58 protein-coding genes and 1 riboswitch (1 of these 59 running past the window's edge) are annotated in these 57,671 nt (G+C 53.0%); of the genes, 18 read left to right on the forward strand and 40 right to left on the reverse strand.

Going from position 1 to position 57,671, the window contains the following annotated elements:
* Positions 1-18: 18 nt before the first annotated feature.
* Entirely contained in the window at positions 19-348 is a 330-nt protein-coding gene (locus RB297_RS29255) for a hypothetical protein (protein ID WP_375122013.1), read from the reverse strand.
* A gap of 243 nt (positions 349-591) precedes the next feature.
* Here RB297_RS29255 and RB297_RS29260 point away from each other — a divergent pair, with 243 nt between their 5' ends.
* Positions 592-1,572 carry an aldo/keto reductase gene (locus RB297_RS29260; RefSeq protein ID WP_096776432.1) on the forward strand — a complete coding sequence of 327 codons (981 nt, stop codon included), beginning with the start codon at positions 592-594 and terminating at the stop codon, positions 1,570-1,572.
* A 258-nt stretch (positions 1,573-1,830) separates the two neighbouring features.
* Here the strand turns inward: RB297_RS29260 and RB297_RS29265 are convergent, their stop codons facing one another.
* The 4 genes from RB297_RS29265 to ilvB all read right to left on the reverse strand — a co-directional run bounded on the left by RB297_RS29265 (position 1,831) and on the right by ilvB (position 6,921).
* Complete coding sequence (locus RB297_RS29265; protein WP_375122014.1) at positions 1,831-3,369, reverse strand: 2-isopropylmalate synthase; 1,539 nt, start codon at positions 3,367-3,369, stop codon at positions 1,831-1,833.
* A 164-nt stretch (positions 3,370-3,533) separates the two neighbouring features.
* Positions 3,534-4,526, reverse strand: a complete 993-nt coding sequence (gene ilvC, locus RB297_RS29270) for a ketol-acid reductoisomerase (protein ID WP_009589347.1) — start codon at positions 4,524-4,526, stop codon at positions 3,534-3,536.
* 165 nt (positions 4,527-4,691) lie between these two features.
* Complete coding sequence (gene ilvN, locus RB297_RS29275; RefSeq protein ID WP_009589349.1) at positions 4,692-5,177, reverse strand: acetolactate synthase small subunit; 486 nt, start codon at positions 5,175-5,177, stop codon at positions 4,692-4,694.
* A gap of 1 nt (position 5,178) precedes the next feature.
* Positions 5,179-6,921, reverse strand: a complete 1,743-nt coding sequence (gene ilvB, locus RB297_RS29280; RefSeq protein WP_096776434.1) for a biosynthetic-type acetolactate synthase large subunit — start codon at positions 6,919-6,921, stop codon at positions 5,179-5,181.
* A gap of 609 nt (positions 6,922-7,530) precedes the next feature.
* On the opposite strand from ilvB, the gene RB297_RS29285 reads away from it, so the two are divergent.
* Positions 7,531-7,980 carry a GNAT family N-acetyltransferase gene (locus RB297_RS29285; RefSeq protein ID WP_015737151.1) on the forward strand — a complete coding sequence of 150 codons (450 nt, stop codon included), beginning with the start codon at positions 7,531-7,533 and terminating at the stop codon, positions 7,978-7,980.
* On the opposite strand, the gene RB297_RS29290 is transcribed toward RB297_RS29285, so the two are convergent.
* The 6 genes from RB297_RS29290 to RB297_RS29315 all read right to left on the reverse strand — a co-directional run bounded on the left by RB297_RS29290 (position 7,981) and on the right by RB297_RS29315 (position 11,591).
* Positions 7,981-8,325, reverse strand: a complete 345-nt coding sequence (locus tag RB297_RS29290; protein WP_096776435.1) for a hypothetical protein — start codon at positions 8,323-8,325, stop codon at positions 7,981-7,983.
* Between the two features lie 204 nt (positions 8,326-8,529).
* A complete protein-coding gene (gene rplT / locus RB297_RS29295) occupies positions 8,530-8,889 on the reverse strand; it encodes a 50S ribosomal protein L20 (protein ID WP_006212255.1) in 360 nt (119 codons plus the stop codon).
* Between the two features lie 30 nt (positions 8,890-8,919).
* Positions 8,920-9,120: a 50S ribosomal protein L35 gene (gene rpmI / locus RB297_RS29300; RefSeq protein WP_007127239.1), complete on the reverse strand. Its 201-nt coding sequence runs from the start codon at positions 9,118-9,120 to the stop codon at positions 8,920-8,922.
* 26 nt (positions 9,121-9,146) lie between these two features.
* Entirely contained in the window at positions 9,147-9,641 is a 495-nt protein-coding gene (infC, locus tag RB297_RS29305; RefSeq protein ID WP_009589332.1) for a translation initiation factor IF-3, read from the reverse strand.
* A gap of 278 nt (positions 9,642-9,919) precedes the next feature.
* Complete coding sequence (locus RB297_RS29310) at positions 9,920-11,158, reverse strand: glycosyltransferase family 2 protein (RefSeq protein WP_009589322.1); 1,239 nt, start codon at positions 11,156-11,158, stop codon at positions 9,920-9,922.
* A gap of 268 nt (positions 11,159-11,426) precedes the next feature.
* Positions 11,427-11,591, reverse strand: coding sequence for a hypothetical protein (locus RB297_RS29315; RefSeq protein WP_015737153.1), 165 nt, complete (start codon positions 11,589-11,591; stop codon positions 11,427-11,429).
* 230 nt (positions 11,592-11,821) lie between these two features.
* On the opposite strand from RB297_RS29315, the gene RB297_RS29320 reads away from it, so the two are divergent.
* Positions 11,822-12,949, forward strand: coding sequence for a UDP-N-acetylglucosamine--LPS N-acetylglucosamine transferase (locus tag RB297_RS29320; RefSeq protein ID WP_015737154.1), 1,128 nt, complete (start codon positions 11,822-11,824; stop codon positions 12,947-12,949).
* 119 nt (positions 12,950-13,068) lie between these two features.
* Here the strand turns inward: RB297_RS29320 and trmB are convergent, their stop codons facing one another.
* Together trmB and RB297_RS29330 are read right to left on the reverse strand one after the other, a co-directional pair.
* Positions 13,069-13,782 (reverse strand): tRNA (guanosine(46)-N7)-methyltransferase TrmB, encoded by a 714-nt coding sequence (gene trmB / locus RB297_RS29325; RefSeq protein WP_192570744.1) that lies wholly within the window; start codon positions 13,780-13,782, stop codon positions 13,069-13,071.
* Between the two features lie 191 nt (positions 13,783-13,973).
* Positions 13,974-14,156 (reverse strand): hypothetical protein, encoded by a 183-nt coding sequence (locus RB297_RS29330; RefSeq protein WP_015737155.1) that lies wholly within the window; start codon positions 14,154-14,156, stop codon positions 13,974-13,976.
* 310 nt (positions 14,157-14,466) lie between these two features.
* On the opposite strand from RB297_RS29330, the gene mnmL reads away from it, so the two are divergent.
* From mnmL to RB297_RS29350, 4 genes are all read left to right on the forward strand, one after another.
* Positions 14,467-15,420: a tRNA modification radical SAM protein MnmL/YtqA gene (mnmL, locus tag RB297_RS29335; RefSeq protein ID WP_009589327.1), complete on the forward strand. Its 954-nt coding sequence runs from the start codon at positions 14,467-14,469 to the stop codon at positions 15,418-15,420.
* On the forward strand, positions 15,420-16,010 hold the full coding sequence (mnmM, locus tag RB297_RS29340; RefSeq protein ID WP_145040510.1) for a tRNA 5-(aminomethyl)-2-thiouridylate-methyltransferase MnmM: 591 nt from the start codon (positions 15,420-15,422) through the stop codon (positions 16,008-16,010). The genes mnmL and mnmM overlap by 1 nt, the downstream gene beginning before the upstream one ends.
* 74 nt (positions 16,011-16,084) lie before the next feature.
* Positions 16,085-17,053, forward strand: a complete 969-nt coding sequence (locus RB297_RS29345) for a type I phosphomannose isomerase catalytic subunit (RefSeq protein ID WP_375122015.1) — start codon at positions 16,085-16,087, stop codon at positions 17,051-17,053.
* A gap of 55 nt (positions 17,054-17,108) precedes the next feature.
* Positions 17,109-18,074 (forward strand): alpha/beta hydrolase, encoded by a 966-nt coding sequence (locus tag RB297_RS29350; protein ID WP_096776439.1) that lies wholly within the window; start codon positions 17,109-17,111, stop codon positions 18,072-18,074.
* 141 nt (positions 18,075-18,215) lie between these two features.
* On the opposite strand, the gene RB297_RS29355 is transcribed toward RB297_RS29350, so the two are convergent.
* The 3 genes from RB297_RS29355 to recQ form a co-directional block, all read right to left on the reverse strand.
* Positions 18,216-18,392: a hypothetical protein gene (locus tag RB297_RS29355; protein WP_015737159.1), complete on the reverse strand. Its 177-nt coding sequence runs from the start codon at positions 18,390-18,392 to the stop codon at positions 18,216-18,218.
* A gap of 215 nt (positions 18,393-18,607) precedes the next feature.
* Complete coding sequence (locus tag RB297_RS29360) at positions 18,608-20,380, reverse strand: B12-binding domain-containing radical SAM protein (RefSeq protein ID WP_192570740.1); 1,773 nt, start codon at positions 20,378-20,380, stop codon at positions 18,608-18,610.
* A gap of 104 nt (positions 20,381-20,484) precedes the next feature.
* A complete protein-coding gene (gene recQ / locus RB297_RS29365; protein WP_375122016.1) occupies positions 20,485-22,368 on the reverse strand; it encodes a DNA helicase RecQ in 1,884 nt (627 codons plus the stop codon).
* A 188-nt stretch (positions 22,369-22,556) separates the two neighbouring features.
* Here recQ and RB297_RS29370 point away from each other — a divergent pair, with 188 nt between their 5' ends.
* The 5 genes from RB297_RS29370 to RB297_RS29390 all read left to right on the forward strand — a co-directional run bounded on the left by RB297_RS29370 (position 22,557) and on the right by RB297_RS29390 (position 28,318).
* Positions 22,557-23,342 carry an AraC family transcriptional regulator gene (locus RB297_RS29370; RefSeq protein WP_015737161.1) on the forward strand — a complete coding sequence of 262 codons (786 nt, stop codon included), beginning with the start codon at positions 22,557-22,559 and terminating at the stop codon, positions 23,340-23,342.
* An 88-nt stretch (positions 23,343-23,430) separates the two neighbouring features.
* Positions 23,431-23,889, forward strand: coding sequence for an SRPBCC family protein (locus RB297_RS29375; protein WP_375122017.1), 459 nt, complete (start codon positions 23,431-23,433; stop codon positions 23,887-23,889).
* A gap of 30 nt (positions 23,890-23,919) precedes the next feature.
* Positions 23,920-24,282, forward strand: coding sequence for a VOC family protein (locus tag RB297_RS29380; protein WP_090909045.1), 363 nt, complete (start codon positions 23,920-23,922; stop codon positions 24,280-24,282).
* 316 nt (positions 24,283-24,598) lie between these two features.
* The gene (gene speD / locus RB297_RS29385) at positions 24,599-25,414 is read left to right on the forward strand and encodes an adenosylmethionine decarboxylase (RefSeq protein ID WP_009589344.1); all 816 of its coding nucleotides are present in this window, start codon (positions 24,599-24,601) and stop codon (positions 25,412-25,414) included.
* Positions 25,415-25,741: 327 nt separating this feature from the next.
* Entirely contained in the window at positions 25,742-28,318 is a 2,577-nt protein-coding gene (locus tag RB297_RS29390; protein WP_375122018.1) for a rhamnogalacturonan lyase, read from the forward strand.
* Positions 28,319-28,407: 89 nt separating this feature from the next.
* On the opposite strand, the gene RB297_RS29395 is transcribed toward RB297_RS29390, so the two are convergent.
* On the reverse strand, positions 28,408-29,214 hold the full coding sequence (locus RB297_RS29395; protein WP_096776444.1) for an MBL fold metallo-hydrolase: 807 nt from the start codon (positions 29,212-29,214) through the stop codon (positions 28,408-28,410).
* A gap of 23 nt (positions 29,215-29,237) precedes the next feature.
* Complete coding sequence (locus tag RB297_RS29400; protein ID WP_096776701.1) at positions 29,238-29,843, reverse strand: ArsR/SmtB family transcription factor; 606 nt, start codon at positions 29,841-29,843, stop codon at positions 29,238-29,240.
* 206 nt (positions 29,844-30,049) lie between these two features.
* Between RB297_RS29400 and RB297_RS29405 the strand changes: the two genes are divergently transcribed.
* Positions 30,050-30,565 (forward strand): hypothetical protein, encoded by a 516-nt coding sequence (locus tag RB297_RS29405; protein ID WP_375122019.1) that lies wholly within the window; start codon positions 30,050-30,052, stop codon positions 30,563-30,565.
* A 99-nt stretch (positions 30,566-30,664) separates the two neighbouring features.
* Here the strand turns inward: RB297_RS29405 and RB297_RS29410 are convergent, their stop codons facing one another.
* The 7 genes from RB297_RS29410 to RB297_RS29440 all read right to left on the reverse strand — a co-directional run bounded on the left by RB297_RS29410 (position 30,665) and on the right by RB297_RS29440 (position 38,833).
* A complete protein-coding gene (locus RB297_RS29410; RefSeq protein WP_213579639.1) occupies positions 30,665-31,519 on the reverse strand; it encodes a VOC family protein in 855 nt (284 codons plus the stop codon).
* 229 nt (positions 31,520-31,748) lie between these two features.
* Positions 31,749-32,192, reverse strand: a complete 444-nt coding sequence (locus tag RB297_RS29415) for an Rrf2 family transcriptional regulator (RefSeq protein ID WP_375122020.1) — start codon at positions 32,190-32,192, stop codon at positions 31,749-31,751.
* A gap of 222 nt (positions 32,193-32,414) precedes the next feature.
* A complete protein-coding gene (locus RB297_RS29420) occupies positions 32,415-32,579 on the reverse strand; it encodes a hypothetical protein (RefSeq protein WP_009589346.1) in 165 nt (54 codons plus the stop codon).
* 111 nt (positions 32,580-32,690) lie between these two features.
* Positions 32,691-33,614, reverse strand: a complete 924-nt coding sequence (locus RB297_RS29425; protein WP_213579640.1) for an AEC family transporter — start codon at positions 33,612-33,614, stop codon at positions 32,691-32,693.
* A gap of 110 nt (positions 33,615-33,724) precedes the next feature.
* A complete protein-coding gene (locus RB297_RS29430; protein WP_375122021.1) occupies positions 33,725-36,874 on the reverse strand; it encodes an ATP-binding protein in 3,150 nt (1,049 codons plus the stop codon).
* 135 nt (positions 36,875-37,009) lie between these two features.
* Positions 37,010-37,501 carry a hypothetical protein gene (locus tag RB297_RS29435; protein ID WP_015737173.1) on the reverse strand — a complete coding sequence of 164 codons (492 nt, stop codon included), beginning with the start codon at positions 37,499-37,501 and terminating at the stop codon, positions 37,010-37,012.
* Between the two features lie 174 nt (positions 37,502-37,675).
* On the reverse strand, positions 37,676-38,833 hold the full coding sequence (locus tag RB297_RS29440) for a response regulator (RefSeq protein WP_036662794.1): 1,158 nt from the start codon (positions 38,831-38,833) through the stop codon (positions 37,676-37,678).
* Between the two features lie 186 nt (positions 38,834-39,019).
* Here RB297_RS29440 and RB297_RS29445 point away from each other — a divergent pair, with 186 nt between their 5' ends.
* On the forward strand, positions 39,020-39,364 hold the full coding sequence (locus RB297_RS29445) for a hypothetical protein (protein WP_213579642.1): 345 nt from the start codon (positions 39,020-39,022) through the stop codon (positions 39,362-39,364).
* A gap of 60 nt (positions 39,365-39,424) precedes the next feature.
* Here the strand turns inward: RB297_RS29445 and RB297_RS29450 are convergent, their stop codons facing one another.
* Both RB297_RS29450 and RB297_RS29455 read right to left on the reverse strand, forming a co-directional pair.
* Complete coding sequence (locus RB297_RS29450) at positions 39,425-39,901, reverse strand: GNAT family N-acetyltransferase (protein ID WP_096776451.1); 477 nt, start codon at positions 39,899-39,901, stop codon at positions 39,425-39,427.
* Positions 39,902-40,051: 150 nt separating this feature from the next.
* The gene (locus RB297_RS29455) at positions 40,052-40,552 is read right to left on the reverse strand and encodes a GNAT family N-acetyltransferase (protein ID WP_009589361.1); all 501 of its coding nucleotides are present in this window, start codon (positions 40,550-40,552) and stop codon (positions 40,052-40,054) included.
* A 184-nt stretch (positions 40,553-40,736) separates the two neighbouring features.
* Between RB297_RS29455 and RB297_RS29460 the strand changes: the two genes are divergently transcribed.
* A complete protein-coding gene (locus RB297_RS29460) occupies positions 40,737-41,825 on the forward strand; it encodes a M24 family metallopeptidase (RefSeq protein ID WP_096776452.1) in 1,089 nt (362 codons plus the stop codon).
* Between the two features lie 132 nt (positions 41,826-41,957).
* On the opposite strand, the gene RB297_RS29465 is transcribed toward RB297_RS29460, so the two are convergent.
* From RB297_RS29465 to cobD, 11 genes are all read right to left on the reverse strand, one after another.
* Positions 41,958-43,352 (reverse strand): L-cystine transporter, encoded by a 1,395-nt coding sequence (locus tag RB297_RS29465; RefSeq protein WP_096776453.1) that lies wholly within the window; start codon positions 43,350-43,352, stop codon positions 41,958-41,960.
* Between the two features lie 212 nt (positions 43,353-43,564).
* The gene (cobS, locus tag RB297_RS29470; protein ID WP_015737179.1) at positions 43,565-44,386 is read right to left on the reverse strand and encodes an adenosylcobinamide-GDP ribazoletransferase; all 822 of its coding nucleotides are present in this window, start codon (positions 44,384-44,386) and stop codon (positions 43,565-43,567) included.
* Positions 44,383-44,961, reverse strand: coding sequence for a bifunctional adenosylcobinamide kinase/adenosylcobinamide-phosphate guanylyltransferase (gene cobU / locus RB297_RS29475; protein ID WP_277746811.1), 579 nt, complete (start codon positions 44,959-44,961; stop codon positions 44,383-44,385). Before cobU ends, cobS begins: the two co-directional genes overlap by 4 nt.
* Entirely contained in the window at positions 44,958-46,028 is a 1,071-nt protein-coding gene (gene cobT / locus RB297_RS29480; RefSeq protein WP_375122022.1) for a nicotinate-nucleotide--dimethylbenzimidazole phosphoribosyltransferase, read from the reverse strand. Before cobT ends, cobU begins: the two co-directional genes overlap by 4 nt.
* A gap of 65 nt (positions 46,029-46,093) precedes the next feature.
* Positions 46,094-46,879, reverse strand: a complete 786-nt coding sequence (locus tag RB297_RS29485; RefSeq protein ID WP_375122023.1) for an ABC transporter ATP-binding protein — start codon at positions 46,877-46,879, stop codon at positions 46,094-46,096.
* Positions 46,876-47,922: a FecCD family ABC transporter permease gene (locus RB297_RS29490; protein ID WP_096776458.1), complete on the reverse strand. Its 1,047-nt coding sequence runs from the start codon at positions 47,920-47,922 to the stop codon at positions 46,876-46,878. Before RB297_RS29490 ends, RB297_RS29485 begins: the two co-directional genes overlap by 4 nt.
* The gene (locus RB297_RS29495; protein WP_375122024.1) at positions 47,919-48,923 is read right to left on the reverse strand and encodes an ABC transporter substrate-binding protein; all 1,005 of its coding nucleotides are present in this window, start codon (positions 48,921-48,923) and stop codon (positions 47,919-47,921) included. Before RB297_RS29495 ends, RB297_RS29490 begins: the two co-directional genes overlap by 4 nt.
* Before the next feature lie 256 nt (positions 48,924-49,179).
* Positions 49,180-49,381, reverse strand: a riboswitch (cobalamin riboswitch).
* Between the two features lie 152 nt (positions 49,382-49,533).
* The gene (locus tag RB297_RS29500) at positions 49,534-50,268 is read right to left on the reverse strand and encodes a histidine phosphatase family protein (RefSeq protein ID WP_375122025.1); all 735 of its coding nucleotides are present in this window, start codon (positions 50,266-50,268) and stop codon (positions 49,534-49,536) included.
* Positions 50,259-51,236, reverse strand: a complete 978-nt coding sequence (gene cbiB, locus RB297_RS29505; RefSeq protein ID WP_375122026.1) for an adenosylcobinamide-phosphate synthase CbiB — start codon at positions 51,234-51,236, stop codon at positions 50,259-50,261. Before cbiB ends, RB297_RS29500 begins: the two co-directional genes overlap by 10 nt.
* Positions 51,233-51,967, reverse strand: coding sequence for an adenosylcobinamide amidohydrolase (locus RB297_RS29510; protein ID WP_375122027.1), 735 nt, complete (start codon positions 51,965-51,967; stop codon positions 51,233-51,235). Before RB297_RS29510 ends, cbiB begins: the two co-directional genes overlap by 4 nt.
* 82 nt (positions 51,968-52,049) lie before the next feature.
* Entirely contained in the window at positions 52,050-53,174 is a 1,125-nt protein-coding gene (cobD, locus tag RB297_RS29515; RefSeq protein ID WP_375122028.1) for a threonine-phosphate decarboxylase CobD, read from the reverse strand.
* Positions 53,175-53,349: 175 nt separating this feature from the next.
* Here cobD and lplA point away from each other — a divergent pair, with 175 nt between their 5' ends.
* On the forward strand, positions 53,350-54,351 hold the full coding sequence (gene lplA, locus RB297_RS29520) for a lipoate--protein ligase (protein ID WP_375122029.1): 1,002 nt from the start codon (positions 53,350-53,352) through the stop codon (positions 54,349-54,351).
* Positions 54,352-54,440: 89 nt separating this feature from the next.
* Here the strand turns inward: lplA and RB297_RS29525 are convergent, their stop codons facing one another.
* Positions 54,441-55,151 carry a metal-dependent hydrolase gene (locus RB297_RS29525; RefSeq protein WP_015737190.1) on the reverse strand — a complete coding sequence of 237 codons (711 nt, stop codon included), beginning with the start codon at positions 55,149-55,151 and terminating at the stop codon, positions 54,441-54,443.
* Positions 55,152-55,438: 287 nt separating this feature from the next.
* On the opposite strand from RB297_RS29525, the gene RB297_RS29530 reads away from it, so the two are divergent.
* Positions 55,439-56,341 carry a DMT family transporter gene (locus tag RB297_RS29530; protein ID WP_096776702.1) on the forward strand — a complete coding sequence of 301 codons (903 nt, stop codon included), beginning with the start codon at positions 55,439-55,441 and terminating at the stop codon, positions 56,339-56,341.
* A gap of 39 nt (positions 56,342-56,380) precedes the next feature.
* Entirely contained in the window at positions 56,381-57,187 is an 807-nt protein-coding gene (locus RB297_RS29535; protein WP_375122030.1) for a Cof-type HAD-IIB family hydrolase, read from the forward strand.
* A 130-nt stretch (positions 57,188-57,317) separates the two neighbouring features.
* On the opposite strand, the gene RB297_RS29540 is transcribed toward RB297_RS29535, so the two are convergent.
* On the reverse strand, positions 57,318-57,671 hold the final stretch of the coding sequence (locus RB297_RS29540; RefSeq protein WP_096776464.1) for a TioE family transcriptional regulator. Its footprint extends 408 nt past the window's final position; the window shows 354 of its 762 coding nt (coding positions 409-762); the start codon falls outside the window, past its right edge — the gene reads right to left on this strand; its stop codon occupies positions 57,318-57,320.

The following is a 57,671-nucleotide window of genomic DNA, read 5'->3' on the forward strand; positions in this document are numbered from 1 at the left end:
TTTGCTTTTTTGTTTCGGTTATGATTCTGCTTTTGCTTCTGCTGTTGCCTCTGGCTTTTGTGTTCTTCTTTTGTTTTTTGCCTCTTGTTTCGGCTTCCTTCTTCTGCTTCTGCTTCTGCTTCTTGCTTCTGCTTCCTGCTTCGGTTTCTTCCTTCTGCTTCTGCTTCTTGCTTCTGCTTCTGCTTCTGCTTCTTGCTTCTGCTTCTGCTTCTTGCTTCGGCTTCTTGCTTCTTGCTTCGGCTTCTTACTTCTGCTTCTTGCTTCCGCTTCTTGTCTTGTTTCGGCTTCTTGCTTCGGCTTCCTGCTTCTGCTTCTGCTTCTTGCTTCTGCTTCTGCTTCTTGCTTCAACTTCATACTTCAGTTACATTACGCCGTTATTCCTATTACTTGCTTCTGCTACTTGGTACTACTCCCTACTCTCTGCTCCCTGCTCTTGCTCTTTAAATTTGGCGAATGACGTGAACAGCTGAGCCGAAAGTCGGATTTCAGTGCAACGTTTCCGAACGCCGTTAGTTACATTTTTCTGCCAATACGCTACAATAGGGGTGAATTTGCCTTATACCCTAAACGACCAAGGAGTGATCATCGATTATGAAGTACGCAGCTCTAGGTAAATCCGGCATGAAAGTAAGTCGTCTGTGTTTGGGGACGATGAATTTCGGTCCTGCCACGGATGAAAAGGAAGCCTTCCGCATCATGGATGCAGCGCTTGATGCCGGCGTCAATTTCTTTGATACGGCGAACATCTACGGCTGGGGCGAGAATTCGGGCCTGACCGAAACCATCATCGGACGCTGGTTTAACCAAGGCGGGGGCCGCCGCGAAAAAGTCGTTTTGGCTACTAAATTCTACGGTTCCATGAGTGATCCTCTGGATGGCCCCAACAATGAAGCCGGGCTGTCGAGCTATAAACTTCGCCGTCATCTCGAAGGGTCGCTGAAACGTCTGCAGACCGACCATATCGAGCTGTACCAAATGCATCACGTCGATCCTTCCGTCACTTGGGACGAGCTGTGGGGCGCTTTTGAGGTTGCGGTCAATCAAGGAAAAATCGGATATGTCGGATCCAGCAACTTTGCCGGCTGGCAGATTGCGGTTGCGCAGGCCGCGGCCCAGAGCCGTCACTTCCTCGGTCTCGTTTCCGAGCAGCACAAATACAGCCTGACCTGCCGATTGCCGGAACTCGAAGTGCTCCCCGCTTCGCAGCAGCTGGGTCTCGGCGTGATTCCTTGGAGTCCGCTGGACGGGGGACTGCTGGGACGCAATGCCCTTAAAAAAATCGAGGGCTCGCGCAGCGGAGGCAATGCGGAGCGCGTAGAAAAGCACCGCGTGCAGCTGGAACAGTTTGCCGCTCTCTGCCAAGAGCTGGGCGAACCGCAGGATAACGTCGCTCTTGCCTGGGTGCTGAAGAACCCGGCCGTTACCGGACCGATTATTGGGCCGCGCACGCTGGAGCAATTCGAAAGCTCCCTGCGCTCGCTTGAGATCGAACTCGATGAATCCGTGATGAAGCGCTTGGATGAAATATTCCCGGGCCCGGGCGGCGCCGCCCCGCAGGCCTACGCCTGGTAAGATCCGGGCTCCGCATCGACGCCTTAACGAAACCCTGTCTTATCTCGTTGATCAGCTGCATCAATCCGGTATCGGCCCTCTGCTATGAGGCCGTTTAAGGCTCGATGCTAGTGTCTTGATATCTGCATTCCACGTCTGGCCAACAGTTTAATAAAGCAAATAAAAGAGGAGCCGCTTCAATGGCGGCCCCTCTTTTTTTATGGCATTCACCTTCAGCGCTCATGCGGAGAGCAGATCTCCCGCCACGCCAAGTATGGATTACAGCGTAGCGCGCTCGCGCCGGCTAAACGTTTTGCGTTTCTCGATCAGGACGTTCACCGCATCGACGTAGGCACGTGCGCTCGCTTCCAGAATGTCGGTGCTCAAGCCGCGGCCTTGCGCGGCCACGTCGTTTTGGGACAGCACGACATGCACTTCACCTTGGGCATCCTTGCCGTGCGTTACCGACTTGATGGAATAGTCCGCAAGCGTAACCTCTTCGCCGGTCACCTTGTCGATCGCGTTATAGATCGCGTCCACGGAACCGTTGCCCTCGGCCTCTTCTTCAATCGTCTGATCTTCTGTTGCAATGCGCACCCGCGCCGTCGGCGTTGATTCGTTGCCGTAAGCAACAAAGATCGTTTCCAGCTTGAAGACCTCCGGCGTATCGATCAGTTTCTCTTCCAGCAGAGCCAGAAGATCCTCATCGGAAACTTCCTTCTTCTTGTCGGCCAGCACTTTGAATTTGGAGAATGCGTCATTCACCTGTTCTTCGGTCAGCTCATAACCCAGATCCAGCAGCTTCTCCCGGAAAGCATGGCGGCCGGAATGTTTGCCTAATACCAGCTTGCTTTCTTTGAGTCCGATGGACTCGGGGGTCATAATTTCGTAGGTTGTCTTCTCCTTCAGCATACCGTCCTGGTGAATGCCGGATTCATGGGCGAACGCGTTCGCGCCGACAATCGCTTTGTTGCCTGGCACGACCATGCCGGTCAGCTTGCTCACAAGGCGGCTCGTGCGGGCGATTTCGGTTAAGGCCAGCCCCGTCTTCGCTCCAAAGAATTCGGAACGCGTCTCGAGCGCCATCGCAATTTCCTCGATCGCGGTATTGCCTGCACGTTCACCGATTCCGTTGATCGTGCCTTCGATCTGATCGGCCCCGTTCAGAATGGCGGCAAGGGTGTTCGCCGTGGCCATGCCCAGATCGTTATGGCAGTGCGCACTCAGCTGAACCTTCTTGATATCCGGAACATTTTCCTTCAAGTATTTGAAGATGGCCCCGTATTCCGAAGGGTTCAAATATCCCACGGTATCCGGAATGTTCACGACATTGGCGCCTTCGCGCACTGCCATGGCGACGACCTCGGCCATGAAATCAAGCTCGGTCCGGCCCGCATCCTCCAGGGAAAATTCCACTTTGGAAAAGTACTTCTTGGCGTAACGGATCGAAGCCTGCGCCGTTTCCAGCACCTGCTGCTTCTCCATCCGCAGCTTGAACTTGCGGTGAATCGGCGAAGTGGCCAGGAACACGTGAATGCACGGGTCCTGGGCGCCTTGAAGCGCTTCGCGAACCGCATCGATGTCATTTTCTCTGGAGCGTGACAATCCAATGACCGTAACGTCCTTAACCGCGCGTGCCACTGCATTCACAGCTGCAAGGTCACCGGGTGACGCCGCTGGAAACCCTGCTTCCATGCGGTCGATTTTCAACTTTTCGAGCTGAAGGGCGATTTCCACCTTTTCCCGAGTGTTCAAATTCACGCCAGGAGACTGTTCACCATCTCTCAGCGTTGTATCAAAGACATAAATCTTTCGCATGTCGGCACCTCCTTGAAGTTTATCTCATGACGTAAACATCCGGCGGCAGTTGATAGAATCCCCTGCCGCCGGCTGCTTAATCTGACGGGTCCGGGCAGCAGCATTATCATCTCATGCCGGACTGCCCCAAACCCCGAAGAATTCCTTATGAATTCTATATATTCTTATTTTTTGATCCAATGCATCATTTCGCGAAGCTCTGCACCCACCACTTCGATCGGATGCTCGGACTCGTTGCGGCGAGTAGCTGTCAGGAAAGCGCGTCCCGATTGGTTCTCAAGAATAAAGTCGCGGGCGAATTTACCTTGTTGAATATCAGACAGGACTTCTTTCATTGCCTTCTTGGTATCTTCGGTTACCACGCGAGGGCCTGTTACATAGTCGCCATACTCCGCCGTGTTGCTGATGGAGTCGCGCATGCTTGCAAGACCGCCTTCATAGATCATGTCCACGATCAGCTTCAGTTCATGCAGGCACTCGAAGTATGCCATTTCCGGCGCATATCCAGCTTCGGTCAACGTTTCGAAACCTGCTTTGACCAATGCGGATACACCGCCGCACAATACCGCTTGCTCACCGAACAAGTCTGTTTCGGTTTCTTCGCGGAAGGAAGTCTCGATAACGCCTGCGCGAGTACAGCCGATGCCTTTTGCATAAGCAAGACCGATCGCCTTAGCTTGTCCAGTCGCGTCTTTCTCGATTGCGATCAATCCAGGTACGCCAAAACCTTCAACGTACGTACGGCGAACCATGTGACCCGGGGATTTAGGAGCAACCAGAAGAACGTCGTTGTCCTTAGGAGCTACGATTTGACCGAAATGAACGTTGAAACCGTGGGAGAACATCAGTGCCGCGCCTTTTTTCAGGTTTGGCTCGATATCGTTTTTGTACACCGCTGCTTGCGTTTCGTCCGGCATCAGGATTTGTACTACATCCGCACGGCTAACGGCTTCCGCTACAGGGAGTACTTCGAAACCGTCGTTTTTCGCTTTGTCGAACGATTTGCCTTCACGAAGACCAATGACAACCTGAAGTCCGCTGTCGCGAAGGTTTTGCGCTTGGGCATGACCTTGGCTTCCGTAGCCGATAACCGCGATTGTTTTGTCTTTCAGCACGCTGAGTTCTGCATCTTGTTCATAATAAGTAGTAATTGCCATTTGTATAAGTCCTCCTTTGATTTTAAAGACCCTTCATGATGAGCGGGTATCTCAATAGACCGCTGCTTACCCGATCTGCTGAGACACCCGCTCATGCCATGCAGGTGTCTAACACTTATATTGCAATAACTTTGTCATCCGGATAAAAAGAATAATGTTTCATCATTACGCGTTACCGCGAATCATCGCGGTAACCCCGGTACGGGAAAGCTCCTGGATGCCATAAGGCTTAAGCAGCTCGATCATCGCATCGATTTTGACAGTATCGCCGACAACCTGAACCATCAGGTTGGTCGTGCCGATATCCACGACGGATGCGCGGAAGGTTTCGACAACGCCCATAATTTCCGGTCTTGCCGACGGCTCGGCTTTTACTTTGATCAGGGCGAGCTCCCGGGCAACCATCGGCTTCGAGCTCAGATTGATGACTTTAATGACATCGATCAGCTTGTAAAGCTGCTTCTCTACCTGCTCCAGCGTCGTTTCGTCTCCGGTGGTAACGATAACCATCCGGGACAAGCCGATTTCCTCCGACTGCCCCACGGTAATGCTCTCGATGTTAAAGCCCCGGCGTCCGAATAACCCGGATACGCGCTGCAGGACACCCGGCTGGTCATTCACTAGTACGGCAATGGTATGTTTTGTACTCATCTTACGCATCCCCCATCAGCATTTGATCGATTGTCGACCCTTGCGTCACCATCGGATACACGTTCTCGCCCTTCTCAACAACGAATTCAACGAGGACGGGTCCCGGTGTTTCCATCGCTTCGGCCCAAGCACGCTGAGCTTCTTCTTTCGTCGTGGCGCGAAGTCCTTTGACACCGTAAGCTTCGGCCAGCTTGACGAAATCAGGGCTGCCTGCCAGATCGATGTGGCTGTAACGGTTATCGTAAATCAGCTCCTGCCATTGACGAACCATGCCGAGCACTTGGTTGTTGATGACAACGATCTTCACCGGAATGTTGTTGATGGCGCAGATGGCCAGTTCTTGCGAACACATCTGCATGCCGCCGTCTCCGTTGATCGAAATGACCAGGCGGTCTGGATGCGCCATCTGTGCCCCGATCGCGGACGGGAATCCGAAGCCCATCGTTCCGAGTCCGCCGGAGGTGATCCAGGAACGCGGCTGGTTGAACTTGTAATACTGCGCGGCCCACATTTGATGCTGACCAACGTCAGTCGTTACAATGGCTTCGCCCTTCGTGGTATCGTTCAGCATTTCAATAACCCATTGCGGCTTCAGCACCGTATCCGAATCGACGTAACGGAACGGATACTCGGCTTTCCATTTGCGGATCTGGTCTCTCCACGCATCGGCTTTCGCAGCGTACGAAACGATCGGGTTCAGCATCTCAAGCACCGTCTTCACGTCACCGACAATCGGAATATCGGTCGGCACGTTCTTGCCGATCTCGGCCGGGTCAATGTCGATATGAACGATCTTCGCGTGAGGCGCGAATCCGTCAAGCTTGCCGGTAACCCTGTCATCAAATCTTGCCCCGATGTTGATCAGCAGATCCGACTGCTGAATACCATGGTTCGATGTGTAGGTTCCGTGCATGCCCGGCATTCCTGTCCACAAATCGTTACCTGTCGGGAAGGCGCCAAGGCCGAGAAGCGTTGTCGTGATCGGAATCCCGGTTTTGTTCACGAATTCGTGCAGTCCTTCGTGAGCACCGGAGTAAATCACGCCGCCGCCGGCAAGAATCATCGGACGCTCGGCCTCCTCGATCGCGCGGGCCAGTTTATCCAACTGAAGTTTGTTCGGCACCGTCCGAGGATTATATCCTCTCAGTTGGATTCGCTCTTCCGGCTGGAACAGCGTGGTTGCCGCGGATACATCCTTCGGAATGTCGATCAGCACCGGTCCTTTGCGACCGGTTGAGGCGATATGGAAGGCCTCATGAATCACCCTTGGCAGATCCTTAACGTCCCTTACCAGATAGCTGTGTTTCGTAATCGGCATCGTGATGCCTGTAATATCCGCTTCCTGGAAAGCATCCGTACCGATCAGGGTTGTTGCAACGTTACCGGTAATAACAACGAGCGGAACGGAATCCATGTAAGCTGTTGCGATACCGGTCACAAGGTTCGTTGCCCCCGGTCCTGAAGTTGCTATGCATACGCCGACTTTGCCGCTTGCGCGGGCGTAACCGTCAGCGGCATGAATGGCACCTTGCTCGTGTCGGGTCAAGACATGGTTGAAATCCTTAAAACCATACATCGCATCGTAGATATACAGGACGGCTCCGCCCGGATATCCGAAGACGCACTCGACACCTTCGAGCAGAAGACTCCGAAGCAAGATTTCCGAACCGGTAATCACTTCAGGCTTCAACCATTTCTCTCGTAATTGTTCTGTAGACCGCACTTCTGGAGTTTGCGCGCTCATCAGTCATCCTCCTCTCAAATATTGGCACTCTTCTCTTTCATCCATGATTCAAGCAACAAAAAAACCTTCCGTCGCCACACCCGGAGTATCTCCGTGTGAGGGACGAAAGGTTTAGCTTCCGTGGTACCACCCATATTTGCCCTACACCTCGCAGTGCAGAGCCTCAGCAGGTATGAAGAACGCATGAACACAGCTCTTCAATATCTGCAGTCCGTAACGCGGACTAAGACGATTCCCCCTAATAAACGCTGTTACGACTTAATGCGATAAAGTCATAGCGTAGCATCTTTCAGGGAAACAGCTCCGAGGTGAGCTCGTATAAAAGGGGTTTTGGTGGTGGTTTCAGCTGATCCATCCACTCTCTGAGCAAAAGAGCCCTTTAAACTTCGTCCTCATCATTGCCGATTGGATATATTCGTTAAAATGTTTAGAAACATTATATGATTCATTCAATCCAGAAGTCAACACATTTATTTTACTTCCGATGAAAGGTTTTCATTCACAATGGGCGCAATTCCTCCGCCGCCTTGAAGCAAAACACCCTATGAAACCCTGCTACATATGATAAATGGAGCAGACTTAACCGCGGTGAAGGGAGGAAACAACACGATGATCCGTTACCGAAAACCGGACCAGGATGATCCGATGATTCTGCAGCTCATCGAGTCCCAACTCGTCCCGCTTTCCCATATGACCAAAAAAGAGCTGGACCTCATCCGCAAGGATATTCCCTCTCGTTTACGGCGCGGCGTGACCCTTGTCGCTTCGCCTCAGGATAACGAAAAAATCGTTGCTTTTATCCATTTCATGATGCACGGCGAGCTGCTGTATATCGATATGCTGGCCGTCGCATCCACCGCACAGCGAAAACGGTGGGGTGTCCGTTTGATGGAACATGCCGAACGTTTCGCTGTATCCCGCGGATGCAAACGTGCCAAAGTCATGGTGGACATCGGCAACCACACCGGCCTTCATTTTTACCGAAAGCTTGGCTATACGGTGACCAGAATGATCGAACCCAGCCGATGTTATGAGTTGGAAAAGATTTGGTTCCTCTAATTACCAGAAGAAGCCTGGCCCGAATCCTGGTCCAAAACCCGGTCCAAAGCCTGGTCCAAAGCCCGGCCCGAAACCGCCGTAACCCGGTCCAAAGCCGCCAGGGTAGCCTCCAAACCCGCCGCCATATGCATAAGGTGCCGTACCAATGGCAAGAAGATCAAACAATGCGAGCGGAATAATCGCCTTGGTTTTCACCTTTTTCCCCTTGGTTGCCGGTTCCACATAAAGGCGGTTGCCGGAGACGCGTACCAGCTTGCCCGTCACCATAGTTCCGTTTTTCTTATACGCCACGATCTCTTTGCCCACGTATGATTTCACTTTCGCCTTGCTGACAGGCTTGTGCATAAGATCCCTCCTCAGGTAATATACATTTCAATTTATTCCGGAAGGAGTTCCCTTGCTTGTTTCAATGCCCTTACGATAGCAAAAGATAGGCGACTCTCTCCATGAGCCGAGCACCCGTGCCGCCGAAATGATGCATGATAGCGGGGGGACGCAAAATAAAAAAAACCGCCGTAATATTACGGCGGTTTTTTCATACACGTATAATTAAGCGTTCACTTTTTCTTTAGCTACAGTAGCCAAGGAATTGAACGCGTTCAGGTCGTTCACAGCCAGATCAGCCAGCATTTTGCGGTTGATGTCCACGCCAGCAAGCTTCAGTCCATGCATCAATTTGCTGTAGGACAGACCGTTTTGACGAGCAGCCGCGTTGATACGAACGATCCACAATTTGCGGAAGTTACGCTTCGTATTGCGACGATCGCGGTATGCATAAACGAGGGATTTCATAACCTGCTCGTTCGCTGTTTTAAAAATGCGGTGTTTGGAACCGAAATAACCTTTCGCAAGCTTCAATACTTTTTTATGTCGACGACGAACGACAAATCCGCCTTTAACTCGTGCCATATCAAAAGACCTCCCAATAATTGTTGTTTACTATTTCAAGTTAGCCAGACCTTGCTTCAAACGTTTAACATCTCCAGGCGCCATGACAGGGCTATTGGACAATACGCGCTTCGCACGCTTGGATTTGTGGGAAAGCAAGTGGTTTTTGTAAGCTTTATAACGTTTAACTTTACCAGTACCAGTAATTTTGAAGCGGCCTTTCAGGCTGCTATGTGTTTTCATTTTAGGCATTGTAGTACTTCCTCCTCTAATTTCTCTTAGGCTTTTGGAGCCAAAATCATAATCATGCTGCGGCCTTCCAATTTCGGTTGACGCTCAATGACGCAGAGATCCGCCACTTCCGTTTTCACGCGCTCCAAAATCTTCTGACCGATGTTAGCATGGGTGATTTCACGGCCGCGGAAACGCACGGAGCATTTCACTTTATCGCCGTCTTTCAAAAACTTAACGACATTGCGAAGCTTGGTTTGATAATCATGCTCCTCAATGTTGGCTCGGAACCATACTTCTTTGATGTCCACAATTTTCTGGTTCTTCCGTGCTTCCTTCTCTTTTTTCTGCTGCTCATAGCGGAATTTACCGTAGTCCATGATGCGGCATACCGGCGGTTTCGCCTGAGGGGCCACGTTCACCAGATCCAGATTGAGATCAATTGCCATTTGCAGTGCTTCACGAATCGGCTTGATCCCGATTTGCTCACCTTCGGCACCAACCAAACGTACTTCTTTGGCCCGAATCTCGTCATTGATCATATGTTCCTTACTGATAGTCCTCCACCTCCAAATTACTTGTTGTTCCTGTTTGCAAAAAATAAAGGGATGACGGGTTAACCACCGACATCCCTATTTGATACTCATCTCACAAATGAAGTTGAATCCATTCATTGATTTCGTGATCAAACCAGCCAACGCATGTCGGTCAGGTGAGAAGCGGCGCTTCTGCTTGCAATCAGATATTCTGTTTAACAGACTAGGATAGTATAACAGGTCATCCTAACATCTGTCAACACAAATGGCATAAAAATTTTGGATTAGCCTTGTTTGCTCTGAACTTCTTCAAGGCGCACAACCCGAGTATGCTCCGTATGACTCCACTGCTTGTTGTTCTGCGTGAAGAACGCATATACCGTGATGGGATACCACGACAGCAGATAAATCGGAAACAGCACCAGATACATATATACCTTCTTGTACTTCACCTTCTCCAGAATCATCGCAATCATGAACGTGAACACATTCGCCGCAATCGCCGTAAAGCTCAGCCACAGCGGTAAATAACCGTACAGGTTCGCGATGTTCGGACCATTGAAGAACGAGCTGTCAACCCAGATGATAGCCGTCAACAAGAAAGTCAGCAGCACGATGTAGACGTTGACTCCGTAAAGGGCCAAGTCCAGCTTCACAAGGCTGCGCTCCTTAATGGCACGCCACAACAGCGGGAAGAAATAACGGCGGGCAACCGTAAAGTGACCCTGCATCCAGCGCAGACGTTGTCTGGCGGAAGCCTTAAACGTAAGCGGCTTTTCGTCGAATACCTTCGCGTCGTAATTGAACTTCGGATACACGCCGCGCATGACGCTGCGCATGGTGAACTCCAAGTCCTCCACCAGACTGGTTGCGCCCCAGCCGATCTCCTTCAAGAGATTGGTCTCGAAGCACATTCCCGTACCGCCGAGGAAGTTGGCCATGTTCAGATTGCTGCGGGACAGCTGCCACAAGCGGTTGATATACCAGTAGGAAACCCCGTAAGAGGCGGTGATCCAAGAATCCTCTGGGTTCTTGGTATCGATATATCCCTGGATAACTCTCGCTCCAGAGCAAAGATCGTTGTTCATTTCATTCAAGAAATTCGGATCCGCCAGATTATCCGCATCAAACATAACGACCGCGTCATACTGGCGCGGCATCGCCCAGAGTTCTTTCAGCATCCATTCGATGGCATAGCCTTTGCCTCGAAGATTCTGATTCGTGCGCACGCAGGCGTTCATCCCGTGGGCACGGACGATTTCTGCTGTACGGTCTGTACAGTTGTCGCAAATGACAAATACGTCGTACAGATGTTTCGGATAATTTAGCTGTTTCAGGTTCTCCATTAATGCCCCGACAACCTGCTCTTCGTTATGCGCAGCAACTAACACTGCAAATGATTTATTGGGTTCAAACTGTTGTTTCTTTTTTCTTTTGACCAGACCAAACAAAGAGAATACGAACTGGTACACACCCACCGCGGCCAAGAATAGTTGGAGCGCGATAAAGATGGCGTCTGTCATGATTCTCCGTTACCCCCTTTTTATAACCCGAGAATGTTTGTTTTTTTCTCTCTAAGTTCTTCGCATTTTTGTTGTTGCTATGACCCTGTGACTTGTGTCTGTCCTTCTAGTAGCCTCGGTGCCGCGGGGCAACTTCGCACGTCATACACGATTTTCCACACTTTTGAATCTTTTGTCAAAACCGTGGAATGCTCTAATTTACGGAAAAACTTCGTAAAAGAGCTCAGCTTGCATTCCAGTTTGCCAGCAAGCTTCGTTTCAAACGGCTTTAGTTCTTATTTTCATCCGTTTTCTTGCTTTTTATTTCTCTTGGCTGCCCATTTTTTCTTTTTCGACTTGTCCGCCAATAAATAAACGCAACAGACAACCAAAAAGTTTTCGTTTTTTTCAGTGCTCTTTCTCTAATAAACTTTTTGACGTCCGTTTGAATCATTGTAGCGGCATCTCCTACTCAAGTCAAAAGACCACGGACCCTGATTTTCTACAAAATGCGCGCTGCTGGCTAACTCCTTAAGTAGCAAGGGTCCAGCGAGAAGCTTGCCGAATCAATTGGCCGTTCCCGGGACCAAAGTCCCTTACCTGCAAGGGGGAAGTGGTTGATTTCTCTTCCCAAAATCGATATGTTAAAGTTAAAGAATAACGCTGCAGAACGGGTGAAAAGTAGTGGCTAAAAAAAGAGTCTTGCTGTTATCTGAAGGGTTCGGCGCAGGCCATACACAGGCCGCTCATGCACTCTCCAGCAGCCTGCGCCAGTTGTCCCCTAGCGTACAGACCAAAGTTCTCGAGCTCGGGAGCTTCTTGAACCCTAAAATCGCTCCACTGATCATTTCGGCCTACAGAAAGACCATTACGACTCGCCCAAGATTGGTCGGGTACATGTACCGCCATCAAAAATCCTTTAACCGTTTTACCGCTTTAGCGCTTCACCGAATGTTCTATACAAGCACCAAGAACGTGGTCAGGCAGCTCCGACCCGACATCATTGTGTGCACCCATTTCATACCAAGTGCGGTCATCTCGCGTTTGAAACGGCTGGGCACGAACGTGCCCCTGTGTACCGTTATAACCGATTATGATGCTCACGATACATGGATCAGCCCTGAGGTCGACCGATATTTCGTGTCCACGCCGGAAGTGAAGCGAAAGCTGCTCAATCGCGGGGTTTCCCAAGCCAAAATTCAGGTCACCGGCATACCGATCCATCCCGACTTCTGGACGCATCCGAGCAAGGAGGAAATCCGGGCGCGGTTTAACCTGTCCGATATGCCTACCGTGCTGGTGATGGGCGGAGGCTGGGGCATCATGAATGACGAAGTTGTGCATGAATTTCTGACCCGATGGCGAGAAGAAGTCCAGATCATATTTTGCCTCGGCAATAATGACAAGGGCCGCGAGGAGATGGAGAGCAATTCCAGGTTCCAGCATCCGAACATCCGGATATTGGGCTTTACGCGGGAGATCGACAAGCTGATGGAGGTGTCGGATCTGCTCGTTACGAAGCCCGGCGGCATGACATGCACCGAAGGCCTGGCCAAAGGAATTCCGATGCTGTTCCATCAGCCCCTTCCGGGACAGGAAGAAGAAAACTGCCAGTACTTCACGGCACAGGGATTGGGAGAGCCCATCCATTCCCTGGAGGTTCTGGGCAAATGGATGAACAAGCTGCTTCATCAATACGACCTGATCCAAGAACAACGGGCGCAAAACTTGCAGGACATCGAACGCTTTCATCCCATGCAAAGCGCCCGCAGCATCATCGACATGCTGGAAAACGAAAAGGTGTACTCCTGAATAAGGAGCACACCTTTTTTGCTGCGTTTTATCGCGAGCAAATCACCCGAACGGATAGATTTTCTTCTATTATAATAGTTGTAAACGCTATCACAGAGAGAAACTATCACGAGTAGATGTTAGTTTCCGTATTTTTCAAGGCGATTCTGATGGTATGAAGCAAGGGCTTCCTTGCCTACAATCGCCTCGCAGCGATGAATTTGCATGCCTTGGCCGACGAATTTCGTTTCGTATTCTGTCATGACATGCTCTTCGTTCAGCCCGTCGCGATGCAGATCCAGCGAAATGTTCGTCATTTGCAGACCATAATCGGCAAAAGCATTCAGGGAGAATTCAAAGAGCGTGACCGAATCGGTCTTAAAATGGATCTCCCCCCGCTCGTTCAGGATCCGGGAATACTTGTCCAGAAAGCGCGGATGCGTCAGACGACGGCGTGCATGCTTTGTTTTTGGCCACGGATCGCTGAAGTTCAAATATAACCGTTCAATCTCGCCGGGCTCAAAAACCTCTTCGACATTCTCGATATTAAACAGCGCCAGCTTCAGATTCGGCGGGGTATCGACTCCCTCCTGGGCCCAGACATTGCGCCCCTTCTCGCTTGCGCGGCGAATCAGCTCGTCGTACATGTCGACGCCGATGAAATTCACTTGCTGATGCTTGTAACTCATCTGGCTTATAAATTGGCCCTTGCCCATGCCGAATTCGACATGGATCGGAAGGTCGTTGCCAAATAACGAAGCCCACTTCCCTCTATATTGACCGGGGTCCAAAACGACCAGGTCTTCCTGCTGCTCCAGATTTTCCCGTATACCTTTTCTTCCGCGTAAACGCATGTCATACCTCCGAAACTTTCCAAGTAAATTTAGAATGATATCCCGATACTGCATTTATTGTGACGAAGTTGATCCCAAAAGTAAAGAGCCCCATAGAAAAAGGAACCTACGCTCTGCTCAACGCAGAGGCTTTAGGTTCCTTTTTCTTATATTTGGAATTGGGGTTCCGCGATAGTTAAACTGTGAATAGTCTACCTTTCTTCCGACGTAAAATCAAACGTCTTCTCAAAGGCGGCCCGAATCTTGCGACGTGCCGAAGCCTTGACTCCCTGGTCGGAGTTAAACTCCACGCCGGTAAGGGCTAGGGCTTCATTCGGGGTAAGCTCCACAGCGATTTTGTCTTTACTGTCATTCTTTACTGTCGATGAATTCATTCGTAATCACCTCACGGTATTATTGTATCCATGACGTCACACAAATATGAATCCTATCCGTTATATACCCATGCCAAAATTGCTTGAATCATCTTTTTATTTTTCTATTTTAAATATACCAATTATATGCAATCCATTCAAGTAACAACGTCTTAATTAGGCTTGAAGACCTGTATATAACGCAATCCTTTATTTTTTGTTACAATGGACGTAGCTGTTTCATTTAAGTAAAAGGCCAGTAAATTATGGGTTGCCAGGGCCTTGGCTGAACCTGTCTCAATTCAACTTAAGCGTCTATAAAGGAGCAAACATGAGCACACCACTTATACCCGCCCCGACCTTATGGGGCGACAAACGTTTTCATACATGGAATTACGAGATGCGCGGCCAGTTCCAGGAGAAGGTATTCAAGGTTATGCTGGATGCCGGCTTTACGTGTCCGAACCGTGACGGCACGATTGCCAAGGGCGGATGCACCTTTTGCAGCGCCCGCGGCTCCGGCGATTTCGCGGGAAGGCGGCGGGATGATCTCGTTACCCAGTTCAACACCATCCGTGACCGGCAGCACCAGAAATGGCCGAACGCCAAATATATCGGCTATTTCCAAGCCTATACCAACACGTATGCTCCGGTCGAAGAACTTCGCGAATATTATGAAGTCATTCTGCAGCAGCCGGGGGTTGTCGGTTTGTCGATCGCCACACGTCCCGATTGCCTGCCTGACGATGTCGTGGAATACTTGGCGGAGCTGAACGAGCGAACCTATCTGTGGGTGGAAATGGGTCTGCAAACGATCCATGATTCCACTTCGGAGCTGATCAACCGGGCCCATGATACCGAATGTTATTTGGAAGCCGTCGAGAAGCTGCGCAAACATAATATCCGGGTCTGCACACATATTATTTACGGGCTTCCGCAAGAGGATCATGACATGATGCTTGCCACCGGCCGGGCGGTCTCCAAGATGGATGTGCAGGGAATCAAAATCCATCTGCTGCACCTTATGCGCAAGACACCGATGGTGAAACAATACGAAGCCGGGCTGCTGCGATTCCTGGAGCAGGACGAATACATCAGCCTTATCGTGGATAGCCTGGAGTTTTTACCTCCGGAAATGATCGTCCATCGCCTTACCGGAGATGCTCCCCGGGATCTCTTGATCGGACCGACGTGGAGTCTCAAAAAATGGGAAGTGCTTAACGGCATCGACGCCGAGCTCAAGCGCCGGGATACGTGGCAGGGTAAATTGTGGGGGGTATCCTGATGGGCTTCCTCTCGGTTTTAAGTTTTGCCCACAAACTGGTGTCCGAAAGGCTCCGTCCCGGAGACATCGCGCTGGATGCAACCGCCGGAACCGGAGCCGATACGCTCTATTTAGCCAAATGCACAGGCTCAAAGGGCAAAGTGTATGCCTTCGATATTCAAGAGCAGGCGCTGCAGCTGACTCGGGAAAGGCTGGACAAGGAGCCGCCCGGCACCCTTGCGGAGGTTAGCCTTGTTCTTCAGAGCCATTCGCTTATGAGGGAGTGCGTACCTGAGATTGAGCACGGCCGCATGGGTGCGATCATGTTCAATCTCGGCTACCTTCCGGCGGATTCATCGGATAAACGGATCATGACGGAGACCGCCAGTACGCTCACGGCCCTGGAGGCTGCGATCGAGCTGCTCCGCCCCGGGGGCATTATCACCATCGTGCTGTATCCAGGCCACAAAGGCGGCGATGCCGAGGCGGACGCGGTCCAGGCTTGGGCGGGGGAATTGCCCCAGCACAAAGTGCAAACGATTTTGTATCGCGGCCTTCAGCGCTCCGAAGCGCCATATCTCATTGCACTGGAACGAAAGAAGCCGATATGATATAAGTTCTAGGAGAGGTACCGCACTTCACATCCATAGAATATTCCAAACATGATGAAAGGTAGATGATTACAATGACAAAACCATATCCATTGTTGTTCCAGCCTGAATTTAAAGAACGCGTGTGGGGAGGCCGGGCACTAGAGCAGTTCGGCTTGGATATTCCTGAAGGACATATCGGGGAAGGCTGGATGATCGCCGACCATCCGAACGGCACGACCAGCATCGTGAACGGCGAGCTTGCCGGACGCGGCCTGGATGAGGTCCGGGAGCAATTCGGGCGGGAATGGTTCGGAAGAAAAGGATTCTCCGAGGTTAACGGACGTTTTCCGCTCCTGATCAAGCTGCTTGACTGCAATGAAAACCTCTCCGTTCAGGTCCATCCGACCGATGACTACGAAGGGCTTCCGAAGGGCGAGCTTGGCAAGACCGAAATGTGGTATGTGCTGGATGCCAAACCGGACGCCAAAATCATATACGGCCTGAAAGAAGGCGTTAGCCGCGAGACTTTGAAAGAAGCCATGGAAAACGGCACCGTTATGGACCAGCTTCAAGAAGTGTCCGTAAAGGCCGGAGATACGTTCTACATACCTGCGGGAACCGTGCATGCGCTCTGCGCGGGCGTTGTGGTGGCGGAAATCCAGCAAAACTCGGATACGACCTACCGGATTTTCGATTATAATCGACCGGGTCTTGACGGTAAGCCGCGCGAGCTCCATATCGAAGACTCCTTGAATGTGACGGCCTATGAAGGATCGGGAGCAACCACCATGAGCACGGAAGGAACGGTGCCGGGAGAATGGCTTGAGCTTGCCAAATCCCCGTATTTCGTCGTGGAAAAAGGCGTCGTGAGCGGAGCATGGTCCTTGTCCACTTCCGCGGAAAGCTTCACGATCGTCGTTGTATGCGACGGCCAAGGAACCCTCAGCTGGGATAACGGCTCCATCGATTACACGTCAGGACAGTGCTTCCTGCTGCCTGCGAATCTGGGGGCCTATACATTGGACGGGCAATCCACGGTTCTGCGTTCATATTTGCCTTAAACAGGGTATAAATAAATGATATAAACCATTCGTTCTTGCGGAGGTGCCAGCCCTAATGATGCAAACCGACACGTTTACGATGCTGAATACGCAGGGTATGCATGTTTTTGTATATGAATGGCTGCCCGGCCCGGATGATCCCATTCGTGCCATTGTGCAAATCGCGCATGGCATGTGCGAAACCGGCAAGCGCTACGAGGAGCTTGCCGAATTGCTCACGGAGCACGGCTATGCCGTATACTGCAACGACCATCGAGGCCATGGGCTAACGGCCGGGCTTACGCATCTCGGCGATGCCGGGGAAGACGGCTTTGAAGGAATGATTGAAGACCAGCTTCTTCTTGCTTCCGAGCTCAAGAAGCGCCATACGAGCGTTCCGCATTATTTGATGGGGCACAGCATGGGATCCTTTTTGACGCAAAAAATCATCTGTTCGGACGGTGAATTATTCGACGGATTCATCCTGTCAGGCACCAACGGTCCCCAGGGACTACTGACGTTCGGCATGAGCTTGGCGGCCGCGCAAATGCGCCTGCAAGGAAACACGCACCGGAGCCTGATGCTGAACGCCCTGGTGTTCGGTCCTTACAACAAAGGATTCGGTCCTATTCGCACGCCGTTCGATTGGCTATCCCGGGATGAAGCCGAAGTGGATAAGTATATCAACGACCCATACTGCGGCAAGGTGTGCACCGCCCGCTTCTTTCGCGATTTCTTCAAGCTGCTGTCACAGATCCACCAGCCTCAATTGATGAAATGTCTTCCGAAGGATAAGCCTGTCTATATTTTCTCGGGCGAGGATGATCCGGTCGGACACCGCGGCAAAGGCGTGCGGCGGTTGATCGAATTGTATCGGAAGCATGGCGTCCAGGACCTCGAATACCGTTTGTATCCGGGCGGCCGCCACGAAATGCTGCACGAGACCAACCGTGCCGAAGTGGCAGCCGATGTGCTCGACTGGCTCGAACGGCACACATCCGGCTCGGACAACGTACCGCAAGAATCGATACGAGTGATGTAACAAAGCGTGATGCCAAGACACATAAAAGGGATGCCCCGGGTTTTTGAAATCCAGGGCATCCCTTTTATTATGCTGCTAAGCAGTTCGTTAGTGTTTACAGAACCTTTGAAATTGGCAGCGTTAAGGCTCAATCGAAGCACCTTACTCATCATCGCTCGGCGTGCGATCGATGATCAATTGCGTGACCTGGGTGTACTCTCCTTGCGCTACCTCGTCCTCGGTAGCCTCTTCGCGCAGATCGTCATTGGTTTCCATGCCCGGTGCGATGGTCGGCTCGTCAGACGAAAGCTGTTCTTGCCCCTTCCGATTGTCGTTCATAACATCCCCTCCTCATCGGTTGATGCCAATTAGAATACCGATGCCAGGGCTGTTTTATTCCTGAAACGCCTTTAGATAGGGCTCGTTATGATCGCAAAAGGGTCGCTAAAGAGCGGGGCCGCCGGTTCCTGGCAGCGGAAATTAAGCAATTACGCCAAAACAACCAGTCCGTGTCACAACCAATCTGGGAAAAGGCTTGTCCCTCGTTTCCCCCATTATGCCTGCGTCGCCAACTCCAAAGGCATCGTGTAGTACTGGGGCTGCCCTGTTTCGTTCTGCTGGTACAATACCAGCAGCATCGTTGCGCGTACCGCATGGTCCGGATAGCCCGTACCACCTTGAATGGCATCGTCGAGGTTGAATGGCAGCACCTCGATCATCGCATGCTTCTGAAGATCACGCTCCGTGATCCCAAGATCGGCGAAATCGGCGGATAGTGCCGCGGGGTCTTCCACGATTTTACGAACATTGGCGTTCCACTGCGCTTTGTCTTGGGCATGATCCCACCATATTTTGCGCGGCTTGTATTTATGGCCCAGGAAATAATCAAACTTCATCAGACCGGAGACCACGTTCATGTTCGGCGTGTTCCGAAACTCCAGGAAGGCCGTTAACCGCGTAAACAGGTCCTCGAGCTGATGGCCGATTTTTTGCCAGCCCTGTCCTTCCCAGTAGTCGCCAAATTCTTGGAAGAAATCAAACGGCGACGTAAACTCATGCTTCATCAAATAATTGAGGGTGTGGTCCATTCGGTGTGCATTCCAATACTTCTCCAGCACATCCTCCAGTCTCTTCAAACGGACGATATCCGAGAACGGAAGCACGTCGCTGCCAAGGATCTCATACGGAGCATGGTCCATGTAGGTGTAGTTATACTTGTCCGCATCGATCCGCAGCCCGGTTCCCCGCAGCATCTTCAGGAAGCCTAACTGCAGCTCCTCCGGTCCAAGGGCAAACACGTCGTTAAACGTTTTGCGGAACGTATTGTAATCCTCCTCCGGAAGCCCTGCGATCAAATCCAAATGCTGGTCGATCTTGCGGCTCTCCTTGATCATCGTCACCGTGCGTGACAGCTTGGTGAAATTCTGGCGGCGCTTCACCAGCTCGTTGGTCGGATCATTCGTGGACTGCACGCCGATTTCAAACCGGAAAATGCCGGGAGGCGCATGGTTCGCCAAATATTCCAGCACCTCGGGACGCATGATATCCGCCGTAATCTCAAACTGGAACACGCAGCCGCCATGATTTTCAATCAGGAACTCAAACATTTCAAGCGCGTAATCGCGCTTAATATTAAAGGTGCGGTCTACGAACTTGATCAATTTCGCTCCGTTCTCGATCAGGTAGAGGATATCCGCCTTGGTCCGTTCAATATCGTAGTAGCGAACTCCCACCTCAATGCTCGACAGGCAGAACTGGCAGCTGAAGGGACAGCCCCGGCTGGTCTCAAAATAGACGACCCGCTTCCCGAGATGCGGGATATCCTCCGGAAAACGATGCGGGGAAGGCAGCTCGGCCAGGATGCTTTTCGGTCTTCCCGGGTTCACGATAATTTCGTCCTGCTTGCGGTATGCCACGCCATACACGAAATGGAATTTCCTGTCCCCTTCGATCGTTTGCAGCAAGTGATGGAAGGTCTCCTCGCCTTCGCCCATGACGATAAAGTCGACATTGTGCAGCCGTTTCATCCAATACTCCGTATCGTAGGATACTTCAGGTCCACCCAGTATGATCGTGACCTCCGGCATAATCTTCTTCACGATATCGATCACTTTAATCGTTTCTTCAATATTCCATATATAACAGGAGAATCCGATCACATCCGGCTTGCGCTGGAACAGGTCGGAGACGATATTCATCACGGGGTCCTTAATCGTGTACTCCGTCAATTCGATATCGAAATCCTTCTCGCTGTATGCCTTCAGGCAGCGAATGGCCAAGGAGGTGTGAATGTACTTGGCATTCAAGGTTGATAGTATGACTTTCATGGTAGGGTCCACTTTCTTTCTACATAATGTTAATTTATTCACCGAACGGTTTATCCTGAGTGATGAAACGGGAAAAAGCCATGATTTCCGCCTGTCATGCAAGACTATTCTTCATAGTCATACAAATCGTCCCCGTTATTCGACGCGCTCTGACCATTCAGGAAGAATTCCAGGAACGGACGGCCGTATTTACGGAATTTCACTTCGCCGACCCCTTTGACATTCAGCATCTCATCCTCGCTCTGCGGGCAAACCACACTCATCTCACGCAATGTCGCGTCATTAAAAATAATATAGGACGGCACATGCTCTTTGCTTGCCAGCTCACGCCGAATCAAACGCAGCTGCTCGAACACCGTCTCGTTGACGGCTGACGGCGAATAATCGCGGCGGCTGCCGCTCCGCTGGCTGCCTGCGGCTTTGGAAGGACGCGGAACGCGCTGCATCACTTCGCGCTGACCTTTTAACACATCGGCCGCCTCGCTTTGCAGTTTCACGACAGGGTATTGGCCTTCCGTCAGCGCCAGGAATCCTTCCGAGATGAGCACATTGATCGTCTCGGATATCTCCTTCTCGGTCCGATTCGACATCACGCCATAGGTTGGAAGCCGGTCAAAGCCGTACTCCAGCACTTTTTTCGCTCGTGAGCCCTTCAGCACGGAGGCGACCATGGACACGCCAAAGCGTTCGCGCATCCGGTGGATGCAGGAGAAGATTTTCTGCGCATCCACCGTGATATCGACAAGCTCCCGGTCATCCGTGCAGGAGCTGCACGTACCGCAAGGCTTATCCTCATGCTCTTCCCCGAAGTAATCCAGCATCGCGCTGCGCAGGCACCTTGTGGTGTAGCAGTAATCGATCATCTGCTGCAGCTTCCGGTAGTCGTTCTGCTTGCGCTCGCCCTCCTGGGGGTTCTGTTCGATCAGAAATTTCTGTGTCATGATATCCTGGGCGCTGAACAGCAGGATGCATTGGCTGGGCTCCCCGTCCCGCCCGGCGCGGCCGGCTTCCTGGACGTAAGACTCCATATTTTTCGGCATATTGTAGTGGATGACGTACCGGACGTTGGATTTATCGATCCCCATGCCGAACGCGTTCGTTGCGACAATGACGCGAATATCGTCATACAGGAAGGCCTCCTGGCTGTCCGCTCGCTCCGCATCGCTCATACCGGCATGATAACGTCCGGCAAGAAGCCCCTTCGCTTGCAGGCGCTGGCATAAATCATCCACCTCTTTGCGAGTGGCGGCATAGATGATGCCCGGCTGGTGGGTATGCGAGGCCGCATAGTCCAGCACGAACTCCCGCTTGTTCTCGCCGCGAAGCACCGACATCTCCAGATTGTCGCGCCCAAGACCCGTCACGAACACCTGCGGCTTCTCCAGTCGAAGCAGACGCTGCATGTCCTCCATAACCTCCGGCGTAGCCGTCGCCGTAAAGGCCGCGACAATCGGGCGGTTCGGCAGCCCTTTTACGAAAGGAGCGACGGAAAGATAGCTGGTCCGAAAATCATGACCCCACTGGGATACGCAGTGCGCTTCGTCGACAGCAACGATCGAAATGTCGAGGCCTGCCATCTCCTCACGGAACCAGTCCAGCTCAAGCCGTTCCGGGGCGACATATAACAGCTTCAAGTCACCGCGCTTGGCCGCGCGTATGCGCTCGTTCACTTCCTTGCCGCTGAGCGTGCTGTTGATATATGCCGCCGCCACGCCCGCCGTCGTAAGTGCATCCACCTGATCCTTCATCAGGGAGATCAGAGGCGATACGACCAACGTCAGGCCCGGGCTGAGGAGTGCCGGGATCTGATAACAGATGGATTTGCCCCCGCCCGTCGGCATAATCCCGAGCGTATCCTGGCCGGTTAGCAGGCTCGCGACGATTTTCTTCTGTCCGTCCCGAAAATCGGGATAGCCGTAATATTTTTGCAGGTATTCCCGCGCTGTGTCCATATTCATCGATTCTCTATCATTTGTTTCCACATTCATGGATATAAACTCCTTATTTCACCTTGGTTTTCCGTTTTAGAAAGCCCTCATCCTTTAAGTTTAACGGCCTTTCCATGAATGGGCAACCGAATCGGGGAAGGAAATTGCATTCGACGAGCAGAATTTCATAAATGTGGAAATACGTCTCCTATCATGCAGAGCCATTAAAACGAAGTTGGTGATCCCTAATGAACGATGAACATGCCGAAGCCGTGCGGCAAACCATTCAATATATGAAGGAGCATCTGGACGAGCCGATGACAACCGAGCTGCTCGCCGATCTCGCGGGGTACAGCCCCTACCATTTCTCCAGGATATTCAAACGGGTAACCGGCATTTCCGTCAGGCAGTACCTGTCCGCCCTCCGGGTCGAATCGGGCAAAACCGAGCTCCTTCAAAGCCCCTCCCTGCTTGTGAAAATCGGAATGAACATCGGTTTGGTAAGTCCGGGCACCTTCAACACCCGTTTTAAGCAGCTTGTCGGCCTGTCTCCGAAGAGGTTCCGCTCCACCACCGAGTCCCTTCATCGTTATGTGAATCAATATGAGCATAAGCCGTTAGCCTGGGCAGGGGAAGAATCACAGGCTTTGCCCCGGATTCGCTGCCGGATCGAAGCTCCCGAGGCGTTCCGCGGCATGATTTATGTCGGTCTGTTCCCAAGACCCGTGCCCGATCAGAAGCCCGTAACCGGTACGGCCGTCAACCTCAAGAATCGGACCTGCACCTTAACCGGCATGCCGGCCGGCACGTATTACGTGCTGGCCGCGGGCATCCCCTGGAGCCTCAATCCAAAGGATTATTTTCTGCTGGGCAAATCCCTGCGCGGCAAACTGGAGGAGCCTGTCCATATCGACAGGGGAACCGATCTTGACGTGAAGATTGCCTTACGGGAGCCTCTGCCCCATGACCCGCCGATTGTGGTTAACCTGCCGCTGCTCTTGTTTGAGAAGGATCGGAATAACAGCGCAAGGTAGAAGAATTTTCGATGTACTTGTCCATTTATAATGGAACTGCAAGAAGAGTTGTCTGGAACAATCAGCGCTATATGATGGAGGAATATACATGACCATTATTCAAGAAACCGTGATTCAGGCCGATGTGCAGCTCCTGTGGAGAGCATGGACCGAGTCCGCAAGGATAACCGAGTGGTTTGCGCCGGCTGCGGAAATCGAGCCGAGAGCGGGCGGAAAATTCGAGCTGTATTTTAACCCCGCCGATCGCGAATCGATGTGCACCTCCGGGTGTACCATTTTGCGGTATGACGAGCCACGCGTGCTTGTTTTTGAGTGGAAAGGACCCGATCCCTTCGCGGAAACGATGAATCAAGGCGAGCTGACGGCGGTTAAGGTTGCCTTTTCCCCTGAGGCGGACGGCACGAGAATTACCCTGGAGCATACAGGCTGGAAGGATTCCGAAGCGTCCCGGCAAGCCCGGGAGTGGCATATCGATGCGTGGAAGGGGATGCTGGCCAGCTTGAAATCCAATATCGAATCCGGGAACGGGATTCTGTGCTGCAAGTAAAACAAACCATGAGCGGAGGAGTGCGAGCATATGCCAAACCTATGCGTTCTATCGATCAATGTAAGCGATATACAGCAAGCCAAGCAGTTTTACTGCGACATTCTGGGATTCGAAATCTCGAGGGTTTATGATGATCAGATCGTCAGCTTGAAGCATGAGGGCATGTCCCTCGTTCTGCAGAAATGCGACCGTCCAACGAATACGGAATACCCGCATGAGGCACAGGTGATCATCGGAATCGAGACCCCGGATGTAAACGAAGCCATTGCGAACTACAAATCGAAGGGCGTCGACGTCATCTTCGATACGCCCAAGCCGTGCCCTCCCGGGCTGTACAGCGCCATCCGCGACCCGTTTGGCAATGTGATCGAGCTGCTGGAATTTACGGAGTAATCCATCCGTTCGGCAGCATCAAAGTTCAAGCATATGAAGTGAATCCATATAAACGCCAGAGGGATAAAGCTGCATGCAGCAGGTGTCGTTCTGATAGATAAGGCCAGCCGGAGAAATCCGGTTGGTCTTTTTGGAGTTTGGGAGCCGCCGCTGCTTCCCTCTGGCATTCCTCCGCCTCTGTTAACGTTGAACCCGATCCGGGTAAGAACATAGTAATGCTGCTTCAAAGGCGGAGCATGGGCAGATTAGGAATCGACGGTTTCGGAAATAATAGGTACTCGAACTGATATATTAACTACACAAGGGGAAATTTCATATGGATATGACACCAGAACAACGCGTGACCCTGCATGGGTTCAACAACTTGACGAAATCGCTCAGCTTTAATATGTATGACGTCTGCTATACGAAGACCCGGGAGGAACGGGAAGCGTACCTTGAATATATTGATGAGCAGTACAACGCGGATCGGCTGACAAAAATATTGAGCCATGTGGCCGAAATCATCGGCGCGCATGTCCTGAACATTGCCAAGCAGGATTATATCCCGCAGGGCGCCAGCGTGACGGTGCTAGTCTCCGAGGGCCCCGTCGTGGAGGTGCCGGAGGAATCCTATGACGAATCGCCGGGTCCGCTGCCGGATAACGTGGTGCTCCAGCTCGACAAGAGCCATATTACCGTCCATACGTATCCGGAATTCCATCCGGACGAGGGCATCAGCACCTTCCGGGCCGATATCGACGTGTCGACCTGCGGGGAAATCTCACCGCTCAAAGCCCTGAACTACCTGATCCACTCCTTCGATACGGATATTATGACGATAGACTATAAAATCCGGGGATTCACGAGGGATATTCACGGACACAAGCTGTTTATCGACCATGAGATCAGCTCCATCCAGAACTATATTCCGGACGAAGCCAAGGAGCTGTTCGATATGATCGACGTCAACGTATACCAGGAGAACATCTTTCATACCAAGTGCAAGCTGAAGCAGTTCGACCTGGACAACTATCTGTTCGGTTACACGAAGGATAAGCTGTCCGAGGCCGAACAGCAGGAAATCACCGAACGCATCAAACTGGAGATGGACGAGATTTATTACGGCAAGAACATGGACCGGAGTTACTGAATGGCTTGCTACCCTGCGGCGGCTATTCTTTTCTTGCATGTCCTTCATGCGAGCAAGCAAACAGGCCGGGCTCCCAGGAGCCCGGCCTGTTTGCTGCTTCTATGGCTTCACCCTAGAAATCGACTTTCGGAATTAGAATTCACTCTGTTTTTTAAATCAAATGGCCTGTTTTTTGTATGTTGTCATTCTCCCAGGTTCCATACAATGAAAGTGATTTACTTATTACCCCATTCCAACCAGAAAGGAGGAGCCGCTCCACCATTTGTGAAAGCGCATACGGAATGCTGCGCACCAGCATCCGAACCATAAGGAGAAAGGTGGCTGAACATGAAGCATGGAAGTAAACTCCGCTTGCATCGCAAGCTGTTGGCAGCGGCTCTTACCCTCCCCATGATCATCACGGGGAGCATCGAGTCGTTAGCGGCGCCCTCGCATCAAGCGGCAAGCAGCACGCAGCAAGGTGCCACAAAAACCAGCCGGATTCAGCTGGAGTATTTGGATAGGGGGATCGTATCGGCCTCCACTTCAGAGGGCAACTTTCTGAGCTGGCGATTGCTTGCCGGAGAAGTAACCGGTTATGACGACCAAGGGCTTACCGGTCCGACCTTTCATGTCTATCGGGACGGCAACCTGATTGCCGTCGTCGAGAACAGCACCAATTACCTGGACCGATCGGGCACGTCATCATCCTCCTATTACGTATCTGCCGTCGTGAATGGAAAAGAGGTCGACCAGAGCCTCACCTCCACTCCCTGGTCCTCCCCCTATTACGATCTGAAGCTAAACAAGCCGGATGGCGGAGTCACCCCGGCTGGGGAGCCTTATACTTACTCTGCCAATGACGCCAGCGTCGGCGATGTGGACGGCGATGGGCAGTACGAGCTTTTTGTCAAATGGGACCCTTCCAACTCCAAGGACGTTTCCCAAATCGGGTATACCGGCAACACGTACATTGACTGTTATACACTGGAGGGCATCCTGCTGTACCGGATCGACCTCGGCGTCAACATCCGTTCCGGCGCCCACTATACGCAGTTCATGGTGTATGACTTTGACGGGGACGGCAAAGCGGAAATGATGCTCAAAACGGCACCGGGCACCAAGATTCTTCGCTATGATCCAGCCGGCAACATGATCTCCCAGAGATACATCACGCTGCTGCCCGAGGATAGGAAGGCCGGATATTCCAATCAGGACGATTACCGGCTGAGCAAAACCGGCTACTACGAGCACATGGTAAACCTGTTCATGAACTGGCATCAGCATGAAGAGGTCGTAAGCGGCCGCTGGCCGGCCACGCTCGAAGAAAGCTTCGGCATCGATAAGAAGTACCATTATCCGTTATCCCGTACCGATGCCGAAAGCCTGGTCGATCACTTCATGGACACCTATGCGCCGCAGCGAAGCGCCCGCAACAATCTCCGGGCATTCGAAGGGTTCATCTTGGATGGTCCGGAATATCTCAGCGTATTTGAAGGCGCGTCCGGCAAAGAGCTCGAGACGATCCGGTATAAACCCGGCAGGCATGACGACGGTCTCATGTGGGGCGATTATGCCATGGCCCGGATCGAACCCGGCAATCGCGTGGATCGCTTCCTTGCCGCCGTTGCTTACCTTGACGGGGAACAGCCCTATGCCGTATTCGCCCGCGGTTATTACACCCGATCCACACTCGTATCCTACAAGTGGGATGGCCGGCACTTAAGCGAGCATTGGGCTGTGGACAGCGGCTGGACCCCGATGACCAATCCGTTTAACGACAGTCCGCATGGCCGGGACGGGAGCGATGCCGCATTCGGTACGTTAACGACGCAAGGGGCCCACTCGTTAAGCGCGGCTGACGTCGACGGCGACGGCAAACAGGAAATCGTCTACGGTTCGGCAACGATTGACCATGACGGTACGCTGCTGTACAGCTCCATGGATGTGCTCCCTCCTCAAAGCGCGGATCCGGGAGCGATGGCACGCCTTGGTCATGGGGACGCCATGCACGTCACCGACATCGATCCGGATCGGCCGGGTCTTGAGATCTTCATGGTTCATGAAGGCGGTGCCTACGCCCCTTACGGCTATTCCCTCCGTGATGCGGCAACAGGCGGGCTCCTCTACGGCGGCTATACCGGAAAAGACACCGGACGCGGCATGATCGGCGATATCGATCCCGATCAGCGGGGACTCGAAACATGGGCCGTCGGCACGTGGTCTGCAGATGGAGAACAGCTCTCTACGACCATGCCGGGCACGAACATGAACATCAAATGGTCTGCGGATATGACCACCCAGATCGTGAATGGTAACTTGGATCAGACACCGGTCATCGAAAGCTGGCGCAGCGGGACGCTGCTAACTGCAGAAGGCACGCGCACCAATAACGGGACGAAGGGAAATCCTGCCCTCGTCGCCGATCTCTTCGGGGATTGGAGAGAGGAACTGGTGGTAAGGACCACGGACAGCTCGGCCCTCCGGATTTACCTGAGCACCGAGGTCACCGACCGTAAGCTCTATACGCTCATGCATGATCCGCAGTATCGGGTCGAGGTTGCCAGACAAAATACAACGTATAACCAGCCCTCTTACACCAGCTTTTATTTCGCATCCGATACGGATTTCTCGGAGGTTCCTATCCCCGTTTATCAATCCCCGGGCATGCTGAACGTGCTGAATCAATTGGTGAGCGAGTATGCCCGCGCAGGGGAACTGGCTAACCCGCTGCTGTCCCGGTTGAGCAATGCCTTGAAGCAGGCAGAGCATCACATAAGCAAGGGCTCCAGGGAACAGGCGCTCCAATTTTTAAATACATTCGTTTCTCAGCTGGAGGAGCATAAGAAACCCGGTGCGATATCGGATAGAGCCCGGATGAACTTGTCCTATCAGGCATGGACGCTCATCATCATGTGGAAATAGCTTAATTCCCTAAAAACAATCGCTAGCCTAAAAAGCCGCCTTCCGGATGCCAATTGCTGATCCGGAGGCGGCTTTGCTTCATGACGATATTAGAATTGAACCGAAAATCCGTTGAACCGGTGAATGCCCGTTCCAAATCGGACAAGATCTTTTTCCCGGAGCTCCTGCACGGCTTCTTTTACTAAGTCCAGCCATGCCGGGTCCAGTCCAAGCGTATTATGAGAACCGAAGATCCGATTTACGCCTTCGATATTCGCGATCCGCTCCAGCGAGTTAACGAGATCCCCGGGACTCGTCGTCGGGTAGAAGGCATATACCGGCGTCTCATCATACAGCAAATCGCCAGTGAACAAGTACCCGCGGTTGGGTTCAAATAACGCAATATGTCCGGGCGAATGGCCCGGCGTATGGTAGATGACCAGGCTTCGCCCGCCAAGCTCGATGACGTCCCCATCCCGAAGCAGGCCGGTCGGCTGCCCCCGATAAGGGGTGTACGCTGCCGGATCGAAGGAATCCGGTACGGGTCTCGTAATATCGCGTGATATATCCTTGCGGATTTGCTCAATCGAAAGCTTTTTAATGCCGCTGACCAGCCAATCCTCTTCGGCCTCATGCACATAAATCTCCCCGTACTGCCCGTGACTGCCGATATGATCTGCGTGAACATGCGTGGTCAGTACCATGATAGGCAAATCCGTCAGCTGATCGGTTATCCGCCTCATGTCGTCGATGCCAAGGCCCGTATCGATCAATGCGGCACGCTCGTCCCCTATCAACAGAAACGAATGCACCTTCTCCCAATGCCCGTACTCACTGATGGCAAACGTGCCTTCATCCAGCTGCGATACCGTAAACCACGCATCATCGATCACGATGGTATATTGATTATTGTCCATATGTATGTATCCCCCGTCCAGGATTATCGAATGGTGATATTCTCATGATCATCTTGGAATGCTATCAACGACATATAATAGCTCTTCTCCTCCTCGGAAAGCGAGCTTCTGCCGGATTCGGCACCTTCCATCGTGAAGTGTTTATCCAGAAGCCCCTTGAATTCTTCCACAAAAGCATGGAAGCTTTCCTGCGTTGCACGAAAGCGGTAGGTTCCCGCAAGATTTTTCCTGTGGTGCTCACTCGTACTGTCCAGTGCAAAAGAAGAAGCCGGGGCGGTCTCGATTTTGTCCCGCGTTACATCAAGCGTCTCCATGAATACCTGTCTTGAGGTTTCCACCAAATCCAGGCTTGGCAGCAAATGATCCTCCGGGATGAAGCGGCTTGCAACGGCGCGATAGTATTTCTGCACGATACCGTTCTTCTCTTCCTTCCTGACCACATGGATGATGCCATGCTTCTCCAGCTCCTTGAGATGAAAGTAAATATTGTTCCGCGTGATGCCGAGCATCTCGGCCAGCTGCTGTCCGGTGTAGGCATCCTTCACCAGATTCATCAGCATTTTGGTGCGGAGAGGATCCGCGATCGCTTTGAGCTGCTCATGGGTTTGAATTTTATAGACACCAGTCATTTTCATTTTAACACCTCCATACATTTTACCGGTAAATTAATTTTTACTGTTGATTGGATTTCATCCTACCATGACTTTGATCTATCGGTCAATCCTGACGCAGGTCTCCGGCTTATCAGACGAGCCATTCCCCTTCGCCTGGCGGTTGTGATATAGTATCCACGATCGTCTATTACGACATTATGTTCATCAAAGGATGTGCCTCCATGTTTGACCCGACTATATTCGAAAATCTAAAGGTTGGCATCGAGAATGCGGTTTATGACCTCGACAATCTCGATGAAATCATCCGCGTTTCCGATCGGAAGGACCTTCTGGATATGGCGACCTTGTCCAGAAGTTTTAGCCTCCGGTTCGAGCTGGTTCAGCAATCCGCGGCTTCAGCCGAAATTTGCCTGGAGACCGGGCTGCGGGATTTGGCGGCCGAGATTTTGGAAATTCCGGAAGAGCAGCCGGGCTGCGTGCTGAAGCTCCGCTTTCATAAAAACATTGCCGATCCTGCCTACTCGTGCCCGGTTATCGCGCAGATTGTTAAGGAGATATGGAATCCCGAGCTCCCGCCGGTGCAGACGATACGCTACACCTACGGCGACGATGCGGTCCCCATCCATAACACGATCGAGCTTCGCTTTCCCCGCAAAATCAACGAAGATCAGATGGGAGACATTCCGAATATCACGGAGTTCATGCTCCGTACGCTGGTTGAATTAAACCGGATCTAGCTTGCCTGCTTTCTGTCTAGCTGATCATCCTAACGGTGATGTTTCATTAAAAAAAGCCTGCCGCTAATATAGCGGACAGGCTTCTTCGTTCGTATGATATTAAGCAACAACCAACCGGATCCAGATGTCCGAAGGATCTTGAACGGCCCAGACGCCGTCCCGCTGTTCCAGGTGCAGCCCCGCTTCCCGAATGCGGCCGGTTACCGCCTCAAGCGCCTCATGGCTCGGAAGCTCGATCGTATAATTCTCCATTCCCGCAGCGTTCGGAGGCGTATTCGGTACCCCGAGTCCCGCCCAAACATTGAGCCCGATATGGTGATGGTACCCTCCTGCGGAGATAAACAACGCTGCTCCCCCATAATGGGCGGTCAGCTCAAAACCCAGCACATCGCAATAAAATGCGCGGGCATCCTGCAGGTTGGACACATGGAAATGCACGTGCCCGATGACGGTCCCTTCCGGAAGTCCAAGCCATTCCTTCTCTTTGGAGAGAGCCAGCAGTCCTTCAACATCGACCGGGTCGGTGGCCATCACATATTCCCCTTTGGCATCGCGCTTCCAGGTATCCCGTGGCCGGTCGGCATAAATCTCGATGCCGTTTCCGTCCGGATCATTAATGTACAGCGCTTCGCTGACCAGATGATCGCCTTGGCCGACCGGCATGTTATGGGCGATCAGATTGGCAAGCGCGAGCCCGAGCGATTCCCGATCCGGTACCAGGATCGCAAAGTGGTACAGGCCTGCCGTCCGGGTCTGCGGCCTTGTCAGGTCCGAAACCTCCTCAATGATCAGCAGCGGCTGCTTGCCGTCCGCCGTCAATTCGGCCACCCGGCCATGCTGGCGCAGCATTTTTAATCCAACGACTTCCGTGTAAAAGCGTACCGATTGTGCCAGATTGCTAATCCGAAGAGAGACGGGTCCGAGCTTTGTGGATGGATGTATAATGGCTGTCATATTCTCACTCCTTGAATGTTGTTGTTTGATTTTTTCAAAAAATATATTCAGGTCTGCGACAGGCTTAACTTGTAATCGAAACAGTTACATCTTACTTGTAATCATTATAGTTACAGGACCTTCCCGTTGTCAAACCCAGTAATTAACATATGAACAAAGCCACACCAACCAGGCCCAAAAGAAAACGCCCATCCTGCAAGGATTGAGCGTATCATGTATCATATATCATCTATTCGCTGGATGTTCTGTTAGCAGATGCATGGATTTTCCGGACGATTTGCTCCAAATTCACCTCATGCAGCGTATCCTCCATGGCCTTCTGGGCGGCCGAGAACACCGGAACGATCGCCGTTTGAATATGTTTGCCAACAGGACATTTCGCGTCCGAATTCTCGTGAATACCGAACAGGGAACCTTCCTGCACGACATGAACGGCATGATAAATATCCAGCAGCGTAATCCCGGACGGAGGCTTAGCCAGCTTCGCTCCCGCTACGCCGGGTTTCACCTCGACCAGGCCCGCTTTGCTGAGCATGCCGACAATCCGCCGGATGACCACCGGATTCGTGTTCACACTCTCCGCAATATAATCTGAAGTGCTGACGCCAGCCTTATTCATCTCCAGCACGGAAAGAATATGAATGGCCACTGCAAATCGGCTGCTTATGTTCATGCGATCCCTCCTGACGGTCCAAATCTTCAGATGACTAGCATGTAACCATCATAGTTACATTAGACTCCAAAGTCAACGCTTCCGCCGTGTCCATGGAATGATAGGAAAAACTTGCTCATCCATTACGGCACATTGCGATCCTTCCCTAGCTTCATGAAAAAAAGCCTCCATCCCGCTTGTGGCTAAGGAGAGGCTTTCTCACCGACGTAACCCGGCCTGAACTTAGAACATCGGGAATACGTATTTGATCAGGAAGTACAAGAAACCAAAAAAGATGATCAGATAAGCAACATACTTGATTAACGTAGAAGCTACCCTGCTGGAGTCGTTACGCTCCTCGATATTGCGGGTCTCGATCTCCACGTCTCGGTCACGCGGTCTGCTCATAGTTTCCACCTCCATCCGATTCGGATTCGCAGATGATGGTTATCTCTTGACGCTTACTACTCTTTACACGCTAGTCCAAGAGTTGAACCAATCTTCCGGAGGCGAGAAAACTTAAAGAAAGCCAATCATGGCAGGCAGAACGATAAAAGAAGCCAGCGTAGTCCACAGAATACACCTGGATACAAGCTTGGGCGCGGCATCGTACTCTTCGGCAAGGATGACCGCATTCACGGCTGCAGGCATCGCCGACAGTATCAGAATGACTGCAAACAAGGTACCCTCAATGGATAACATCGCGAGCAATCCCCAAGCCACCAACGGGCCCACCAGCATTCGCATCGCCATGCCCGACCAGAATCCGCGCTTTGAGACGGCGAGCGACGCTCCACCCTCCCGAACCCCAACCATCTGGGCTCCCAGTATGACAAGAGCCAGCGGGGCATAGGCGGCGGACAGCATGGAAACGCCGGTATTCAACCCTTCGGGGAGCTGGAAATCCGTCAACCGGAAGAGCACGGCAAGCGCCGCGGCGTAAACCGAAGGAAGTGTAAATACGGTCTTGATCGCTTTTACGGCCGAAAAATGAGACCGCGCTGCCAAATACACGCCTAATGTATTCATGATGATGATCTGCACGATGACATACACGGAAGCCTTATCCAGCCCTGCCTGCCCGAATGCAAGCAGCACGAGGGGAAGCCCGTAATTCACGCTGTTGGTGAAAATGGTGGTCAAGGCGAGGCCCGATTTCTCCGTCTGGGACAAGCCCAGCATTTTACCTGCAAAGGCGCTGAGCGCCCAGAGGATGATCACGTTCAACAGGCAAAAGGCAACCGTCACCGTCACCTCGTTCGAGGTGATCGAAGCCTTTTCCAGCGTCTCGAAGATCAATGCCGGGCTCAGCACATATAAAGACAGGGCCGAGAGCCCCTTGGTTTCAATTCCTTTAAATCGCTTAAGCAGCGCTCCGCCGATGACGGGCAGCGATATCGGAAGGAATACGCTGTAAATCGTAGCCAAAAAAGAAGAGATCATGAAGTCCACCCTTATACGAAGTAAAATATCATCATCTCTACATCCTAACCTAAACCTGCGGCATTCGTCCAAGATTCAAAGACTATAGGTCTAATAGGCTCAGGCTTTGATTATGCCATCTTCTTGATGACAAATGACACCGTGGTTCCTCTGTCCCTTGAGCTGTCGATCATGAGGCCCTGCCCATAAATCTGCTTCAAACGGCGGTCCGTGTTCATAAGCCCGACTCCCTTGGTGGCGCGATGTCCGCTACCCAGCATCCTTCGGAGCTTCTCGGGATCCATCCCCGCGCCGTCATCCGCGATGATCACCTTGGCTGATTCAGCCTCTCGTACGATGCGGATGGTTACGGTCCCTCCCTGGGTCCGTGCCAATACCCCGTGAACGACCGCATTCTCCACGATGGTCTGCATCGTCAAGGGAGGAAGCTTCCATTGCTGCACGGCAACCTCGTCGGAGATATGCCAACGGACACGCAGCCGTTCCCCGAACCGCTCCCCCTCGATATACAGGTAAGAGCGAACCAAGCCAAGCTCCTGCTCCAACGGTATGAAACGGTCCAGGTTGCTGATATCATAGCTGGCTCTCAGATAATGGCTGAATTCTGCGATGAGCGCAATCATCCGGGAAGGATCCACCTCGCTTAGCGAAGCGATCGAATTTAAGGTGTTGTGCAGGAAATGCGGCTGGATTTGGGCCTGGAGCCAAGCCGCTTCCATATGCAGCCTCTCCTTAATGGACCGCTTCAGCTCCAGCAAGGCGCGTACCCTCGTTTTTAATTCCAGGTGATCCACCGGTTTTATCAAGTAATCGTTAGCTCCCGAGATGAACCCCATATGTATGTCCTCCGGCCGGTTTCTGGCGGTCAGCAGCAGGATGGGAAGCTCCGATAGCATATACCTCTGCCGAATCGTCCTGGACAGTTCATACCCCGACATCTGGGGCATCATCACGTCGGAAATGATAAGATCCCATTCTCCCTGCTCCAACAGCTGAAGAGCTTCCTCGGCGCGGGTAACGGTCACGATCCGATACCCCTCGTCTGCAAGCAAATGATGGATGACCTTCAGGTTAACCGGATCGTCGTCAACGATAAGCAGCCTGCCGTCGTTTGGACGGGCAAGCGCCAAAGCCTCCGATTCGGCGTCATCCTGTTCGTGCATATCTGACATATTCGATTGCGTCTCCTTCTCTTTCTCTGGATTTGAAGCCGGGGAATCCGCGATAAACTCCTGTTTATCCGCGTTCTCCTGCTTCATCATATCGTCCACTTTCAGCGTGAACGTAAAGTCGCTCCCCTGACTCGGAGCGGATGTTACGGAAATATCCCCTCCATGGAGCTCAACCAGCTGCTTGCTGATGCCCAGTCCAAGCCCCAAACCGCCTCCCGAAGCGGCAAAACCGGAATCTCCCTGCTCGTAGGGGAGGAATATTCGGCTTAACGTCTTTTCGTCCATACCGATCCCCGTGTCGCGAACGTGGACATAAGCCCTTCCTTCCATGACCTCGGCAGCCACCGTGATACGCCCCGCCTCCGTATATTTGATGGCGTTGTGAATCAGATTGAACATGATTTGAACCAAACGGCTTTCATCTGCCCATACCTTGGGGCCATCCTCCGCGATCTCGCATACGAGCTCGATTCGCTTGCCTTCCGCCATCGGACGGAGCATGTCCAGCACGCCTTGAACAGCCGAACCGAGGTGAACGCTCTGCACATTCAACCGAACGCGGTTGTCCTTCAATAACGAAACATCCAACAAGTCGTCCAGGAGCAGTGACATCCGTCTGCCGATGCCGGTGATCAGCTCCAGCTGATTGCGACCCTCTTGCTCCAATACGCTCCCTTTGCGTTCCAGCAGCGTTTGCGCCATGTTGATGATGCCGTGCAGCGGATTTCGCAGCTCATGGGACGTATTCGCCAGAAACTCATCCTTCATCTTGTCCGCTCGCTGCAGCTGCTCGGCCTGTTCCCTAAGCATGACGCTGTTTCTGGTAAACCGGATAAACCAGAAGGAAGCAAACCCGAGAAACGCAACGATCAGGTCGATCGGGTAAAAAGGCAGTTCCTTGAAATACCGGAATCTTAAAATTCCGCTTATCATAATGTTGCAGGAAACCGCAACCGCCGACAGCAGGATGATGATCGCATCTTCCGTCCGCTCGCTGACCGCCTTCCTGGCCAGCGAAGGCACGAACAGCACGGCGCTTAACAATACCACCGTCAAATATTTAGAGAGATGGACCATCAGATGAAACGGAAGCAGCAAATAGACTGCGGCATACGAAACCACAAACAACGTGTAAGCCCGGTAAAAGCCCTCCTTGATCCTCGGCTTTAGCAAATGCTTGGTGCACAGAATCAAGCATAAAGATATCGCGACATAAGCAATAACCTTAAGCTTCACCGCCCATTCGAAAGGGATGCCGGGCAGCCACACCAACAGAAGCTTATCATCGTCGCTCAGCGTAGCCAGCAACGTAAACAGAATAAGCCCGGCAAAATAAAAAAGCCCTCTGCTTCGATAGCCGATCAAGTACAAAATAAAAACATAGATGACATGGAGCAATAGCACGATGCACACCAGCAGCTGCATGTTCTCGGAGAAGGCCTTTCCCCTCATCACCGCTTCCGCCGTTCCGAATTGGATCGGCAGCCGGATCCCGCCTGAATCGGAATACTGATAGTTGCTCACTTCCACGATGATATCCAGCTCATCACCGCCAGTCGGGGGGATGAGCTCCATATGGGGGACGATTCTGGCCACGTGGGTCTCTGGCAGATCGGACGGATGTCCTGATTCGTGCAATAATTCCCCGTTTACATACAAACGATAGGCTGTACGGATATCGCTGATCCAGATGCCGTAAGTTTTGTTCCGATCCGGTACGAGCAGCTTGAGGCGGTAAGTCCCGTAGCCGATTTGGTTTCCGTTCTCGTTCACGCCCTCCCATGGCCCCGGAACCTGTATCCAGCGCGGGTCGGCGGCAGCCGGCTCTCCTTGGGACGCTCCATCCGGGCCCTTCCATTGATTCGGATAAAAGGCCCACTCCCCGTTCAGGGCGACCCTGCTCCGGTCATCCGCCGGCCAAGCCCGAAGATCCAGCACGCCTTGCCGGAACGGACGTTCCTCGGGTACCGTAATGGTGTTGAACCAGACCAAGCGCACGGAAAGTAAAATCACGATAAACAGAAAAGTAATCCCCAGCAACCTTCTGCCGGAGACGGGCTTCGATTTGATATTGGAATAGATCGACAATATTAACAGTCCTTTATATAACGTATTGTAAGAATCAATAACACTACATAACTGTCCATTATTTTACATCGTTGCGATGCAATTGTCTGTCCCATTCCCTAAAGTTCACATGAAACCACGGGTTCGTCCGGCCGCCTAAACAATCGAAAGCGTTTTGCCCGAACGCTGAAGAGGCTGATGCGGGCATAATTCGTCAGCGGATACATGCTTCACCGTATAGTAGGAGTAGAATCTTTTTCTCCCGGAAGCTTCATAAATCCACGAAAAAAAGTCGAATATCGAATCATCCACCCATCTTCCGTTATATTCGATTAACGACCGCAAATATGGAATCTGAAGCTTCACGCCTCCATTCCACATGAAGATAAACGTATTAAACTCGGCATTTTTTTGCAGCAAAAAATGAACGGTACGCTCATCCAGCAAAAACTTCTCCTGATCACACAGAAATACCGGTCCCTCGTCCGTAGCAACGATGCCAATCCGCTTGCCGTTGAAGTAAACATAGAAGCCTCGGCAATGCTGGACATCCTTAGTTGCATCCAGCTCGATCTCCCGAAACGTACCAAGCTCCAGCCCCATGGCTTTATGCAGCGAAGATTCCTTAAATTTCCGAATGAATTTCATAACCGAATATTGTACCTCCCGATTCTTATGGTTCACACTCTACAGTATAAGAGGCGGTCCTCTACAATTTCTGAACAGGAACCAACAAGAACAGACCTTCGGTTGACGCATACAAAAAAATCACCGGTCATAGCGGCCGGTGATTCCTATCTTATGATTGCTTGACTAGGTCATTTATTGTATATGGGTGATTTGGATTCCATCGCTCCACTCGTCATACCATTTCTTGATGTAAGGGCTTGGCTCCTCACCCATCTCATCCTCCAGCACTTGACGCAGCAGGCTGAATTGACGGTGTACCTGGGCCGGGTTCCCCTGCAAGCCGTATATTTTCATCAATGAAAAATAGGCCTTCTCTTCCAAGGGATGCAGCCTCTGGATCGAGGCGAAGCACAGTACGGCCTCTTCGAAGCGTTCCTGATCCACATACCATTCCGCCATGGATAACGATACGCTGAGCCACAGCTCCTTCAGTCTTTGACGCTCGCCTTCCGCCCACCAATAATCATATTCCTGCAGGTAATCCCCCGTATATAGCTTCATCATTTCAAGATGGCCGTCTATCGAATCAGCCGATACCGAGGGGTTCGCCATGAACCAGTTCTCCCACTCCTCGATGTCCAGCTGCACGTCTTCCACATTCAGCACATAGCCTTCCGTCGTGTTGGTGATTTGAAATCGGGTATCATAAGGCTCCAATGTTTTTCGGATATGATAAATGGCGGTATACAGCTGGGGATAGGCCTTATCCATGTCGAACTCCGGCCATAGCATATCGATCAGTGCCGACTTGCGCACCAGCTGCCCCCGATGCTGCAGCAAGTAAATGAATATTTCCTGGGCCCGGGTTGTCCGCCAATGAAGCATGGCGAATTGCCCCTGCTCGTTCGGCTGTTCGATCATAACCTGGCGGAACATCGTCATCCGAATTTTACGATTGGGGTTGAGGACCTCTTCCGGTCTGGACGCAATGCGACTTCGCAACCGCTCCATCGTTTTGGCTACTCGATCGATCTGGACCGGTTTGACGATATAATCGACGGCATTCAATTCAAATGCGGTAACTGCATATTCGTGATATCCCGTCACAAATACAATGCAGAGATGGGGCTTCTGCTCCAGCAGCTGCTCCGCCAGCTCGATCCCGTTCAATTCCGGCAAGCTGATATCCAAAAACACGATATCCACGTCCCTTGCAAGAATTTCCTTTCGCCCCTCAAAAGGATTCGTATACGTACCGATTACATCTATAGGCATGGTATCCAGTTTTAACAGCTGACGTTCTAAATACTTCAAGGCCAACGGTTCGTCATCTACGAGAATTACCTTCATTCATATAACTCCTTGGATTGGAAAAATACGGTCCTATGTAAACTATATTGATTCCTGCGCACGGTTGCAACAATCGAAAGCATGTTTATGACAATATTCTCTTATTTTTTCACTTGAAAAACTCATAATTCCAAGTATAATACTTGGTATAAACAGGTTTAAACGTTTGCTAAGGGGGCATTCAACATGGAACATGGCGATACAGAACCGACATCTCTGTCCCTTGATGATTATCTGGATCTTCTCAATTTGGCGATTCGCTTGGAAGATCGGAAGTGGCAAGCAGACATCATTCGTACGCTTCACCACATGCAGGAATCGCTGGGCGAGGAACAAGCGAAGTCGGAGGAATGCACGGAACAGGAGCTGTGGCAATGCGTGGATCAAATCAATGAACGGATGTCTGCCCTGTATCATGAATTGAAAGCAACAGACGATAAAGATATACAGCGGAAGCTGCTGGACCAAATGTGGGAGCTGAAAATTGCCCGGGTTGAGGTTTTTCGAAAAATACGCTCGATTTATCAATAAAGAACAAAGACGATAACTCCTTAGGGGTATCGTCTTTGTTTGTTATGGATGCCCTCTGCGTCAGGATAAACCCAAATGGTAATGCACAAATTCTTCGTCCCGCTTATATCCTGCGGATTCGTACAGGCGTTGAGCGGCCGTGTTGTGAAGCTGCGTCGAGAGGGTCAAGCCTTTGGCCTTGGTCTGAACGGCGTGCGCACGGGCTTGATGAAGCAGCTCCCTTCCAATGCCAAGCCCGCGATATTCGGAATCCACGTACAGATCATTCAGAATCCACAACCTGGACATGGATAGCGACGAGAAGGATGGATATAATTGTAGAAAGCCTGGCGTGGCCAGGGATTCACAGCGGGTGCAGTCCGCTAAATATATGACGGAATCGCCATGGGTCAGCCTTTCCCTGATATATTCCCGGGCCCCGTCCAGATCATCTTCCCGCTCATAAAATTGCCGATACTGATTCAACAGCGCGGCCGCTTTGTCCAGATCCTTCAGCTCTGCTTGATATATGCGAATCTCTGCCTTCACATCCTCCACACCCTTTTCGTCCCTTGTTTTCCCCAAGTGTACTGGATATTGGTTAAGGTTTGGAATGCAGAATACCATGAAGGGTTTGCACGTATCTTCATCTTCTCGCTGCGATGACTTCTCTTATGGACCTAAAATTTATTCTTAACGTATCGGTACTTAGATCGCACGTCCTACAATAACCAGATCCCGCTTGACTCCGTCAAGCTCCGCAACCGCTGGGAGAAGCCCCCACTGGTCGAAGCCGAACTTCTTCAACAGCTTGAGGCTTGGTTCATTATGACCGAATACGAATCCGACGAGATTGCTGACGCGAAGACGCGGGCACTCCTCGATGGCCTTCTGGATCAATAGGCTGCCGGCACCAACGCCGCGATATTTCTCGTTAACGTAGATACTGATTTCAGCTGTCCCGTTATAGGCGGGACGGCCATAGAAGGATTGAAAGCTCATCCACGCAACCAGCCCGTCATCAGATCGCATGACCCAAAGAGGGCGAAAATCGTTGCTATGCTCTTCAAACCAGCGTATGCGGCTCTCCACCGTGACCGGCTCCAGATCGGCCGTTACTTTTCTGCTTGAAATCGTTGAATTGTAAATGTCCACAATGGCCGGCAAATCCTCTTTGACGGCATAATCGATACGGTATGGATGCGTCACGATGTTCTACCTCCGAATAGATGTCTTTATTACGAGATCTATTGTACAAGAGGTAACGGAAAAACGCTTCTATTTTCTCAAGCCGCGATTCATTCACGTGGAAAACTTTACTTACGCGATGGAACGCGATACCCTTACATTAACGGCATGATGAACGTTTTGAGTAAAGAAAGGAATGAACAGGATGAACGAACGACTGCAAAGTTTGCTGTTATCCATGAAGGATCAGGGCTGGGATCATGTCCTGGTGACAGACCCCAAGCATGTTTATTATTTGACCGGCTTTGCGAGCGATCCCCATGAGCGCTTTCTCGGCCTGCTCCTCTCCTCCGCCAATGATCCGGTGCTGATCGTGCCGGCATTGGACGCGAATGCGGCCGAGGCCGCTTCAACCGTGAAGAACATTGTCACGCATCAGGATACCGATAACCCTTACCTTTTGCTTAAGGAACAGATTCAAGGCACCGCCGGAACGCTGGCGCTGGAGAAGGATCAGCTGACCGTCTCCCGCTATGAACAGCTGCGGCAGCATGTGAACGCGGACCGCATCGAAGATGTCGGCCTTGCGCTGCGGGATCTTCGGATTCGAAAGTCTGCCGAGGAAGTGAAGATCATCAAGAATGCGGTGAGGCTGGTCGAAGAAGTTCTGACGCAAGGCCTGGCCCGGGTAAAAATCGGCGTCAGCGAGCTGGAGCTTGTCGCGGAACTGGAATACTTGATGAAAAAGCTTGGCGCGGACGCGCCCTCCTTCGCCACGATGGTATTATCCGGCCCCAACACCGCCCTGCCTCATGGCGTTCCGGGTGCGCGCCGAATCGAAGCAGGGGATCTGCTCATGTTCGATTTGGGAGTATACGCCGGCGGTTATGCGTCGGATATTACCCGTACCTTTGCGGTAGGCGATCTGAAGCCGGAAGCCGTTAACATCTATGAGACGGTTCTTGCTGCGAATCTGGCCGGGATTCAGGCCGTCAAACCCGGCGTGACCTATGGCTCGATCGACCAAGCGGCACGCAATGTGATTGACGGCGCAGGTTACGGCCATGCCTTCGTACATCGCCTGGGTCACGGGCTTGGCATGGATGTCCACGAATATCCGTCCGTTCACGGGTTGAATCAGGACATATTGCAGCCTGGGGCGGTCTTCACCATCGAGCCCGGCATTTACCTGCAAGGCGTCGGCGGCGTTCGAATCGAGGACGATGTCATCGTGACCGGCGATGGCGTCGAGGTGCTGACCTCCTTCCCGAAAGAACTGACCGTCATCGGATAAATCATGTTCAGCATGAAAAAAAGCCCGAATCACCGTTTCGCTTACGGTATTCGGGCTTTCTCTATTCACGCAGAAGAGCCAACCTTGAAGGCAGAAACACTCCCTGCAAGATGGCTCCCCTGGATGCGTTCATTATGCCTGAACCATATCCAGTTCAATGTTGTCGTCGTTATACACGTCTTTATCCACTTCATTCATGACTTTCCCGGTAATCACGCCGGCCGTCATGGAGTCATTCACGTTCAGTGCCGTCCGTCCCATATCGATCAGCGGCTCGACGGAAATCAACAGGCCTGCCAAGGCAACCGGCAGGTTCATCGTGGAGAGAACGATGAGCGATGCGAAGGTAGCTCCGCCTCCGACACCCGCCACGCCGAAGGAACTGATCATAACGACCACGATCAAGGTCAGGATGAACGACCACGACGTCGGATCCACGCCGGCCGTCGGGGCAATCATGACGGCCAGCATGGCAGGATAAATGCCCGCGCAGCCGTTCTGCCCGATCGTGGCGCCAAACGATGCCGAAAGGTTCGCGATGCCTTCCGAGACGCCCAGCTTTTTGTTCTGGGTCTGCACGTTAAGCGGGATCGTAGCCGCGCTGGAACGCGACGTAAAGGCAAAGGTCAGCGTCGGGAATACCTTCTTGACGTACTTGAACGGATTGAACCCGAATATCGCCAGCAGCACCAGATGGATAATGAACATGGCGATCAAGGCCACGTATGAAGCCAGAACGAAATCGATCAGATTCATGATCACCGCAAGATCGGTCGTGGCGATCGTTTTGGCCATCAGCGCCAGAATCCCGTAAGGCGTCAGACGAAGCACCAGCGTCACGATACGCATGACCACGCCGTATACGGCGGAGATCATGTTGCGGAAGGTCTCCGCCTGCTCCTTGTTTTTACGGTCCAACCCGAGCACGGCGATCCCGATGAATGCCGAGAATATGACGACCGCAATCGTCGAAGTTCTTCGTGCTCCCGTCATGTCGGCAAACGGATTGCTCGGAATGAAATCCAGAATCTGCTGCGGCAGCGTACGACCCTCGACATCCCCGAGCCGTTCTTGCAGCAGCGCGCCCTGCTGCTCCTCGGCAGCGCCGCCCTGAATATTGACGGCGGACAAATCGAACGCCAGCGCTGTCGTAATTCCGACAGCGGCGGCTACCGCCGTCGTCAGAAGCAGCACCGTAATGATCATTCCGCTCATTTTGCCCAGGTTTTTTCCGCCCTTCAGCTTCATGATGGCCGATATGATCGACACCATGATCAGCGGAATGACCATCATCTGCAGCAGTCTCACGTAACCGTAGCCAACCAGATTAAACCAATCGGTGGATTTCACCACCACATCGGAGGTCGAAGTGTAGATGAGCTGCAGTGCCACTCCGAACAACACACCCAGTCCAAGTCCGGCAAACACGCGTTTGGTAAACGAGTAATGCTTTCTCTGCATCCAGTACAAAATACCGACCAGCAGAATCAGAACAAGGACATTGATGATAACCCAAAGCGTTTCCATCCTAATGATTCCTCCCATTCTATAAATAAGGATATACTGCGTCATCCTCATGTCATAAGTGCGCTAGTATGTATTCATATCCATTTCATAGCCCACTCTAAACATATCATTACCCGTTTGAGAAAATTCCTGTCAAAAACGTTATTTTTCTGTTGACGTGAATTATGTCGACTATGTTGATCGGAATACAACCGCATTGCTCTACTATCATATCATGTAAACTTCAAAAGGAGAACTACCAAAATTAACACAATCGTTTCAATCCATTCATTCAACGCCCCATAGGTATCTCCCGTCAATCCCCCGAGTCTTCGGCTCATCCGTTCGGCCGTCAAACTTCCAACGGCCCAGGCTGCCAACGGGATGACGAGGATTCCTCCGATTCCGATCGCCGCAAGATCCAGTGTGCTTGTCGTGCACCAGAGAAGGCCTATGACGACCAGCGTTAACAGGATCGCGACTATGCCTGCCAGCGACCTCCTTCTAACGGACAGTCCGTGAAACAAAGCTGCCAGCCCCTCGCTTCCCCGTGCCATCGGCCATCGATACATGGCGTGGACCATAAACCAGCGGCTCCAGACCGGAGCGAGCACCAGCAGCCACGCTTCTTGCTTCCATACCCCCTCAGACAAATCCCAAACGGACATGATTAAGGAAGCTTTCAGAAGGAGCAGCAGCATGCAGGCCATGACCCCCATCGCGCCTACCCGGCTATCCTTCATAATTTCAAGCATTCGTTCGCGCGACCGATGGCTCAGCAGCGCATCCGCGCTGTCCATCCAGCCATCGAGATGAAGCCCTCCGGTTAACGCTACCCATGCAGCCAGCAGGATGACGGCAGCAGGAAAGGAAGGCAGCACAAAGCTTAAGCCCAGTCCCAATGCGGCAACGATAACACCTATGACTGCCCCTACGAAAGGATAAAAAACGACGCTCCGCTGTTGAACTTCGGGTGTAAAGGGAATTTCCCTCCGCACGGGAAGCCTCGATAAAAATTGAAAAGCGGCCGCAGCCGCTTCGATCATCTTGCTCATATCCGATACTCCCTGCTCTTGATTTCCATTGGAATTCCCGCGGTCACCAGAAATACCTCGTCACAGACCTGGGCCAGTCGTTGATTCATGATCCCTGCCCAGTCGCGATAAATCCGGCCCAGCGGATATTCGGGTACAATCCCTGAACCCACTTCGTTTGTTACCAATATAACCATGCCCGGGTATACCTGAACCGCTCTTGCCAGCCTGCCGATTTGAAGCCCCAGCCGCTCTTCCATGACGGCCGTGCCTTCAGGTTCGGCCTGCAGCAGCACGTTCGTAAGCCACAGCGTCAGGCAATCCACTACCACCGCAGGGGCGTCCGAGGCAGACTGGCCGAGCGTTTCCAGCAATTCGGGCAGAGCGACAGGCTCCTCCACCGTCTGCCAACCATAGGCTCTATCCTGCCTGCGGTCTTGATGAATACGGATCCGTTCCCGCATCTCATCGTCATAGGCTTGCGCAGTCGCTATATATGTACCGGAATCGGCGCGCTTCATGCACAGCTTCTCCGCGAACGAGCTCTTCCCGCTCCTCGCTCCGCCCGTAACCAACACGCTTCCACGATGACTCATACGGCTCCTCCGCTGATGCCGGCGCTCTCAAACGTCGCCATCTCGTTCACGATCCTGCACGCCGCCTCGACCAGATGAAGGCACAGCACACCGCCCGTCCCCTCGCCAAGACGCATGTCCATTTGAAGCATCGGCTGGAGTCCCAGCTCTTTCAGCAGAAGAACATGCGCCTGTTCATGCGAAACATGGGAAGCAATCATATAAGGAAGGGCATCCGGGCAGATCGATTTGGCAACCAACGCCGCGGCACTGGATATGAATCCGTCAATGATGACAGGACATCCATGAGCAGCCGCCCCCAGAATCAATCCGGCCAATCCGCCGATTTCGAAGCCCCCGACTTTGGCCAGCACGTCGAGCGGGTCGGCGGCATGAGGCGCATTGACTTGTATCGCCCGTTCCACAACCCGAATCTTATGGTTCAGCCGTTCATCCGTCACGCCGGTTCCTCGTCCCACAACCTCGGATGGCTGCTTGCCGGACAGAACCGAGAAAATAGCCGCGCTTGGCGTCGTGTTCCCGATGCCCATCTCTCCGGTTACGAACATCTGCGTGCCTTGTTTAACCAGCTCTGCCGCCACCTCAGCTCCGGTCACTACGGATTGCAGCGCTTCTTCCCTTGTCATTGCGGGTCCTTTGGCCATATTGGCGGTTCCTCTGCCAATGTTCCGGGACAGGAGCCTCTCATGGGTCAGCTCGGTCGCTACGCCGATATCCACGCAATGAACGTCTGCCCCCGCTTGACGGGCCAGCACGTTAACGGCCGCCCCTCCATTCAGGAAGTTCATCACCATTTGGGGCGTCACCTCGGCCGGAAATGCGCTGATTCCTTCATCACACACCCCATGATCGCCAGCCATGACAACCACGGATGTTTTGGTAAACGAGGGCTTCATTTTCCCCGTGATTCCCGCTAATTGGATCGCCAGCGACTCCAGCTTGCCCAAACTGCCCGGAGGTTTCGTCAACGTATCCAAATAGGCGGCGGTTTCCGCCTGCGCTTCGGCATCCAGCGGTTTAACGTTAGCGGTAATTCCCTTCAAACGACTTGTGAGTGTATCCGTCAATGAAACGGCCTCCTTCCTCTTGCTCCTAAATCTTACAACGCGGCTGAACCTGCGGCAACACCGCTTTAGGACCAGTTGCTGTTCGCCGTTAACAGCACCTCCGGAGCCCCATTCTCGGGATGGGTCACGATGGAGGGCTCCACCCGGAAAATCCGTCGGATATACGCTGCCGTCAGCACGTCCTCCGGCTTGCCCGCCCCTGCGATCCGTCCCTGATCCAGAACCAGCAGTTTATCGCAGAATTGAGCCGCCAGATTGAGGTCATGCAGTACGCTGATCACCGTTATGCCGGACGAGTTCCGCCACTCCGCCACCATATCCATGAACTGAAGCTGATAGCGGATATCCAGATAGGTCGTCGGTTCGTCCAGCATCAGCAGCGAAGGCTCCTGGACCATCACCTTGCCCAAAGCGACACGCTGGCGCTGTCCTCCGCTTAACTCGGTAAGCCGGCGCTCCTCCAGGCCGTTCAGATCCAGCTTTCGAATAACGGCCTCGATAAGCGGGGCCGCATCCTTATCCTCACGGCCAAGCCAGTTCAAGAACGGGAATCGTCCCATCTCCAGCACGTCCCGGACGGTAAAATCGGTAGGGTCGAGTCCCTCCTGCTGCAGCACCGCCACGATTCGGGCCAGTGCCTTCCGGTTATAGCGTCCAAGCTCCTTGCCCAGAAGCGTCACGCTTCCTTCCGTAGGACTTTCCACGCCGGATAACAGCTGCATGAGGGTGGACTTGCCGCTGCCGTTCGGTCCGATGATCCCCCACCATTCCCCTTCGGCAATGTGAAGGTCCACCCCGGATAGAATCGACGCCTTGCCATAGGCTTTGCCAAGCCCTTGGGCCGTAATCATGATAACCCCTCCCTGCGCCGTTTTTTGTTCCGGTACAGCAGATAAGCAAAGAACGGAGCGCCTATGAATGCCGTGACCACCCCGAGCGGGATTTCCGTCGGCGCCAAGACGGAGCGTGCTGCCGTATCGCACCAAACCATGAAAATCGCGCCGCCCAGCGCCGACAGGGGAACAATCACGCGGTAATCGGAGCCGGTGATCAGCCGAATCATATGCGGTACTACAAGCCCGACGAACCCGATCACGCCGGAAACCGATACGGCTGCCGCGGCAAGCAGGGTAGCGACGATCAGCACGCTGGTCTTCAGACGATCGACATTCAATCCCATATGAGCGGCCTGCCGTTCCCCGAGCGACAAAATGTTAAGCGCCCGCGACCTGCTCCATAGATATACGAAACCCGCTGCAAAATACGGGAAAAGGATGGCCGTATACGACCATCCGCGCATGCTCAGGCTTCCCATCGTCCAGTACAGGATTTGGTTCACCGTATCTTTGGACATCACCGTCAGAAACGAAACGACGGCGCCCAGAAACGACTGCATCACCACCCCGGACAGGATGAGCCCATGGATCGGCAGTTTTCCTTGATCCCTTGCCAGCAGCAAAACGGCCCATAGGGTGCCTGCTCCGGTCAGAAACGCTACAACCGGCAGTGTATAACCTCCGGCAAAGGAATATTCCATTCCGAAAAAAATCAGGGATGCCGCGCCAAGCGCAGCACCCGAGGACACACCGAGCGTAAACGGATCCGCCAGCGGATTGCGAAGCACGCCTTGAAAGGCGGCCCCGGCCACCGCCAGGGAGGCTCCAACAAGCATCCCGAGCAGGATCCGCGGCAATCTCACCTTCATCAGGATTTGCTCGGAGGAAGCTTCCCAGCCTGGAACGATGGAATCGCCGATTCCCGGCAGCCGGTGCAGCAGCATCGCTCCAATCTCTCTCACAGGCAGGTGAACGGAGCCGATTCCGAGACTGACAACCAAGGTCAGCAGTAAAAGGATCAGGCCGGCCGCACCGAATCCTGCAAGTTTTTTACTCATGGATTCATCAATTCCGGATAAACGGCCTTCGCCACTTCCATCAGTCCTTGCGTCACGCGCGGGCCCGGACGGCTGAGCAGATTGGCATCCACGGAAATGACCTGATCGTTCTTGATGGCTTCGATCTGATCCCAGCCGCCGCGCTCCTTGATCAGCTGATCCAATGTTTTCTTGGTGGCTTCGTCCACCACATCGTCCGTGTACAGAATAACGTCCGGGTTCGCGGCGATGATGTTCTCCTCGCTGATTTCGAACCAGCCTTCCGCATCGCCGGCTGCATTGACGCCGCCAGCTGCGGTAATGATCTCATCCATGAACTCGCCTTTGCCGACGGTCCATCCCGGAGAGAACTCCACGTACACTTTCTTCTTGTCTTCATCCTTCACGGATTTCACGGCTTCCGTAACGGCAGCCAATTCCTGCTTCATCTGATCGACGACCGCTTTCGCCTCGGCTTGACGGTCCGTAATTTGACCGATCAGCTCGATGTTCTCCATCACCGCATCGATGGTTTTCGGATCGTTGACGAACAGCGTAACGCCAAGCTCGCGCAATTTCTCGGCATTCTGGGCATTCATCGAAGCCGCGAATACCACATCGGCGTCGGCTGCGATGATCGCCTCTTCATTCACCTGGAACCCGCCCAGTTTAGGCTTGGATTTGGCCGCTTCGGGGTAATCGTCGTTATCGGATACGCCAACGATCTCCTCATCCAGTCCCAATGCAAACAGTTTTTCCGTCTCGGACGGAGTCAGGGACGCAATCTTGGTCGGCGCTTTCTCAAACGTCATTTCCACGCCCGTTGTATCCTTGACGGTCAGCGGATACGTGGTCTTAAGCTCTTCCGCCGATTCCGCCGGCGCTTCGTTATTCTGCTCTTGCTGCTGTGCCGGCGGCGTCGCATCCTTCGGTGCTGCTTCTTCACCGCCGCAGCCGATCAAGGCCAGGGCCATCAGTATGGCTACCAGAAGTACGGACCATGTTTTGTTTAATGCTTTCATCTCTTGGAATCCCCCTAAACATAATTGAGAACCTGGCGCAGGCGTGTCTAAATTCCTTCGACCGATCCTTAACTGGTAAGAAACGTTCAATCTTCATACCCTAAGAAGCAAAAATCCCCGACTCCTCGATGACAAGGACTCAGGGATTACGTTTGTATCATAAGGACGCCGGGATAACCGTTCAACGATGGCGCCTTAAACTTCCGTCCGCATGGCTCCATGCGTCCGGTAAACGTAATCCTCTCCTCGAAGGACCGTCTTTCATTCGCTGAGGGCAGGTCTCCTGACTTGCAGGTTGTAACGACTTCTCCGCCTTCCCAAGCGCTAAGGCTCAGTGGCATATGGAAAAGTCCCTGCTTCACAGTGGCGGGACCGTGCCGGACTTGCACCGGCTTCCCTATTAACCCGGCAGAAAACAATAACGCCCTCTGTCCGGGACCCTCGCAAATCATATGAATTTATGGATGATAGGCCAAGCATGGTTTCTCTGCACAAGATTATAGGCGATAAACCATCCCCTTACAACTGAAAGTTTCGGGCGTTTCGATTGCGTCATGACACCGATTTAGCCCGTTATCGCCTATTCCGACCGAAATCATACGTTTTCGTTTTATTCGCTTAACCGTACGCCCCGCCAGCTCGCTCCGTCCCATGTCAGCTGCAGCTTGAGAACCTCGCCCGGCATAACCGACGTCGCCCAGAATTCCGTATCCGGCACGGTAGCCGCTGCCATCTCCCGAATAACGCCGCCGTGGGTGACCACAAGCACGTCAACTCCTTCAGCGAGCGTTCCTCGGCCATCATCACCACGCCTGGCCTCTGCCTCTGCCTCTGCCTGCGAAAGGGGATCCGGAGCTTCCTCCATATGCAATAATTCCTTCACATCCAAATGCAATCCCGACAAAAAGGCCTGGACGCGGGAACCGAAAGCTTCCCAGCTCTCCCCGCTGGGCGGCGTAACTTCCGCAGGGTTATCGATCCAGCGCCGGTAGAGGGAATCCGTCTTCAAATCCTCGTAGGTCTTTCCTTCCCAATCCCCGAAATCCAGTTCGCGCAGCCGCGGGTCATATCGTACGCCCGTCATAAACTGGCCCAATATGTCATCATCAGGAACAGCACCCCTTTTTGAATCCGATAAAATCACATTGAGCGTCTGCCGGCAGCGGAGGAGATCGCTGCAATAGATCCGGACAAAATGCCTGCAGCGAAGTTCCTCCCGCAGCGGGAGGAGCTGTTCCCTTCCCTCAGCCAGAATTCCCTGATCCTCATGGCCGAGATAACGGCGCTCCTCGTTCCACAACGTGCGGCCGTGACGCACCAGATGCAGGCTGATCCTCATATCCATAGGCTTCCTCCTGCCGCGGCAGCAAGTCCGATCACCGCGGTACCCAGCATCGTAAACAAAACCGATACGCCTACAAGCAGACGGTTTGTCACCCGGATATCCTCCGCTTCGAGCGGTCGGTCGGGGTCCCCCATGTAAGCCCGGAACGAGATCACGCCTTGGTACGAATTTTCGCCTCCCAGGCGAATCCCCAGGGCACCGGCAACGGCCGATTCCGGGAAGCCGCTGTTCGGACTGGGATGCTTACGCGCATCTCGATTAACCATCTTGATCGCTTGTTTCCACTGCAGCGAGAACATCGCCGCCGCGATGGTCAACAGCCCGGCGGTCAGGCGTGCCGGTATCCAATTGGCGAGATCGTCGAGCCGGGCGGAGGCCCAGCCTAAATGCAGGTACTTCTCGTTTTTATAACCGACCATGGAATCCAGCGTATTCACGGCGCGGTAGGCCAACGCAAGCGGCGCCCCTCCGATCAGGGCAAAAAACAGCGGAGCGATGACCGCGTCCACGATATTTTCCGCAACCGTCTCCACCGTCCCCCGCACAATTTCCGGCTCATCCAGATGAGCGGTGTCCCTCCCGACCACCATGCTTAGCGCTTGCCTGGCCTCGGCGATATTCCCGGAACGAAGATGGCCGTAGACCTCCAATCCTGCCTCGCGCAGCCCCTTGATCGCAATCGTAGTCGCAATGAGAACGATCTCCGCACCCCAGGCAAGCCAAGGATGAATCGCTGCGCACAGCTCCAGCAGCAGCCAAGCCAGCACGAAGGAGCCGCCGGCCACGATCACCGGCAGCAATATCCCCGCCCGCTTCAGTCCCTGAGCGGAAATCGTCCGCTGGCGAATCCATCCTTCGACCCGGCGGATCGCCTTCCCCATGCCGATGACGGGATGCGGCAGCCATCTCGGATCTCCGATCAGCAGGTCCAGCGCCACCGCCGCCCATATGACCCATACGGCGGTCATATCCGATCTTCTCTTTCGGCGGCGATGCTCTCCGTGACGCTGTCGTAGACAAGACGTCCGATCATGCCGCCCAGATCGGTCGCGGTTCCGGCATAATGATGGTTCACGCCATAGGCTGTATTGCCGCTGACCGCAAGGACCATCGCATCCGTCGTCGTCCCCGTGGCGGCGGCTCCGGTTTCATGATCCTTCACCCCCAGGTCATGCAGCGCCGCGGCTTTCGCTTCGGCTGCCGTCAGCATGGCGTTCACCATGCAAGCCGGCGTCAGCCTTCCGTCCACCACCAGCACGACATTAATCGTGCCAGGCTGGTAAGCCGCGAAGGTCGTGCGTCTCGACCCGGCGCGGGCAGCATTGCCCACGCCCGCGGTAGTACAGCATAGAACGGAAGCTTGCTCGCCCCGAGCCTCCCGAATGGAGGCATATTTCAGTTTTACCGCCGTCATCAATCCTGCTGTGGAATCGGCCGGATAGCCGTGCCCAGCCATAAAGCTAACCATATCGTTTATCGGATCGCTGCAATCGTAATGCTTGTCGACATAACGGTTCACGATATGGTCCAAATGCAGAAAACCGCCGCCGTATATGGCGCTGCTTATGGACGCAGCCGGACTCGGAAGCGAGATCCGAATATGCGGATGCTGCTGCTCCGAATCCAAGGACACGATGGCTCCCGGCCATGCATCCGAGTTATATGGACGATTGCTGCCTTTCAGAAAAGGTACTGCCATGTTTTTTTCTCTCCCTGCTCCTTAAATATCTGAACCAACTGTACCTGTAGCGTTCTTCATATGGATCTGCTGCTAGAAATCCCTAAGTCGCGTCAGCAGAAGGATTTCCAAGGACCTCCGCGGTTATCGCCAGCAGTCTGTCGTTAGATCCGGCATCCTTAACGGCTAACCGGATGTGGCGCTCACCGAGGCCCGGGTACATGGCGCAGCTGCGGACGAGCACGCCCCGCCTGCCCATTTCCTGCTGGAACGTCCCTGCAGTCCAAGGCCGCGGAAGCTCCATCAGCAGAAAATTGGCCTCCCCCGGCGTAACGTCAAGCCCCAGCGCTCGTAAACCATGTATCAGCTTCTCGCGTTCCACGCGAATCAATTGCAGCGTGTCCAGTTCATATTCCCCGCCGCTGCCAAGACAAGCCTCTCCCGCAAGCAGCGCCAGTCCATTGACGCTCCACGTCACCTGTTTGCCTGCCATGGCGCGTATCACGTCGGGGTGGGCAACCGTAAACCCGAGCCGCAGGCCCGGTATCGCATAAAACTTGGTCATCGAACGGACAATGATCGTCCGCGGATAGTCCAGCAGTTCCGGCATCAACGTCTGTCTGTCCTCCGGCGGAATGAAATCGATGAAGGCCTCATCCAGCACCAGCCAGGTCCCTTCTTGCTCAGCGCATGCCGCCAGCTCGCGAATATCCTCCAGGCTGTACTGAACCCCGTTCGGATTGTTCGGCTGTCCCACAAATACGAGATCCGTGCAGGCGATCAGCTCCATCATATCCGCCTTGTCCGCACGCCAGTCCCGCTCCGGCTCCCCGCACACGGAGCGGATGTCCGAACCAAATTTCAAGGACAATTCCCGGTATTCGGAAAAACAGGGATCGACCACGCCGACCGTTCGGGGCTGCAGGCCCAGCAGCAGCAATGCCATGCATTCTGCAGCTCCATTTCCGACAAGAATGCACCGGGCATCGATGTCCAATTCCTCTGCAAGCAGCCTCTTGAATTCGCGGTGCCCCGGATCCGGATAACGAATCACCGCGCTCATCCCTTCTTCTAACGCTGCCATGACCCCTTGGGGCGGTCCTAGCGGGTTAATATTCGCGCTGTAATCCAGAAAAGCCGAGGCTGCCCTTCCATATGCAGCCGCCGCCGTCTCCACGTCCCCGCCGTGTCCGTACACCTCGATCAAAGGTTGGTTATTATCGCTCATAAGGGTTCCTCCCGTTCCATGCCCATGGCTCTTGCAAGCCCTGCCGTTATGTAATGCCATCATTATGTCGCTACCGTCCCTGACTCGTCAACATGGAATGCTTTGTCTCTGCCTTCAAATTGGTTTACAATAGTCTGGAAGCACCACATTTTGAATTGTGACGACGGAGGATGCTATGCTATTTATCGATAATCAGGGGATTCACGACCCATCCATCAACCTAGCGATTGAAGAATATGCGCTTAAGTACTTGTCCATGGACGAGAGCTACCTTCTCTTTTATATCAACAAGCCTTCCATCATCATCGGAAAGCATCAGAATACGATCGAAGAGATCAACCAGGAATACGTTCGCGACAACAACATCCAGGTTGTGCGCCGGCTGTCCGGCGGCGGAGCCGTGTACCACGATCTCGGCAACCTGAATTTCAGCTTCATTACGAAGGACGACGGCCAGTCGTTCCACAACTTCCTGAAGTTCACGCAGCCGGTCATCGACTTCCTGCAAAAGATGGGCGTGCCAGCCGAGCTCAGCGGCCGGAATGACCTGCAGGTCGGCGAGAAGAAAATTTCGGGGAACGCTCAGTTCTCGACGCGGGGACGCATGTTCAGCCACGGCACGCTCATGTTCGATCTGAATCTGGATGACGTGCAGGCCTCGCTGAATGCCAATCCGGAAAAGTTCAAATCCAAGAGCACCAAGTCCGTGCGCAGCCGCGTAGCTAACATCAAGGAGCTGCTTGGCACCGACATGACCATTGAACAGTTCCGCGCGGAGCTGCTTCGCTCGATCTTCGGGATGGAACCGGATCAAGTACCGCAATACGTGCTTCAGGAGAAGGATTGGGAGATCATCAACCAGATTTCGAAGGAACGCTACCAGAATTGGGATTGGAACTACGGGCTGTCCCCTGAGAGCAACGTGAAGCATGCGAGGAAGTTCCCGGTGGGCATCATCGATATCCGCATGGATATCCGTGAAGGGCATATCGGAGAGATTAAAATTTACGGCGATTTCTTCGGCGTCGGCGATGTTGCGGATATCGAGAATCTGCTTCGCGGCAAACGGTACGAAGAAACGGCGGTGCGCACCGCGCTATCCGGCATCGACGTCAAGCATTACTTCGGCAACCTCGAGCTCGACGATCTGATCGGCCTCATCTTTCTTGAGGAATAGATCCGACTGAAATCTAAATAAGCCTCTCGCCCCGTATGCATTGCATAAGGGCGGGAGGCTTTTTCATTGTAAAACTGCATATCCCGGATTTAAGAAGCCATAAACACGTACCAAACAAGGGCCAGCGTCAGCACAATGCAGGCATTCTCTACCGTGCGTCCCCATTTGCTTCCGGTGCTCATGATCTTCAGCTTGATTCTCCATTTGAACGGAGGAAGCGGACGGATTCCGCGGTTGGTCAGCGCATCTGCGAGCAAATGAATCGAGTAGGATAAACCGCCGGCAAACCATAGGCTTTCCCCGCCGATCTTGCCCTGTGACGCAAAATACAGCAAGCCCGTCCATCCGGCTGCGGCATAGACGGTATGGGTTAACCCCCGATGGGTCACCAAGGAGCCTGCAATCAGCACGCTGCCTGCGATCGTATTCCATGGGCTGAAGCCCTGCCCGAAGGAAATCAGTCCCAAGCCGATCAGGAACATGACGACATGGCGCAGCGTCCGGCTCGGCAGGTACGAAACAACCCCGATCAGCCCGGCCAGGGCGATATTCCAAGGCGCATACTCCTTGCCGTAGAATACGACGAATATGGCGGCCCCAATCATCGCCAGCTGTAGAATTCGCAGCAGCCCGGAAGGAATCGCCTTGCGCACCAGCAGGGAGTTGGGCTCGTCGATGTCGGGAAGCAGCGAGCTGACCAAAGCCACTGCCGCGGCAGGCAGCGTGACAGGCACTCCGCTCATGCCCATGACGGATAACGTGACCCCTGTGCTGATAATCAAATGAGCTCTGCCCATCATGATGACATTCTTCCTTTCTAAGCTCAATGCTGACTATGGAATCGATGGATCTCTTGCCGATCTCCACGTCCGATAGCCCAGGGTCATGAGAATATACGTTCGGTTCATTAGTATAGCAAAATCATCCTCTTTTTGTCTACCCCTTCCACTTTTGCAGGCTTAAAAATGGTTGTCCGATCCGCTCATATGGGATACAATTTGATCACTTGCCCATGGCTTACGCCCGGGGACGAAAGTACGGGAAGCTGCAATTTGAGTTTCGCATCATCGGAAAGGATGACTACCTAGTGAATCGCTCACGTATCGCCGACATCAGCCTGCTTCTGGTGGCCATGATGTGGGGCTCCACGTTCCTCATCGTTCAGTATGCGGTGCGCGTCCTCCCGCCTATGGCCTTTAATTCGGCCCGCTTTCTGGGAGCGGCCCTGCTCCTCGCATTGATCATCACCCTCTTTTACCGGAATCAGTGGAAGCTAATATCCGGCAGGATGCTGCTGCATGCTTGCCTGCTCGGTCTTTTTTTGTTTATCGGCTATGCCTTTCAAACGGCGGGCCTTCTGTACACGACCACGTCCAATGCAGGTTTCATTACCGGCTTGTCCGTCGTGCTGGTGCCTTTCATATCGTACGCGCTGTTAAAGCACTCCATCTCCAGATTCACTTGGATCAGCGCCTTGCTTGCTGCAGCGGGCCTGTACCTGCTCACCTTCGCCGGATCCGGCATGAGCCTGAACAAGGGCGATGTGCTCGTATTCGTTTGCGCCATCGGTTTTGCGCTCCATATCGGTTATACGGGCGTTTATGCCGGCCGATATCCCTCCCTGCTGCTGGCAGCGCTCCAGATGGCCGTCGTTGGGGTATTCAGCCTGATAGCTTCCGCTTTAACCGAACATGTGGGCCATGCAGCGGATCTGATGGAGAAGCTGACCGAGCCGAACGTGCTGTGGGCGCTCGCTGTATCCATCGGCCCTACCAGCGCATTCGCCTTCTGGATCCAAACCGTCTGCCAAAAATACACGACGCCGTCCAGGGTAGCCATCATCTATGCAACGGAGCCCGTATTCGCGGCATTGACGGGAATTCTGTTTGCCGGAGAACGGCTTACGCTTTTCGGCGGCATCGGTTGCCTGTGCATTTTGGCGGGAATGGTGATTGCGGAATTGAAGTCTGCGCCACAGAAGGTACAATAGAGTTAAAGACAGAGACAGAATCAAAAAGGAGAGATACCCATGACAACTTACAAATTGATGGCCATCGACATTGACGACACCCTGATCAATGACGATAAGGAAGTAACCCCCGGCGTCCAGCAGGCGCTTGAGCAAGCGGTCGCCCACGGCGTCGTCGTGACGCTGGCAACCGGACGTGCCTATGCGTCAGCCCAGGCGATTGCCCGTCAAACCGGACTCAACGTTCCCATCATCACCTACCAAGGTGCCTTGATCAAAAACCTGCTCGACGAAAAGGTTCTCTACGAACGCTTCGTTCCCGTCGACGCTGCCGTAAAGCTGTTTGAATACTGCGTGGAGCACAATCTGCATCTGCAAACCTACATCGATGACAAGCTGTATGCCCGCGAAGAGAATCAGAAGCTGATCGATTACTGCGCCCTGAACCGGACGCCTTATTATATCGAGCCTGATTTTATGACGCTGGTTCGGAAACCGACACCGAAAATGCTCATTATTGACGATCCCGACTATCTCGATGAACTGATCCCTATATTCCGCGAGCTGCTCGGCGATGAAGTGCATATTACCAAATCCAAGCCGCATTTTCTGGAGTTCATGCATAAGGAAGGCACGAAGGGACATGCGCTGACCTTCCTGGCCGATCATTTTGGCTGCGACCTCAAGGAAACCATCGCTGTCGGCGACTCCTGGAACGACCACGAAATGCTGGAGGCAGCCGGACTTGGCGTCGCTATGGGCAATTCGATCGAGCCGCTTAAGGCGATTGCCGATTACGTTACGTTGGGGAATAACGAAGACGGCGTGAAGCATGTCATTGATAAATTCGTGCTCAACCAAGGTTAATACGAAAAATAACTAGCTGCGCAAACAAGCCTCCATGATATCCATGGGGGCTTGTTCCTGTCCATAAACCGGGCCAATGCGGCGCCCAAACCGTTTCCTTGGGAAGCGCAAGGCCGCCGCGACCTGTCGATCATTCCCGATCCGGGTTAAATGTTAGAATCGGCTTCAGAAGAGCCGCATCGTCGAACTCCAGCAAGCCTACCTCCATGCACAGCTCCATCAGCTTATGAATGCCGTTGAATTGCTGCAGATTTCGTTGATGAATGACCGACAACGCTTCGCGGACCAATTTTTTGGCCTGCTCAATGCTCTGATGCTCCACGGCCTGAATAATCTCCTTGATGCTCTCCAGGTAATATACGGTCCGCCTCAGCGAGCGAATCAGCAAAATCTGCCGGACATGCGAGGGGCTGTACAGCCGATATCCATTCTCGGGGTTGCGATCGGGAGTGATCAAGCCTTCCTTCTCCCAGTGACGAATGGC

The sequence above is a fragment of the Paenibacillus sp. CR_12 genome (assembly GCF_041953985.1).
Lineage (GTDB): Bacteria > Bacillota > Bacilli > Paenibacillales > Paenibacillaceae > Paenibacillus_AQ > Paenibacillus_AQ lautus_A.

Bases quoted from the DNA above. Each gene is read 5' to 3' on its own strand.
- lplA (WP_375122029.1), top strand. From the start codon at position 53,350: ATGCTATTTATCGATAATCAGGGGATTCACGACCCATCCATCAACCTA.
- cobD (WP_375122028.1), bottom strand. From the start codon at position 53,174: ATGAGCGATAATAACCAACCTTTGATCGAGGTGTACGGACACGGCGGG.
- RB297_RS29445 (WP_213579642.1), top strand. From the start codon at position 39,020: ATGGAACATGGCGATACAGAACCGACATCTCTGTCCCTTGATGATTAT.
- speD (WP_009589344.1), top strand. From the start codon at position 24,599: ATGGATATGACACCAGAACAACGCGTGACCCTGCATGGGTTCAACAAC.
- ilvN (WP_009589349.1), bottom strand. From the start codon at position 5,177: ATGAGTACAAAACATACCATTGCCGTACTAGTGAATGACCAGCCGGGT.
- RB297_RS29315 (WP_015737153.1), bottom strand. From the start codon at position 11,591: ATGATTCAAACGGACGTCAAAAAGTTTATTAGAGAAAGAGCACTGAAA.
- RB297_RS29500 (WP_375122025.1), bottom strand. From the start codon at position 50,268: ATGGATATGAGGATCAGCCTGCATCTGGTGCGTCACGGCCGCACGTTG.
- RB297_RS29420 (WP_009589346.1), bottom strand. From the start codon at position 32,579: ATGAGCAGACCGCGTGACCGAGACGTGGAGATCGAGACCCGCAATATC.
- RB297_RS29485 (WP_375122023.1), bottom strand. From the start codon at position 46,879: ATGATTACGGCCCAAGGGCTTGGCAAAGCCTATGGCAAGGCGTCGATT.
- RB297_RS29345 (WP_375122015.1), top strand. From the start codon at position 16,085: ATGACAAAACCATATCCATTGTTGTTCCAGCCTGAATTTAAAGAACGC.
- RB297_RS29390 (WP_375122018.1), top strand. From the start codon at position 25,742: ATGAAGCATGGAAGTAAACTCCGCTTGCATCGCAAGCTGTTGGCAGCG.
- recQ (WP_375122016.1), bottom strand. From the start codon at position 22,368: ATGAATGTGGAAACAAATGATAGAGAATCGATGAATATGGACACAGCG.
- RB297_RS29465 (WP_096776453.1), bottom strand. From the start codon at position 43,352: ATGGAAACGCTTTGGGTTATCATCAATGTCCTTGTTCTGATTCTGCTG.
- RB297_RS29425 (WP_213579640.1), bottom strand. From the start codon at position 33,614: ATGATCTCTTCTTTTTTGGCTACGATTTACAGCGTATTCCTTCCGATA.
- infC (WP_009589332.1), bottom strand. From the start codon at position 9,641: ATGATCAATGACGAGATTCGGGCCAAAGAAGTACGTTTGGTTGGTGCC.
- RB297_RS29495 (WP_375122024.1), bottom strand. From the start codon at position 48,923: ATGAAAGCATTAAACAAAACATGGTCCGTACTTCTGGTAGCCATACTG.
- RB297_RS29440 (WP_036662794.1), bottom strand. From the start codon at position 38,833: ATGAAGGTAATTCTCGTAGATGACGAACCGTTGGCCTTGAAGTATTTA.
- RB297_RS29490 (WP_096776458.1), bottom strand. From the start codon at position 47,922: ATGAGTAAAAAACTTGCAGGATTCGGTGCGGCCGGCCTGATCCTTTTA.
- RB297_RS29290 (WP_096776435.1), bottom strand. From the start codon at position 8,325: ATGCACAAGCCTGTCAGCAAGGCGAAAGTGAAATCATACGTGGGCAAA.
- ilvC (WP_009589347.1), bottom strand. From the start codon at position 4,526: ATGGCAATTACTACTTATTATGAACAAGATGCAGAACTCAGCGTGCTG.
- cbiB (WP_375122026.1), bottom strand. From the start codon at position 51,236: ATGACCGCCGTATGGGTCATATGGGCGGCGGTGGCGCTGGACCTGCTG.
- RB297_RS29435 (WP_015737173.1), bottom strand. From the start codon at position 37,501: ATGAAATTCATTCGGAAATTTAAGGAATCTTCGCTGCATAAAGCCATG.
- RB297_RS29405 (WP_375122019.1), top strand. From the start codon at position 30,050: ATGTTTGACCCGACTATATTCGAAAATCTAAAGGTTGGCATCGAGAAT.
- rplT (WP_006212255.1), bottom strand. From the start codon at position 8,889: ATGGCACGAGTTAAAGGCGGATTTGTCGTTCGTCGTCGACATAAAAAA.
- ilvB (WP_096776434.1), bottom strand. From the start codon at position 6,921: ATGAGCGCGCAAACTCCAGAAGTGCGGTCTACAGAACAATTACGAGAG.
- rpmI (WP_007127239.1), bottom strand. From the start codon at position 9,120: ATGCCTAAAATGAAAACACATAGCAGCCTGAAAGGCCGCTTCAAAATT.
- RB297_RS29285 (WP_015737151.1), top strand. From the start codon at position 7,531: ATGATCCGTTACCGAAAACCGGACCAGGATGATCCGATGATTCTGCAG.
- trmB (WP_192570744.1), bottom strand. From the start codon at position 13,782: ATGCGTTTACGCGGAAGAAAAGGTATACGGGAAAATCTGGAGCAGCAG.
- RB297_RS29510 (WP_375122027.1), bottom strand. From the start codon at position 51,967: ATGGCAGTACCTTTTCTGAAAGGCAGCAATCGTCCATATAACTCGGAT.
- cobS (WP_015737179.1), bottom strand. From the start codon at position 44,386: ATGAGCAAGATGATCGAAGCGGCTGCGGCCGCTTTTCAATTTTTATCG.
- RB297_RS29350 (WP_096776439.1), top strand. From the start codon at position 17,109: ATGATGCAAACCGACACGTTTACGATGCTGAATACGCAGGGTATGCAT.
- RB297_RS29535 (WP_375122030.1), top strand. From the start codon at position 56,381: ATGACAACTTACAAATTGATGGCCATCGACATTGACGACACCCTGATC.
- RB297_RS29410 (WP_213579639.1), bottom strand. From the start codon at position 31,519: ATGACAGCCATTATACATCCATCCACAAAGCTCGGACCCGTCTCTCTT.
- cobU (WP_277746811.1), bottom strand. From the start codon at position 44,961: ATGAGTCATCGTGGAAGCGTGTTGGTTACGGGCGGAGCGAGGAGCGGG.
- RB297_RS29525 (WP_015737190.1), bottom strand. From the start codon at position 55,151: ATGATGGGCAGAGCTCATTTGATTATCAGCACAGGGGTCACGTTATCC.
- RB297_RS29330 (WP_015737155.1), bottom strand. From the start codon at position 14,156: ATGAATTCATCGACAGTAAAGAATGACAGTAAAGACAAAATCGCTGTG.
- RB297_RS29400 (WP_096776701.1), bottom strand. From the start codon at position 29,843: ATGACTGGTGTCTATAAAATTCAAACCCATGAGCAGCTCAAAGCGATC.
- RB297_RS29380 (WP_090909045.1), top strand. From the start codon at position 23,920: ATGCCAAACCTATGCGTTCTATCGATCAATGTAAGCGATATACAGCAA.
- RB297_RS29360 (WP_192570740.1), bottom strand. From the start codon at position 20,380: ATGAAAGTCATACTATCAACCTTGAATGCCAAGTACATTCACACCTCC.
- RB297_RS29260 (WP_096776432.1), top strand. From the start codon at position 592: ATGAAGTACGCAGCTCTAGGTAAATCCGGCATGAAAGTAAGTCGTCTG.
- RB297_RS29265 (WP_375122014.1), bottom strand. From the start codon at position 3,369: ATGCGAAAGATTTATGTCTTTGATACAACGCTGAGAGATGGTGAACAG.
- RB297_RS29370 (WP_015737161.1), top strand. From the start codon at position 22,557: ATGAACGATGAACATGCCGAAGCCGTGCGGCAAACCATTCAATATATG.
- RB297_RS29355 (WP_015737159.1), bottom strand. From the start codon at position 18,392: ATGAACGACAATCGGAAGGGGCAAGAACAGCTTTCGTCTGACGAGCCG.
- RB297_RS29310 (WP_009589322.1), bottom strand. From the start codon at position 11,158: ATGACAGACGCCATCTTTATCGCGCTCCAACTATTCTTGGCCGCGGTG.
- RB297_RS29460 (WP_096776452.1), top strand. From the start codon at position 40,737: ATGAACGAACGACTGCAAAGTTTGCTGTTATCCATGAAGGATCAGGGC.
- mnmL (WP_009589327.1), top strand. From the start codon at position 14,467: ATGAGCACACCACTTATACCCGCCCCGACCTTATGGGGCGACAAACGT.
- RB297_RS29395 (WP_096776444.1), bottom strand. From the start codon at position 29,214: ATGGACAATAATCAATATACCATCGTGATCGATGATGCGTGGTTTACG.
- mnmM (WP_145040510.1), top strand. From the start codon at position 15,420: ATGGGCTTCCTCTCGGTTTTAAGTTTTGCCCACAAACTGGTGTCCGAA.
- RB297_RS29375 (WP_375122017.1), top strand. From the start codon at position 23,431: ATGACCATTATTCAAGAAACCGTGATTCAGGCCGATGTGCAGCTCCTG.
- RB297_RS29415 (WP_375122020.1), bottom strand. From the start codon at position 32,192: ATGAACATAAGCAGCCGATTTGCAGTGGCCATTCATATTCTTTCCGTG.